This window comes from Vibrio sp. 10N.222.55.C7, from assembly GCF_041473335.1.
GTDB lineage: Bacteria > Pseudomonadota > Gammaproteobacteria > Enterobacterales > Vibrionaceae > Vibrio > Vibrio crassostreae_C.
The window spans coordinates 1-57671 of the sequence record NZ_JBFRSC010000055.1 but is presented as its reverse complement, the minus strand read 5'-3'; the positions used below and the strand labels follow the sequence as shown (position 1 = coordinate 57671).

Here is a 57671-nt window from a genome sequence, read left to right as displayed (position 1 = left end):
GGGCGAATGACTGGAACCGTATTGCGGCCACACTGTTCACACGCCGCGATAGCAATCTTTTGCCACTGTGCGAGTTTTTTCTCGAAGCGTTTTGTATCAAGCTTAACGCCACAGCGCTCTGAAATTAAAGGGGTAATGGTGTTCACACCAAGCTCAACCGATTTCTGAATCGTGAACTCCATTTTGTCGCCACGTGAAATCACTTGGCCTAAATGTAAGTCTAACGGAGATTCGCTGCTGCGTTCGATGCGTTCAGAAACATTAACGGTGACATTTTTCTTTGATACTTCGGCTATCGTCGCAGGGAATTCAGCGCCACTGCCATCAAATAGAAGGACTTCTTGGCCTTCTTTCATGCGAAGGACACGACCAACATGACCCGCGGCATCTTCGCCTAAAGCGAGTGAACCTAACTGATGAATGCGTTCTGGGTGATGAATACGAGGGATTCTCATGCTGGTAAACCTATAAATATGTTCATTTGGGTATTTTGTCTCTGCCTAACATGGATGCTTTTAGTTGAAAAAACAAGGGTAGAGCAAGAGTTTCAGGGGCAATTCTGAAACTCTTGTTTGAGATAGTTAGGAATGTTGATTGTACGAGCGACGTTATTTACAAGCAGGGTAAACAAATGGGTTGTGATTACCTTGGATGGCATAGATTCGCTCATCACGAGTACATTCCCACTTGTCGACAGGAAATTGCTTGTTCCACGCCATCATTAGGTTGGTCTGTTGCTTAGATAGTTTGAAACCATACTCTTGGCTCATGTAAAGGTAAGTACGCGCGATAGAGCCTTTTGCTCTGTCTGGCGGCATAACTTTACGCTGCTTGAAGTTGACCTGCATTTCACACTGACCATAGCTCACACCATCCATGCCATTCCACTGACTGAAGTTGTAGTTGGAGCGATCACCGTTAACCTCGCCAATGGCCGGAGTTAGGTTGTGAAGGTCGGCTTCCATGGATTTGAATATTTTGTCATTGCGAGTGCAGTTCTTGCGCCCACCATCTTGCCAACACTGACGCTGGTGGCCAAATTGCCAAGCTGGAACCACGTGTTCCCACTCAATTCGACTCGCCCGCTTTTGTTGTTTTCGGACTTGATAGCCACAGCCATCAAGGTCGGGAATGCCTTTCTTTTTGTCCTTCCAAGTAATGTCACAGCCGCAATAAAATGAAGTCGGATGGTCGAGGTAAATCTTCACCGCTTCTCTTTTTGCTTTGGAAAATGAGCTCGGTGGTGCGGCGAGAACGCTTTGGGTTACCAGTAGGCCAAATACTATTGTTAAGTAAAAAGACACAGGTAGGCCAAATGCTTTGATGGTGAGTTTTTGCATAGAAAAAGACTGATAAAAGTATGATAAACATCAGTCTAGCACTCAAAGGATGAGTTTCTCCATTACATTTCTATCATCAACTTAATCGAGTGTTGCTTTCTGAAATAAAAAGGATGGGGTTACCAAATCGAATAGGTGCGAGTCTAGGACTTTAGCTGAGCTGTGTGCCTGTGAAGGATAAGGTTTGATTGCACAGCTGGCAGCGATAGGTCGATTGATTTCGAAGCACTTTATTGTGTCGTCTGATTGATAATGGGTAAGTGGTGCACTCACATCGATATTCAAAGGTTTTCCCTTGAACTGAAGCTATTTCAAAGCTGTGAGTTGTTTTGGCTGGAACGTTGAATACCTTTTCCATCACGTATTTCCACTCGTTTCCGTGAGGCCTAACACGTCCGAAAACCTGATGCGTGATTAGGTGTGCGAGCTCATGCGGCACAACTTCGTTGATGAAGGCGTCTTCATTTTCAGAAAATAGTACGTGGTTGAGCTTAATTTCGTTGAGCTGAAGGTAGGCCTTTCCCGCTGCTTTACCTCTTAACTTGAAGGTGATAGTTGGGTGTGGAAATTCACGAGAGAAATGTTGATTTGCGATAGCTAGGCACTCGGCCAATTTCTTATTTGCTCGATGTTGTTGCGGGGTGTAAGACAAACGTTGTTAACTCCAAATAAAAGACCTCAGCGTTTAAGCCAAGGCCTCATCATAACATTGCTTTTTGATCTAGCGATGCTTTACACGTGATGTTTTTTCTTAATGATCTCGTGATAAGCGTGCCATGTACCATAACCAAGTAGCGGCATGGTGACGATCATTCCGATGCCGTAGGTGGCAAAACCCACCAGAATACCGGCACAAATAATACTTGCCCAAACCACCATTGCAGGAATGTTCGATTTCACGGCATTAAAGCTAGTGAAAATTGCACTCATCACATCAACGCGTCTCTCCATCATTAACGGAATTGAAAATGCTGAGATGCTAAATATGAGGCTTGCGATGACAAAACCAATCACAGAACCCGTAATTAAGAAGGGAGCGAACTCAGCCAATGGTGCGCCTTGCACTGAAGGGTAGAGCGCGTGCAATAACGCAGCGATACGCATCCAGAATATCATCGCAACCATCAACACAATCGCAAAGGCCCATTGGTGGGTCGAGTTGCGAGTGATGGCTTTCATTGAGTGCAGTAGGCTGGCGTTATGGCCTTTTTCTCTTTCCCAAGCTGCGTCATACAAGCCCAGAGCAAGAAACGGCCCTATTAGCATGTACACGATCAGGCTTGGCATTACGACCAAGTGTGTTCCTTGCCATTGGACAAGCTGAACAATGGCGATTGCCGCTCCCATAAAGCACAAACCGTAGAATGCGCTGATTAATGGCATTCTTACTAAGTCATGCAGAGCAAGCGACAACCAATGAAAGGGTGCGGAAATACTGATTTGGTTACAAGGAATGGTGCGAGCGTAATCCTTATCGCTGACCTTGTGTTTTTTATCGTTCAGTTCGGATGGGTGCGCGGTACGAGGCATAGATCCCCCTAGTTAAATAACGTCCTAGTTATAATTCCATAAGGCTCATCGATGTGGCTTGTGTGAGAGTTATGGTGTTGAGCTAAATTGCTCTTTGTCATCCCAGTTTTTGTTCTAGCGTGCATTTAACGAGCGTTATCAGGCTGAATTAATTTAAGTTAAATGTGAGCTTGATCTCTTAGGAGTTACCTTAACTATTGTCAGTAGTGTTAGAAAACACAAATTATCAGCGGTTTTTTATACTAAGTGGTTAACGGTAAAGAAGGGCATTAGAGAAGAGAATGGCGAGTGAAAGTAAGGTAAGTACATAAAAATAAAGCCCTTACTAAGAAGTAAGGGCTTTAAAGAAACAAATCGCAGTGGCTAAATTATTTTAGGCCAGCGAAGTCCGCAAGGATTACTGCTTTGTCAGTCGCTTCCCAAGGGAACTCTTCACGACCGAAGTGGCCGTATGCAGCAGTCTGCTTGTAGATAGGCTGAAGAAGGTTCAACATCTCTTGAAGACCGTATGGACGTAGGTCGAAGTTTTGACGAACTGCTTCAATGATAATTTCGTGAGCTACTTTTTCAGTACCAAACGTTTCAACCATGATAGATGTTGGATCAGCAACACCGATAGCGTAAGACAGTTGAATCTCACAACGGTCAGCCATGCCAGCAGCAACGATGTTTTTCGCAACGTAACGAGCCGCGTAAGCTGCAGAACGGTCAACTTTTGATGGATCTTTACCAGAGAATGCACCGCCACCGTGACGAGCTGCGCCGCCGTAGGTATCAACGATGATCTTACGACCTGTTAGACCACAGTCACCCATTGGGCCACCGATTACGAAACGGCCTGTTGGGTTGATGAAGAAGTTAGTGTCTTTGTTGATCCACTCAGCAGGAAGTACTGGTTTGATGATCTCTTCCATTACTGCTTCACGTAGATCCGGTGTTGTTACTGAATCGCAGTGTTGAGTCGAAAGAACAACAGCGTCGATACCAACGATTTTACCTTGGTCGTATTGGAACGTAACTTGAGATTTCGCATCAGGGCGAAGGAAGTCAAGTTTACCGCTCTTACGTACTTCAGCTTGCTTCTTAACAAGAAGGTGAGAGTAAGTAATTGGAGCCGGCATTAGGATTGGTGTTTCGTTAGTCGCGTAACCAAACATGATGCCTTGGTCGCCTGCGCCTTGCTCTTTAGGGTCTTCTTTATCAACACCTTGGTTGATGTCTGGAGACTGCTTACCAATTGTGTTTAGAACAGCACAAGAGTCAGCGTCAAAGCCCATATCAGAATGAACGTAACCAATTTCACGTACTGTTTCACGAGTGATTTCTTCGATATCAACCCATGCAGACGTTGTTACTTCACCGCCAACCATAACCATGCCGGTTTTAACGTAAGTCTCACAAGCAACACGTGCTTTTGGATCTTGTTCCAAGATGGCATCAAGAACAGCATCAGAGATTTGGTCTGCAATTTTATCTGGATGGCCTTCTGAAACAGATTCAGAAGTGAATAGGTGCTTAGCCATGAGAGCTCCACTTTTAGTTTTGGTGTAAATAGTTTATGGCGTCGCAAGCTAGGAAGCGCCGCCATTAAATACAGTATATTTTGTAGGTGTTTCTACATCTAGACGGCTATTCTAAATTCCAGCGGTCGAATTACAAGCTCTTTTTTATGATATGTCATAACTAATCGTTTGCGTATCGATCGAGATAAGCCACTGCCAAGTGATGTAAATGTTCGAAAATTGCGAAAAATGACTGTTAAAATGCCAGTAAAACGTTTGCAGTCGCAATAGTCGTTTGAGAGAATACCCGCGCTAATAAAAATGAAAACTTTAGCAATTATCTCTTTTTTAAATCGCTTATGTATCCAGGAGCAGACATGCCTTCTCGTAAAGATCTAGCCAATGCAATCCGCGCACTTAGCATGGACGGTGTTCAACAAGCAAATTCAGGCCACCCAGGCGCACCTATGGGCATGGCTGACATCGCTGAGGTTCTTTGGCGTGGCCACTTGAACCACAACCCAGCAAACCCAGAATGGGCTGACCGCGACCGTTTTATTCTGTCTAACGGCCATGGTTCAATGTTGATTTATTCTCTGCTTCACCTTGCAGGTTACGAGCTTTCAATTGAAGACCTGAAAAACTTCCGTCAACTGCACTCTAAGACTCCAGGTCACCCTGAGTACGGCTACGCTCCTGGTATCGAAACAACGACTGGTCCTCTAGGTCAAGGCATCACTAACGCTGTTGGTATGGCAATGGCTGAGAAAGCACTGGCGGCACAGTTCAACAAAGAAGGCCACGACATCGTAGACCACTACACTTATGCATTCATGGGTGATGGCTGTCTGATGGAAGGTATCTCTCACGAAGCATGTTCACTAGCTGGTACGCTAGGTCTTGGTAAGCTAGTTGCTTTCTGGGATGACAACGGTATCTCTATCGATGGTGAAGTGGAAGGTTGGTTCTCTGACGATACTCCTAAGCGTTTTGAAGCATACGGCTGGCACGTAATCCCAGCAGTAGACGGTCACGATCCGGAAGCAATCAATGCAGCTATCGAAGCAGCTAAAGCAGACCCTCGTCCAACGCTTATCTGTACTAAAACTATCATCGGTTTTGGTTCTCCAAACAAAGCTGGTACGCACGACTGCCATGGCGCTCCACTAGGTGCTGATGAAATTACAGCAACTAAAGCAGCACTTGGTTGGGAACACGGTCCTTTCGAAATCCCAGCAGATATCGCAGCTGAGTGGAATGCGAAAGAAGCGGGCGCAGCAAAAGAAGCGGCGTGGAATGCTAAGTTTGACGCATACGCAGCGGCTTACCCAGAGCTAGCAGCAGAATTCAAACGTCGTACTAACGGTGAACTTCCAGCACAATGGGAAGAGAAAGCAAACGCAATCATTGCTGATCTTCAAGCTAACCCTGCAAACATTGCTTCACGTAAAGCATCTCAAAATGCTCTAGAAGCGTTTGGTCAAATGCTTCCAGAATTCATGGGCGGCTCTGCTGACCTAGCGCCTTCCAACCTAACTATGTGGTCTGGCTCTAAGTCTCTTGAAGCAACTGACTTCTCTGGTAACTACATCCACTACGGTGTACGTGAATTCGGTATGACGGCTATCATGAACGGCATCGCTCTGCACGGTGGTTTCGTACCATACGGCGCAACGTTCCTAATGTTCATGGAATACGCGCGTAACGCAATGCGTATGGCTGCTCTGATGAAAGTTCAGAACATCCAAGTTTACACGCACGACTCTATCGGCTTAGGCGAAGATGGTCCTACTCACCAACCGGTTGAACAGATCGCTTCTCTACGTCTAACGCCAAACATGAGCACATGGCGCCCATGTGACCAAGTTGAGTCTGCTGTTGCTTGGAAACTGGCTATTGAGCGTAAAGATGGTCCTTCATCTTTAATCTTCTCTCGTCAAAACCTTGCACAACAAGATCGTAATGCTGAGCAAGTAGCTAACATCGCTAAGGGTGGTTACATCCTGAAAGATTGTGAAGGCAAGCCTGAGCTAATCATCATTGCAACAGGTTCTGAAGTTGAGCTTGCTGTTGAAGCTGCTGCACAGTTAACCGCTGAAGGTAAAGCAGTACGCGTAGTATCTATGCCTGCAACTGACGCGTTCGACAAGCAAGATGCTGAATACCGTGAGTCTGTACTTCCATCTGACGTTACTGCTCGTATCGCAGTAGAAGCTGGCATCGCTGACTTCTGGTACAAGTACGTTGGTTTCGGTGGCAAGATCATCGGTATGACAACGTTCGGCGAATCTGCACCAGCAGGTGAGCTATTCAAGATGTTCGGTTTCACTACTGAAAACGTAGTAAACACCGCGAAAGAGCTTCTTGCTTAATCATTGATTGCTAGCTTAGTGCTAACAATGAAATGAATAAAAAACCGAGCGCTGAGCTCGGTTTTTTGTCTCTGGGATTTGTTTCTCCTAGACTCATCTCTATAAGCAACAGATCAATCTGTCATGAACAAGCTGAGTTATTCAAGTAATGCCTTTTGGGTAGGATTCAGTTATCATCTGTTGCACGAAATTTTGGTTAGATGTACGGAACTATGCTAAAAGTCGCGATAAATGGATTTGGACGAATAGGGCGTAATGTATTGCGCGCTGTCTATGAAAGTGGCAAAAGCCAACAAATCAAAGTAGTAGCGGTCAATGAGCTTGCTCAGCCTGACGCTATGGCTCACCTATTGCAGTACGACACCAGTCACGGCCGCTTCGGTAAGAAAATCTCTAACGATCAAGAGCACATTTATGTCCATCATGGCATTGGTGCTGAAGACAAGGGTGAGTTTGATACCATTCGTATCTTACATCTTGCTGATATTGAGCTGTTGCCTTGGCGTGACCTTGAGGTGGATATCGTTCTCGATTGTACCGGTGTTTATGGTTGCCGAGATGACGGCCTCGCGCACATTGCTGCAGGGGCGAAAAAGGTACTGTTTTCTCACCCCGGTGCCAATGACCTCGATAACACCATTATCTATGGTGTGAACCACGATACCATCGAAGCGGACCACCAAATCGTTTCCAATGGTTCGTGCACCACCAACTGTATTGTCCCTATCATTAAGGTTCTTGATGACGCCTTTGGTATCGAGTCCGGTACGATTACGACTATTCACTCTTCAATGAATGATCAACAAGTTATCGATGCGTACCACAGCGATTTGCGTCGTACTCGAGCAGCAAGCCAATCGATCATTCCTGTCGATACCAAGTTGCATAAAGGTATTGAAAGAATCTTCCCGAAATTTTCCAACAAATTTGAAGCTATATCTGTGCGTGTGCCGACGGTAAACGTAACAGCGATGGATTTAAGTGTCACAATTAATGCAAATGTGAAAGTTAATGACGTAAATCAAACCATTGTTAATGCATCCCAGTGTACATTACACAATATAGTTGACTATACTGAAGCGCCGCTCGTTTCCATCGACTTTAATCACGATCCCCATAGCGCAATCGTTGATGGTTCACAAACGCGAGTGAGCAACGGCCACTTAGTTAAAATGCTAGTGTGGTGTGATAATGAATGGGGCTTTGCGAACCGAATGCTGGATACGGTTCTTGCAATGCAAGCTTCTGAAGGCAAGAAGTAAGACCTAGAAGCAAATGTGCGGATTATTTATTTTTTAGCTTGAAATAAATACTAAGAGTCCACATATTATTAGTAGTGAAAGAATTACCAGTTGAATAATTTATAGGCTTAGCAGGGTTGCTGAGTTTCCAAAACTTTATATTTATTTAAATTTGAGAGGACAAATCATGTCTGTGATCAAGATGACTGACCTGGAACTTGCAGGTAAACGCGTATTTATCCGTGCTGACCTAAACGTACCAGTAAAAGACGGTAAAGTAACTTCAGATGCACGTATCCTTGCATCTCTACCAACTATCAAACTTTGCCTAGAAGCTGGCGCAAAGGTAATGGTTACTTCTCACCTTGGTCGTCCTACTGAAGGCGAATACAACGAAGAGTTCTCTCTAGCTCCTGTAGTTAACTACCTAAACGACGCACTAGACTGCGAAGTTAAACTAGCTAAAGATTACGTAAACGGCCTAGAGCTAAACGCTGGTGAACTTGTTGTTCTTGAAAACGTTCGTTTCAACAAAGGCGAGAAGAAGAACGAAGAAGCACTTTCTAAGCAATACGCTGCACTATGTGACATCTTTGTAATGGATGCATTCGGTACAGCTCACCGTGCTCAAGCTTCTACACACGGCGTTGGTACTTACGCTCCTGTAGCATGTGCTGGCCCTCTTCTAGCTGCTGAGCTTGAAGCGCTTGGTAAAGCAATGGACAACCCAGCTCGCCCACTAGTGGCTATTGTTGGTGGTTCTAAAGTTTCTACTAAACTAACCGTTCTAGAATCTCTTTCTAAAATTGCTGACCAGCTTGTTGTTGGTGGTGGTATCGCGAACACATTCATCGCTGCTGAAGGCCACAACGTAGGTAAGTCTCTATACGAAGCTGACCTAGTTGAAACGGCTCAAAAGCTAATGAAAGAGTGTGCTATCCCAGTAGCAACTGACGTTGCATGTGCTAAAGCATTCGACGAAAACGCAGAAGCTGAAATCAAGCACGTTTCTGAAGTTCAAGACGACGACATGATCTTCGACCTTGGTCCAGATTCAACTGCGGCACTAGCTGAAATCATCGGCAACGCGAAAACAATCCTTTGGAACGGCCCTGTAGGCGTATTCGAATTCAAGAACTTCGAAGCGGGTACAGCTGGTATCTCTAAAGCAATCGCTGAGTCTGCAGGTTTCTCTGTAGCAGGTGGTGGTGACACGCTAGCAGCTATCGATAAGTTCGGTATCAAAGCTGACGTTTCTTACATCTCTACTGGCGGTGGCGCTTTCCTTGAATTCGTTGAAGGTAAAGTACTTCCTGCAGTAGCAATGCTTGAAGAGCGTGCTAAAGCATAATTGATTTAGAAAGGCGAGATGTGAATCTCGCCTTTTAACGTTTGCTGCATATCACACTTTTTTGCTAGAATGGCATAAGTTGTGAGCAAACGATTGCAATTTTTTAAACTTAAGTTTTTTAATCTTAAAACGATAGAATAAATAGGACTATTTCCATGTCTAAGATCTTCGATTTTGTAAAACCTGGTGTGATTTCTGGCGATGACGTACAGAAAGTATTTGAAGTAGCAAAAGAAAACAAATTTGCTCTTCCTGCTGTAAACGTTGTTGGTACTGACTCTGTAAACGCAGTACTAGAAGCAGCTGCTAAAGTTAAAGCTCCAGTAGTTGTTCAGTTCTCTAACGGCGGCGCTGCATTCTTCGCAGGTAAAGGCGTTAAACTTGAAGGTCAAGGCGCACAAGTTCTTGGCGCTGTAGCTGGTGCAAAATACGTACACGCTGTAGCTGAAGCTTACGGTGTTCCAGTTATCCTGCACACTGACCACGCTGCTAAGAAACTTCTTCCATGGATCGACGGTCTACTAGACGCTGGTGAAGAGTTCTTCGCACAAACTGGTAAGCCTCTATTCTCTTCTCACATGCTAGACCTTTCTGAAGAGTCTCTAGAAGAGAACATCGAAACATGTGCTAAGTACCTAGAGCGCATGGCTAAAATGAACATGACAATCGAGATCGAACTTGGTTGTACTGGTGGTGAAGAAGACGGCGTTGATAACTCTGATATGGACGCATCTGAGCTTTACACTTCTCCAGAAGACGTAGCATACGCTTACGAGAAACTAATGGCTGTTAGCCCACGTTTCACTATCGCTGCATCTTTCGGTAACGTACACGGTGTTTACCAAGCTGGTAACGTTGTACTTACTCCAACTATCCTACGTGACTCTCAAGCATACTGTGCAGAGAAGTTCGGTATCGCACCTAACGCTCTAAACTTCGTATTCCACGGTGGTTCTGGTTCTTCTGAAGCAGAAATCCAAGAGTCTATCGGCTACGGTGTTATCAAAATGAACATCGATACTGATACACAGTGGGCAACTTGGGACGGTATCCGTCAGTACTCTGCTGACAACTTCGATTTCCTACAAGGTCAAATCGGCAACCCAACTGGCGAAGCTGCTCCAAACAAGAAGTACTACGATCCACGCGTATGGCTACGTGCTGGTCAAGCTTCAATGGTTGCTCGTCTAGAGAAAGCATTTGCTGACCTTAACGCTGTAGACGTACTATAATTCTTTGAATTAAGTACTCTTTAAGTTTTAAAAACCCGCTCATTGAGCGGGTTTTTTTATATCTGATAAAAACTTGTACTAAATATGTGAAAAACCTAGCGTGCGGTGAATAAATTTCGTAGTCTTTTAGTTATCGGTATTTGTGTTTATCGGTAAGTTTTAATAATTCAAAAGCTTACATAAATATGACTTTGCAATCTGTCAAAGATAGGATATCGTGCCGAAAAACTGAACTTGGTTCAGTTTATAAAAAGGACTTGGCTTTAATTTACTTTTAACACAATGACTTAACGGTAATTACACTGTTTATTATATTGCAGAGTAAATGAGGCTTAAGGCAGTTTAGCCCATAGCATATTATATAGAGGATGCACATTATGGCTGATAGTTCGACAGCGATTGAGACTCCACTTGTGGATGGTTTGTCTCAAGCAGAGCAGTGGTTAACAAATAATTCAGATTTATTTATCCAATATGGCGTAAATATCATTTCAGCACTGATAATTCTATTTATTGGTAACCTTATTGTTAAAGCAGTAGCGAATAGCGTGTCTAAGGTTCTTCAGAAGAAGAAAATGGACCGAGCAGTTGTGGAGTTCGTCCATGGTTTAGTTCGTTACTTGTTGTTTGTGATTGTTTTAATTGCTGCACTTGGTCGTTTAGGAGTTCAAACGGCATCTGTAGTTGCTGTTATTGGTGCGGCTGGTTTAGCCGTTGGTCTTGCACTACAAGGCTCACTATCTAACTTTGCTGCTGGTGTACTTATCGTTGCATTCCGTCCATTTAAGTCTGGTGACTATGTGGAAATTGGTGGTGTGGCAGGTTCAGTTGATTCTATTCAAATCTTCCAAACGGTTCTAACAACGCCAGACAACAAAATGGTTGTAGTACCTAACGGTAGCGTTATCGGCAGCCCAATCACAAACTATTCTCGTCATGCGACGCGCCGTATTGATCTAATGATTGGTGTTTCTTACAACGCTGATCTTCAGAAGACAAAAGCGCTACTGACTAAGATCTGTGAATCTGATGAGCGTGTACTGAAAGAACCTGGCGTTCAAGTTGGTGTTCATACGCTTGCTGATTCTTCAGTTAACTTCGTTGTTCGTCCATGGGTTAGCACTGCTGACTACTGGAATGTTTATTTCGACCTGATGCAAGCAATCAAAGAAGGCTTGGATAACGAGGGTATCGAAATTCCATTCCCGCAAATGGATGTACACATGAATAAAGTAGAAGCTTAATTCCTAGTTAGTTTTTATAACTATAAGCTTTTATAAGGAAAGGTGGATAACTTAGGTTATCCGCCTTTTTTGTTGGTTTCATGAAGCTAAATAGATTTACCAGTATTGCTCAATAAGTCCATCGGTAAGCACCGTTGCTATGGCGAACATCATGGTTGCGACTGCGATATCAATGCCTTTCTTAACCTTAGGTTTAGATAGCGTCGGGCCTAGTTTTGCAGCGCCTAATGACAAAGAATAGAACCAGACGAACGAAGCCAATATAGTCCCCATAGCAAATGCAATTCTGTCGTTGCCTTCAAATTGCCCACCAATGGATCCAAGAATTACCACGGTATCCAAATAGAGATGTGGGTTTAATACTGTTACTGCCAATGCCCCTAAAATAACGGTGCGCTTGCCACGCGCTAATATCTCACCTTTCGACTCATCACTGGTGCGCACTTTGAATGCACTGCGTAGTGAGAGCAAACCATACACAGTCAGAAAAGCGATGCCACCTAGTGTCATTGAGGTAAGCAGTAATTCATTTTGCGACAAGATCGCTCCGCCGCCAAAAATGCCTAATGAGATAAACAGAGTATCGAGCAGGCTACAAATCGTTGCTGTCGTTAAATGATGATTGCGTTTTATCCCTTGATTTAGGACGTACGCATTCTGAGCGCCAATAGGGATAATCATACTTGCCCCTAGACCAAAACCTTGTAATAAAACCCAAAAACTCATTTTAACCTCCACTTATTTAACGATATTTACGTGCTATATGGCGAAGATACTCTGACCCTTTAAATAAGTATAATTAATGATTTTAATCCATTATTAGAGTTGCTAATGTGGTGATGAGTTAGCTTAAAAAGGAAGCAAATTGATGCGCGGATTGGATTATAAATGGATTGAAGCACTGGATGCTGTAGTAAAACAACGTAGCTTCGAAAGGGCTGCTGAGCAGTTATATATCTCCCAGTCGGCGGTATCTCAACGCATCAAACAGCTGGAAAAGTGGTTGGCTCAGCCAGCCTTGGTGAGAGAAAGCCCGCCTAGGCCAACGCCTGCGGGTAAAAAACTACTGGGCTTATATCGCCGTGTTCGTTTGTTAGAGCACGAGCTTGTGCCTGAGTTGATGAATGAAGAGGGTAATCAACCACTATCGATATCCATAGCCACCAACGCTGATAGTTTGGCGACATGGTTGCTACCAGCTTTGTCGGATGTGATTAAGTCTCGCCAAGTCGAGCTGAACCTCGCGATTCATGGTGAGTCGAGAACCATTGAAAAGATTAAAAGTGGCGAGGTGGCCGGTGCAATCAGTTTGGAGTCTCAAGCGATTCCTGGCTGCAGTGCTGACTATCTCGGTAGGATGGATTATGTGTGCGTGGCTAGCCCTGACTTTCATCAGCGTTACTTTGCAGAGGGCGTAAACTACGCCACCTTAAGCAAAGCACCTGCGGTTTCCTATGATCAATACGATGATCTGCATAAGAAGTTTCTGCATGATCATTTTAACGTCCCGAGAGACAGTGTGATCAATCATACAGTCGGCAGTTCAGAAGCATTTGTGCGCTTGGCATTATCGGGTGTAGCCTATTGCTTGATCCCCCGATTACAGATTATCGATGAGCTCGAGTCTGGTGCTCTGATTGATATTACCCCTGGCTTTCTGCTCTCTTATCGCATCTATTGGCACCATTGGCAGCTTGAGAGCGGAGTATTAAAAGAGGTATCCCAAGCAATATTGAGTTTTGCTCACAATCACTTACCTCAGTAAACTGTTGGTTTTTTCAGCGTCAAAGTTCTGTTAGAAGTGTGTGCTCTGGATTGGCTAAACGATAAATTGCTCTATGATGAAAGGACATTTGTTTAGCATAGGTCATACCTAATGAAGCTTGTACCAAAGATGTTAGCAACGTCTCTTACTCTTACTGCGGCGTTGAGTGCTGTGAGTTTTCCATCATTGGCTGACTCTCCATCCTTTCCTCATATTTCAACGACAGGCTATGGTGAAGTGATCGCTACACCTGATATGGCGACATTCTCTGTGAGAGTCGTGGAATCGACGATGACTGCTGAACAGGCTAAAAATACCGTTGATAAAGTCGTGACAGGCTTTCTAAACAAGCTGCATCAAGCTGGTGTTGATGAGGCGAGTGTACACAGTTCTAACCTGTATTTATCTCCTCAATATCATTACCCGAAAGATGGCAAACCGGAACTGGTTGGCTACCGCGCCTCACGTAATGTGACCGTTCAAGTGACTGAGCTAGCTAATCTTAATGAGTACATGGATATTGCGATTGGAGAAGGCATTAATCAGATCGACAACATCCAACTGCAAGTTCGCGACCAAGCTAAGTATCAAGAGCAAGCGCGCTTAGAAGCCATTAAAGATGCGACATCAAAAGCTAAATCATTGGCGAGTGGTTTTGAGCGCGAGTTAGGTGATGTATGGCGCGTGGATTACAACGCCCAATCTTCTCAGCCAGTACTCATGCGTTCAATGGCGATGGATGCAAGAACAGAATCGAACTCTTATGAAGACTCAACGATCACCATTCGTGATCGCGTGAATGTGATCTACCAGATCGAAGAGTAATGACAGTGCTATAGAAGGTTTTGGATCATGACGACCTAATTACCTACGATAGGCCAAATGCTAAAAAGGCTCTCATGATGAGAGCCTTTTTTATGCATTTTGAGTGCGATGATTAGTGAAGAAGACGAGCACGGATTGTGCCTTCGATCTCTTTCAGTTTAAGCAGTGCTTCTTCAGAGCGATCGGCTTCTACATCGATAACGACATAACCCATATCAGCCGCAGTCTGTAGGTATTGACCCGCGATGTTGATCCCTTCCTCAGCGAAGATGGTGTTGATCTGAGTTAGGATGCCTGGGCGGTTTTCGTGAATGTGTAATAAACGAGACGTTCCAGTATGCAGTGGTAGTGATACCTCAGGGAAGTTAACACTTGATAGCGTAGAGCCGTTATCAGAGTATTTCGCTAGCTTACCAGCAACTTCAACACCAATGTTCTCTTGTGCTTCTTGAGTTGAACCACCCACGTGAGGCGTTAGGATCACGTTATCGAACTGCATTAATGGAGACTCAAACGGGTCTGCATTGGTTTTTGGTTCTGTTGGGAAAACATCAATAGCCGCACCTGCAAGGTGTCCAGACTCCAGAGCGCCACACAGAGCAGGAATATCGACTACCGTGCCACGAGCTGCGTTGATAAAGATAGAACCAGGCTTCATGCGCTCGAACTCTTCTTTACCCATCATGTCTTTTGTTTCGTTGGTTTCAGGTACATGCAAAGAGATTACGTCACACTTGTTCAGTAATTCCGTCATGGTATGAACTTGCGTTGCGTTACCCAGAGAAAGTTTGTTTTCAATGTCGTAGAAGTAAACACGCATGCCAAGGTTTTCAGCAATAATACCCAGTTGAGTACCGATGTGACCGTAGCCAATAATACCTAAACGCTTACCACGGGCTTCGTAAGAGTTGTCGGCACTCTTTTTCCAGATGCCACGGTGTGCAAGCGCGTTCTTTTCTGGAATGCCACGTAGTAGCAATAGAACCTGACCAAGAACGAGCTCAGCAACGCTTCGAGTGTTTGAGAACGGTGCGTTGAACACAGGGATACCGCGTTTTGCTGCTGCTTGAAGGTTGACTTGGTTAGTACCAATACAGAAACAACCTACGGCAACCAGCTTTTCAGCTGCATCAATAACTTCTTGGGAGATATTAGTGCGAGAACGAATACCAATGAAATGAGCATCTTTTACTGCTTCAAGAAGTTCATCTTCCGGTAGCGAGCCTTTGTGGTACTCAATGTTTGTGTAACCAGCGGCTTGCAGTACTTCTACAGAAGAAGGGTGAAGACCTTCTAGAAGTAGAATTTTAATTTTTTCTTTTTCCAGTGAAACTTTGGCCATTGTTCTCGTCCTTAAAATTGAAAGGTTGGGCAAATGCGGCGCACGTGCTACAAAATGGCTGAAAGGGGAACAAATTCACCACTTTGTTAGGAGACAAACGTTTTCCCTGTGCGTCTTCTGAACAATAAAGTAACAAAAAAAAAATGTTTTGGGTAAGAAAATTACGGAATAAGACATAATTTTACAGCAATAAAGCAAAAAAAACGGCGCCCTAGGGCACCGTATGTAATGAAGTAACAGAAAAACTCAATCTTCTATTATTTATTCTTCGATTTTTGCACCTTCAGGCGTGCCGGTGATAACCACATCAGCACCACGGTGAGCGAACAGACCAACCGTCACCACACCAGCTATACCATTGATGATATCTTCTAGTTGTTTCGGGTTTTCGATCGCCATGCCGTACACATCTAGGATCACGTTGCCGTTATCGGTTGTGCAGCCTTCGCGGTAAACTGGGTCACCACCAAGCTTAACCAACTCACGTGCCACGTATGAACGTGCCATTGGGATTACTTCAACAGGCAGTGGGAATTTACCCAACACATCAACTGCTTTAGTACCGTCAACAATACACACAAACTTATCAGAGATAGCCGCTACGATTTTTTCACGAGTCAAAGCAGCGCCGCCGCCTTTGATCATATCGCGAGTTGGGTTGATTTCATCTGCGCCATCAACATAGATGTCTAGCTTAGCGACATCGTTACACTCATACACTTTGATCTCTAGCTCTTCTAGTCGCTGCGTTGAAGCAACAGAGCTTGAAACCGCACCTTTGATTTTGTCTTTCATTGTGCCTAGTGCGTCGATGAAGTGATTTACTGTAGAGCCAGTACCTACACCTACAATGCTGCCTTCTTCAACATATTGAAGTGCTGCCCAGCCAGCTGCTTTTTTCATTTCATCTTGAGTCATGCCATTCTCCTGAATAAGGTCTTGCGCTTTGAATTGATCGTTTGCGTAATGATGAAGTTAACGTTTAGATATTGAGTTAACGTTTCTATATCGAGGTTAACGTTTGCGGCGCGATTATAGCGCTTTAATGGTTGTTTTCCCATTGCCAAGTTTTACTCGGAGTCACGATTTTAGGTAACGGAATGTCCCATTCTTCAATCGGTAGCGTATCAACATGTTGGCAATCATGAGCCAAACCAATAGGAGCTGCACCTTCGCCCGTCTCGAACCACTTTGCCAAGGTGCGATCGTAATATCCGCCGCCCATACCTAAACGATGGCCATGGGAGTCAAAGCCGACAAGGGGCGTAAGAATAAGGTCGAGTTGCTGACAAGGTTTAACCAGCATTTGATTGAGCTGAGGTTCGACAATACCGTACTTATTCAAGACCGTCGGTGTGGTTGGCGAGTAGTGTAAAAACAGCAGGTGCCCGGCAGAGAAGGGGTGCAATACTGGTAAATAAGTTTGCTTACCTTGCGCCCATAACCATTCGATTAAAGGCTGAGTATCGAGTTCGCCATCGATAGAGATATAGAGGGCAATATGCTGAGCAGACTGAATTTCATCAAGCTGCATGCACTGCTTAACTAAGTCGATACCGGATTGAGTTTGTTGGTCGCCAGATAAGGCATTGCGTTTGATACGGATCTGTTTGCGAAATTCGCTGCGTGTGAGCGTCTTCATAAGAAGGGATACCCCAAAGTGCCGTTGAGAATAGATGGCCCTTGAACCAGCGAGTTCAAGGCGGATCAGCAATGATTACCGTAGGCTTCTCGGTCGGGCCGAGCATGCTCAATAGCACTCAAGTACTAACCCTTAGGGATTGCTTATCGGCTCGGGGACGTGAATCCTCTGACAAACACTCCAGGGTAAATTTTGTGTACGCTATTGCTGTCCGTGCTTAACTTTACTGAGGACATCTGAAAGTGATGTCGTGAGCTGTTCCATTCGCTCGGTCAGTGCGTTTTGTTCATCATTTGCTTCAAACTTCTTGGTTTGTAATTCGTAGCAAATATTCAGAGCTGCGATAGTCAGCAGCTTCACTTCATTGGTTACCTTAGTACGTTCAGCCATCTCTTTCAATCGATTATCAAGATCGGCCGCCGCTGCAATCAATGACTCTTCTTGCCCTGGTGGACAATTCACTCGAGTCAGTTTTCCTAATATTTCAACGTCTACCGCTTGATTACTCATGATGGATGAACTCTTTAACGCGCTATTTTAAGGCTGTTGCCCTTCGCCATTTTTTGAGAAAGAAAAAGTGCAAGTACCGATGAGGAAGCAATCTCCTCTGAGGGAGAAACTATAGGTAAACCGCTATTAAGATTCAAGCTTTTCAGAGTGACTGTTTGTAAATGAGAGCTTGAGCACACAGTAATTCAGCAAATTGAACAATTGGTAGTCAGTCATCCTTCAATTGCTGGGGATCGATGCTTACCAGAATTGGGGTGAAGTGGTACGATTATACTATCGATATAAAGAATAACTGAGCGAGCTATCTGATGAGCGAAACTACTTTACCTGACTACCTAACGGTTGCGACTGAACTTCAATCGGCAAGTCTAGCCGTAACCCCTGCTGAGATGCACGGTTTATTAACGGGTATGTTAAGCGGAGGCTTAAGCCTTGCAGATAAAAGCTGGCAACCACTGATCTTCGATTACACCAATGAAGGCATGGGTTGGCCAGATCGCGCATTAACGCTAGCGGAAGCGACACTGAAAGTAACGACCAGTGAAATCACAGGTTCGGGTATGGAATTGTCTATGTTGCTGCCTGACGAAGACGCAAGCGCAAGCCTATTTGACTTGGCTGATGGTGTGTCTGATTGGATTAACCATTTCATTACTGGTCTAGGCTTGGTTGGCGCTCAATTGAACAAAGCGTCTGACAGTACAAAAGAAGCATTAGCTGATCTAGAAGAGATGGCTAAGCTAGGCATTGACGAAGAAGATGATCTGGAAGAGCAAGCGCAGCTTCTAGAGCACGTTATTGAGCACGTAAAAGCGTGTGCACTAACGATTCATGCTGAATTTGGTGCTCGCCCATCTGAAGATGCGGCGCCTACCATTCATTAATTCGTTGGCCGGTTTGAGGTTATGATGGCTCAGTATGATGTTGTAATTGCTGGTGGCGCAATGGCAGGGGCAACCTTAGCCCTTGCTTTGAATCACCTAAGCCAAGGTTCACTGTCGATTGCGGTAGTGGAGCCTTATCAGGTTGATCATCAAGCTCACCCTGGGTTTGATTCTCGTTCGATTGCTTTGTCCTATGGCACGGTGCAGATCCTGGATTCTTTGCGCTTATGGCAATCTATCGCTCCGGTCGCGACCCCGATTAAAGATATCCATGTTTCGGATCGCGGGCATGCCGGAATGACAGACATCTACAGTGAAGAGCTTGCTGTAGATGCGCTTGGCTACGTGGTCGAGTTAGCAGATGTGGGTCGAATCTATCAGCAGAAACTTGAATCAGAAGCGGCAATTACCATGCTTTGTCCTGAGTCTGTTAGTAAAGTTGAACGTGAAGAAGCGTTGACGACGATTGAACTGACAAGTGGGCAAACAGTAACCACTAAGTTACTGGTTGCTGCTGACGGTGCAATCTCAACCTGTTGCCAACAGCTCAATATCTCATTGAGTGAGCACGACTTTGAGCAAGTCGCTGTGATTGCCAATATTGTGGCGAGTGAACCTCACCAAGGTCGCGCATTTGAGCGTTTTACCCATCATGGGCCAGTTGCTCTATTACCGATGAGTGACAACCGTTTATCGTTGGTTTGGTGTTTAACACCAGAGCAAGCACAAAAAGTGATGACGCTAAACGACAATGAATTTCTTGAGCAATTGCAGAATGACTTTGGCTGGCGACTTGGCCGATTAGAGAAGGTCGGCAAGCGCGCGAGTTACCCTCTGATTCTTCGTCACCGACAGCAAAATATCTCTCATCGATTTGCCATTGTTGGTAATGCTGCTCAAACGCTTCACCCAATTGCGGGGCAAGGCTTTAACCTAGGCATCCGAGATGTGGCTTCCTTGGCAGAAGAGTTGTGTACCCAGTTAGATGATGTAGGTCGTTACCGTGGTCTTGTTAACTTTAGAAAGCGTAGAGAACAAGACCGAGACGCAACGATCACGTTGACTTCAAGCCTAGTTCACCTGTTCTCAAACGATTATATGACCGCTCGCATTGGGCGTAATCTTGGGTTAGCCGTAATAGATAACCTTCCACCACTTAAAGGTCCACTTTTGCGTCATACGCTTGGCCTAGTAGAAAGATAAGGTAATAAATAATGATGCAAAGTGTTGATATCGCGATTGTTGGTGGTGGCATGGTTGGCCTAGCGCTTGCTGCTGCCCTAAAAGACAGTGACCTAAGAATCGCTGTCATTGAAGGCAGAGCGCCTAGTGAAGGGCTGAGTGAGCTGCCTGATGTGCGTGTATCCGCGTTGAGTCGTTCTAGTGAAGTGATTCTTCGTAACCTAGGTGCATGGCAAGGTATCGAACAAAGACGCGCTGCACCGTATCAAGCGATGGAAGTGTGGGAACAAGACAGTTTCGCTCGTATTGAGTTTGACTCGACACGCTTGGCTCAGCCTAATCTTGGTCATATCGTTGAAAACCGTGTGATTCAATTAGCGCTGCTTGATCAGGTTAAGAAACAAGACAACGTCAGCCTGTATATGCCCGCAACGTGTAAAACGATGGCGATTGGTGAAAGTGAAGCTTGGTTAACATTGGACAATGGTCAAGCACTGACAGCTAAGTTAGTTGTTGGAGCAGACGGCGCAAACTCTTGGGTTCGTAAGCAGCAAGATATCCCATTAACACATTGGGATTACGGACACAGTGCGATTGTCGCGAACATCAAAACCACAGAGCCGCACCACAGCGTTGCTCGTCAAATCTTCACGCCTCAAGGCCCATTGGCATTCCTACCAATGCAACCAAGCAACATGAGCTCGATTGTTTGGTCTACGGAACCAAATCGTGCCGAGAACCTCGTATCAATGTCGGATGCTGAATTCAACAAGCAGTTAACAGCTGAGTTCGATGCAAAGCTGGGCTTATGTGAAGTGGTTGGTGACCGTTTTGCCTTCCCACTGCGCATGCGTTATGCGCGTGACTTTGCGGTAGAGCGTGTGGCTTTGGTTGGTGATGCTGCTCATACCATTCACCCATTAGCAGGGCAGGGTGTGAACCTTGGCTTATTAGACGCAGCAAGCTTAGCGCAAGAGCTGTTAAAGCTATGGTCTGCGGGTGAGGATATTGGCACCAAGCGTAATCTTCGCGGCTACGAGCGCTGGAGAAAAGCTGAGGCGGCGAAAATGATTGCTTCAATGCAGGGCTTTAAAGATCTGTTTGAAGGCGATAATCCGGCTAAGAAGCTAATTCGTGGTATCGGTATGAAGCTTGCTGGTCAATTACCGGGTGCGAAAGATGAGATAATGAAGCGAGCGCTGGGTTTGTCGGGCAATCTTCCTGACTTAGCTAAGCGTCCAGTGACTCATCGATAATGACATAGTGTTCTGGTGGTATATCGAATCATCATTGATACGAAAATTGGTACGAAAAAAGGGTTGGCATAATGCCAACCCTTTTTGTTTTTAATTCTGTAGATAATCAGGTCATGCGTACGCGCAGCGCAGTTTCATGATTTCACTATTTATTTCTTTCACTGTTTGAAAGTGACGTTTTTCTGCTCGGTCTGGTAGCACTAGCTTACCGTTATCAAACTCAAATTTTCCTACGCCGTAAATGTAGATTCGTCCTTTGAAAAGTCGACTTACATGTTTAGCAATCATACTCGGTGTATAGCGCTTAAACAGTCTCATTCTTAATTATCCTTATATTTACCTAGCCTGCATATTATAGAAAAACTCCGAGATAATAATTGTGATAAGCATGGAGTTATATGCAGTAGCGTTGACGTTAATTAGATATTTGTGCTGTTCTAAGCACTTTCTTCAGTAAATATCTATTTTTACGTGAGCTCCTCCCCAAAATAATACTGAGTAGTGAACTGCCGTGAACTTTTCTGTTCAGTATTAAGCAGTGATAATGTTACAAGTATAAGAATAGGCGGGATTTTTTTGTTTGTGTAATCAAATTGTAAATTTCGGACAAAAAAAAGCCCGTCTAAAACGGGCGAATAGTCACAGATGCATTACACAAAAGTGGATACTGATGTTACTCAGTGGATTCACTTGCACTGATTTGCTTAATAGCTAGTCAGTAAATTTACAATAACGCAAATTTAACTTTGTGACTACTTATGCTTTTATTTTGAGTAACTATTTATTAATGGTGTGTTCTTCTTATGACGAGGTTCACACTAAAAATGTACTCAATGAAATATTAAAATGAAGTTTGCGAAGCATGATCTAAACGATCATCGACTGATGTCCGCGACGGTCGGTGCACATAGCGCCATAAGATCATTGAGATCCAGCGCAACGCCAGCCATTCGGTCGCCGGAGCTAATGGTTACGGTCGAGTTGTTTTGAATGGAAGGATCAAAAATGATCGGCATGTGTCTCTTGAGAGCGAGCGGACCAACACAACCCACTTTAAAACCGGTGATCGCTTCAACATCTGCGAGCGACACGCAGGTCATTCGACGGCAATTCAGTACCGAGCGTACTTTCTTGGGGTCGACAGAGCGATCGCCAGCAGTACAGGCTAACGCATACTGGTTGCCCATATCCTTGAGCAGGATGCACTTCACCATTTGAGAGGCGTCGATGCCTCGCTCTTGTGCAGTTTCTTCAATGCTGGTGGTTGGCTTGCTTTGCATCAGCAGGCGATAATTCACCTGCTGTTGATCCAGCCATTGTGTAATCTGCGTTTCCACGTGGTTACTCGTCGTCAAGGCTGTACGGCAGTGGCAGGATATTCCATGTTTGATCAGGCTGCGCGGTCAGTCGCAGCTGAACATCGTCATCAAGGTTGTTTGGCAGTACCATCAAACCAATCGCTCGGTTATCAGCAAATTGATAGACGTTTAATAGTCGGCCTGCGCCACGCCAGTTCTCACCCACACTACGCTCTAGTTCAATTGGGTTCTCTAGAGACAATACTTCTGCTGTCGTTCCTGAAACAATGCGCATCTCACGCTTGTTCATGCCACGGTACTTGGCACGAGCTACCGTTTCTTGACCTGTGTAGCAGCCTTTTGAAAAGCTGATTCCACCAATCGCTTGCAGGTTAAGCGCTTGAGGGATGTGCTCGTTTTGCTCTGCTTTCGATAGGTTAGGCTGAGCATCAAGAATTTCATAATACTGCCAAAGTGCTTCTGATACTTTTTCTGCTGAACTACTTGAGACTAAAGTTGCAGCAACTTCTTCCGTAATAAGCAACGCCCAGCGATTGTCTGAGACTTTAACCGCTGTGCCACCAGAGATAGCACGCACGTTACCTTGGCCTTCTGAAATTGAATCAATATATTGATCCGCAGACGCACCCATCACACCGATAACAACATCTGTCGTTTGCTCGATATCAACCTTAGAGAACACGGCGTATTTTTTGATTTCGACCAGCTCTACTTCAATCGCAGATTTAGGCTGCATGAGTGCGTAACCGCCATTGTGATGGAACAGGCGGAAGATGCTCCATACCTTTCCTTTTGCATCACAGTGCGCGCCTAACGTGGATTCATCATTAGGAAGAGTGACGACATCGCACGTTACTTGACCCTGTAGGTACGACTTTTTGTCATCGCCTATCATGGTAATTGCACTCCAGTCTGATACGTGTGTCATCATCAGTTCTGGAAGCGATTCATTTTGCGTATGAGCGAGTGGCTGAAATATGTTTTTCCAATCCATTTTATCTTTCCTAAGAATTTTATTTGGCTCTATGTTAATCCGGTTCTGTTTCTTTGTCAGCCTAGGTTTTTTTGTGAGCTTAGATAGGGACTGTGACTCACATAGTAGTTGCAGGGCGTATGACTTGTTACACTCCGAGAAAGAAAAATTATAGGTGAGGATAGCCAATGTACACTGCAGAGCAGAAAGCACGAATTAAATGGGGTTGCCGTCGCGGCATGTTAGAACTTGATGTAGTCATCATGCCATTTTTCGAAGAGTGTTTTGATTCATTGCAAGAGCAGGAACAGCGCGAGTTTGTTTCTCTATTAGAGTGTGATGATCCAGATTTGTTTACTTGGGTAATGGGCCACGGACGCAGTGAAAACCTAGGCCATGCATCAATGGTTGATAAAATTGTCGCACACAACCTCAGCAAGGTTCGTTAAGCTTCAGCTTAACCCTTCGTATTCCGCATTATTTGCAAAAGGCACTATTTTTGGGTGCCTTTTGTTTTTCATCGTCCTGTCTTCTATTCCACTTGCCGCCAGCCTTTATTGCTTAGCTTTAATGATCCGCTTGTTCAGAAACAATCATGTGATTCTAAATAGTGTCTATGGGCGTTTTGATTACAGAGAGGATGGTGATATTCGACTCAATGACCGAACTTACCGACTCAAGTCCGTTGATAAGATCTGGGCGCAGTTCTTCGTTAAATTGCAGTTTGAATGTGGGCACTCGGTACTGCTTTGGCGGGACAGCTGTTGCGAGCGAGAATATCGCCATTTTCTGGCGAACTTACAACGAGCGCGCTAGAGAAGCCAAACTATTCGATGAAAGAAAGTATTAGATAAAAGAAAGCGTTAGACAAAAGAAAAGGGAGCACTCGGCTCCCTTTCGTTTAATCATTTTCCGCTGACGGCTAATTCGCTAAGCACGTTTAACCAATTATTATGATTGGCGTTTCTCTGGCGTCAGAATCGTTGGGCCACTGTCTTCTGCAAGTTCAGGGTAATCCAACGTGTAGTGGAGGCCGCGGCTCTCTTTACGTTGCATTGCACAACGAACCATTAGCTCTGCCACTTGTAGCAAGTTACGCAGTTCTAATAGGTTATTCGAAACCTTGAAGTAGCTGTAGTACTCATGAGTTTCTTGTTGCAGCATCTGAATGCGACGCAATGCTCGCTCTAGTCGTTTATCCGTTCGAACAATGCCCATGTAATCCCACATGAATAGGCGCAGTTCGTGCCAGTTGTGTTGAATGATAACTTCTTCATCACTGTTGGTGACCTGGCTTTCATCCCATGCTGGCAGTTCAGCGCACAGTTGAGATTGGTCGATGTTCTCAACGATATCTTTTGCTGCTGCCCATGCGTAAACCACACACTCAAGCAGTGAGTTAGAAGCCATTCGGTTTGCACCGTGTAAGCCGGTGTAGCTCACTTCGCCAATCGCATACAAGTTCGTTAGGTCGGTTTGACCCTGCTTATTCACCATGACACCACCACACGTGTAGTGAGCGGCTGGTACGATAGGGATCGGCTCTTTGGTCATATCGATGCCCAAGTCCATCAAGCGAGTATGGATCATCGGGAAGTGCGCTGTGATGAATTCTTCAGGCTTGTGGCTGATATCAACATACATACAGTCGGCACCCAAGCGCTTCATTTCGAAGTCAATTGCACGAGCAACCACATCACGTGGCGCCAGTTCACCGCGCTCATCGAAGTCCTTCATAAAGCGAGAACCATCTGGACGACGCAAGTAAGCACCTTCACCACGCAGTGCTTCCGTTAGTAGGAAGTTACGCGCTTCTGGGTGGAATAAACAAGTTGGGTGGAACTGGTTGAACTCAAGGTTTGCCACACGACAACCCGCACGCCAAGCGATAGCAATACCATCACCTGAAGAAACATCTGGGTTAGAGGTGTATTGGTAAACCTTTGAAGCGCCGCCTGTTGCTAATACAACAAACTTAGCGCGCACGGTTTCAACATGTTCTTGGTTACGGTTCCAAATGTAGGCACCGATCACCTTGTCTTTTGAACCACCAATCTTATCTTCCGTGATCAAATCCAGCGCATTGTGGCGCTCGAAGATCTCGATATTTGGGTGGTTGTTGACGTTATCTTGTAGTGAGGTTTGCATCGCCATGCCAGTTGCATCGGCAGCGTGCAGAATTCTGCGGTGACTGTGGCCACCCTCACGAGTGAGGTGATATTTTGGTTGGCCTTCTGTGCTGTTCTCATCTTTATCAAATGGAACACCACCATCAATCAGCCATTGCACACACTCTTTCGCATTTTCAGCAATGAATTGAACTGTATCTTCTTCGCATAACCCAGCCCCAGCGATTTGAGTATCCTCTACATGAGACTCAATACTGTCCGACTCATCGAACACCGCGGCGATACCACCTTGTGCGTAATACGTCGATCCTTCGCTGCGTGGTCCTTTGCTTAATACAATTACTTTTGCATGTTCTGCTACGCGTAAGGCTAATGACAAGCCTGCCGCACCACTTCCTACCACTAATACATCACACTGATGTTCACGGTTTGCGTTCATAAAACTTATTAAATCCCGGGCTATAGTCGAGTTGTCCACTCTCAATTGACTTTGTCTTGTTTTAGGAGTTTGGCTAAGACTGTTATAATCTCTCCAGAGTCATCCTTAAACGCTATGCAAAATCAATATATAGACAGCTATCTAGAAATATTTAATTGCTCAATACCATTGCTTTTGCTCAAGTTTCCCCAAATTGATAGGGATAGCTATTTTTATTACATCACATTGTGAAACAATAATGGCAAATAATTTTAAGAAAGTTGGAACTTTCGGTATTTGGCTTAGTCACAATAGTGCTCTTGTAGACGGTGGTGTCAATACTACATTTCGCATAATTAGTACCCATATCTGTGAAGGTGAGGGTTATAACAATAGGAGTACCCGCTCGAATGAACGAGCAGCTAACCGATCAAGTGTTGATTGAGCGAGTTCAGAGTGGAGATAAGCAGGCATTTAACTTACTAGTGGTTAAGTATCAAAACAAAGTTTGTAATCTTATCTCTCGATACGTGAATAATTCCGGTGATGTACCTGATGTAGCACAAGAAGCTTTTATTAAAGCTTACCGCGCGATACCTAACTTTCGTGGCGAGAGTGCCTTCTATACATGGTTATACCGAATTGCCGTGAACACCGCTAAAAATCATATCGTTGCCCAAAGCCGTAGGCCGCCAGCAACCGATGTAGATGCAGAAGATGCAGAATATTACGAAACAGGCAGCGCGTTAAAAGAAATATCGAACCCTGAGAACTTAACGCTGTCTAAAGAATTGAAACAAGTTGTTTTTGGAGCGATTGAAGCGCTACCAGAAGACTTAAAAACTGCAATGACGTTGCGAGAGCTCGAAGGTTTGAGCTACGAAGAGATTGCAGAAGTAATGGATTGCCCTGTAGGAACCGTACGTTCGCGTATTTTCCGAGCTCGTGAAGCGGTGGAAAAGAAAATCAAACCTCTTTTGCAACGCTAGAACTTGTAATAATTATGGTGAAAATAATGGCTGATAAAGAAAAGCTTTCGGCACTCATGGATGGTGAAACGATCGATAAAGCTCTCATTGTAGATCTAGAATCTGATCAAGAAAGCATGGATACTTGGCAGAGTTACCATTTAATTGGTGATGTTATGCGTGGGGATTCGCCAGAAACTCCAGAGTGGAACATTGCTAATAGTGTAGCGGCAGCGCTTGAGAACGAGCCTGCACATGGTTCAATGTCGAACCTGCACCAAGTGAATGTTGAACCTACTGTTGCTCCAATTGAAGAGCAACCTAAACCTCAGCAAGCGAAGCGTCAGCTTCCGGCGTGGTTACAACAGTTTGGACAAGTTGCCGTGGCAGCGTGTGTTTCATTAGCCGTTGTATTAGGTGTTCAACAATATGGTGGTAGCGACCCTGCAGCACCAGAGCAGTTGCCTGTACTCCAGACGATTCCATTTGCCGGTTCTGCGGAACCAGTAAGTTTAACGCGTGACTCTGTTGAGAAACCAGCATCTGAAGCTAACTTGCAAGAGCAGCGCAAACGCGTTCATGCATTGTTAGAAGATTATGAGCTGCAGCTAAGATTAAACAGTGATGCATCGCCAATGCAAGATGCACATCTAGAATCGGACATTGAATGAAGAAAATCCTGGTCAGTGCACTGACACTGTTCAGCTTGATGTCTCCAACAGCCTTTGCAGAGGAAACCACTGCAAAGGCCTTGTTGCATCAAATGAACGAGGCCAGTCAGCATCTAAATTACGAACTCTCCTACATTTTGATAAAGAAGAGCAGTATTGAGCCTCTTGTTTATCGCCATGCGGTTAACGACGACCAACAACTTGCACACCTTGTTTATCTAAGCGGCCCTGTTCGTGAAGTCATTCGACGTGGCAACGAAGTTAGCTACATCGAGCCGGGTACAGAGCCATTTACGATTCAGTCAGGCAGCATGGTTGCGCCTGTTATTCCGATGATTAATCGAGATATCGAATCTCTGAATCAGTACTACGACTTTGTGAAAGTTGGTCGCTCTCGTGAAGCAGGTAGCACCACTCAAGTGCTGCGTGTCGTGCCGAAAGATGGCCTTCGCTACTCTTACGTGGTTTGGGTAGACGAAAAAACGAATCTTCCTTTGCGTGCCGACCTTTTGGATCGTGATGGCGAAGTGCTTGAACAGTACCGCACTATCTCTTACGTGGTGAACGATAAGATTGCTGAGGCTATGGGTGGCTTGAGCCAAGCTCAATTGCCGAAAGTTTTATCATTACCGGAAGGCTTAGTGAGTGAAACTAACTGGCAAGCGTCGTGGATTCCTGAAGGGTTTAAATCAAAAGAGCTTAGCCGCTATCAAATGGCTGCGACCGATAAAATGGTTGAAAGTCAGCTTTTCAGTGATGGACTGTTTAACTTTTCGGTTTATATCGCGGAAAAAGATGAGCATTCATTGAAAGGGCAGCTGGTGCGTCAAGGGCGTAGAACCTTGCACAGCTTAGTGATTGGCGATAAAGAGATCTCTGTGGTTGGTGACATTCCGCCGGCAACTGCAAAACGTATTGCTCAGTCAGTTACATTTAATAAATCGGTACAAGCGCAATGATGACCGCGCTGGCGACCGTTAGCTCGGTTGAACAAAAAGGTAAGCAATACTTTGTTCAATTGAGCTGCGAACAACAAACCAGTTGTAGCAGCTGTTCTTCTCAAAAAAACTGCGGTACGGGTATTGTGACCAAGGCTGTTGGCAATAAATCTTTGTTTTGGAAGCTTAAAACCAAAAGCTTAGTCAAAGCTGGACAAATCGTAGAAATTGGCTTTCCAGAAAAAAGCCTACTTCAGTCGGCGGCGATTGTTTATCTCATCCCACTTTTCATGTTGATGATTGGTGCTGGTTTTGGGCAACTCTTGTTACAACCCTTACTCCAGGGGGGCGAGGGCATTGTTATCTTAAGTGCAGCACTGTTTACTGCTGGTGGGATTGCCTTAGCGAAGCGGTTAGCCAAACCCATGGAAGACAAATCCAAGCAAGAAGTCGTCTTGATTCGAATCCTAGGTGAGTCTCTCGTCTAATTTATGATGCTTCTTGCCCTTAAATTGGGTAGAATCTGCCAACTTGATTGAAATGCCGCCACCAATGCTGACTGTAGATTGGACGCGTCGCGGCTTTCTTATTATCCCTATTCAAAGAGTTTAGTCACACCAAGCCTATGAAGCACATTCGTAATTTTTCGATTATCGCCCACATCGACCACGGTAAGTCGACCCTTTCTGACCGCTTAATCCAAGTTTGTGGAGGATTAAGTGAACGTGAGATGGCAGCTCAAGTCCTCGATTCTATGGATATAGAACGCGAGCGTGGTATTACAATTAAAGCGCAGAGTGTGACTTTAGATTACAAAGCTAAAGATGGTGAAACTTACCAACTTAACTTTATCGACACTCCTGGACACGTAGACTTCTCTTACGAAGTATCTCGTTCTCTAGCGGCTTGTGAAGGCGCACTACTTGTAGTGGATGCTGGCCAAGGTGTTGAAGCACAAACTCTAGCAAACTGTTACACAGCAATCGAAATGGAACTGGAAGTAGTGCCAATCTTGAACAAGATTGACCTACCAGCTGCTGAACCAGAACGTGTTGCTGAAGAAATCGAAGAGATCGTTGGCATCGATGCGATGGAAGCGACTCGCTGTTCTGCGAAAACAGGTTTGGGTGTTGATGATGTTCTAGAAAACATCGTGACGGCAATCCCACCACCGGAAGGTGATCCTGAAGCGCCTCTACAAGCGTTGATCATTGACTCTTGGTTCGATAACTACCTTGGCGTAGTTTCTTTGGTTCGTATCAAAAACGGTAAGCTGAAGAAGAACGATAAGATCAAAGTAATGTCGACAGACCAAGTATGGGGTGTTGACCGTCTAGGTATCTTCACGCCTAAGCAAATCGATACTACAGAGCTAAATACTGGCGAAGTAGGTTGGGTTGTTTGTGGTATTAAAGACATCCTAGGTGCACCGGTTGGTGATACGTTGACGCTTGCAAAAGGCGGCAGCACTGAACGTCTACCTGGTTTCCAAAAAGTGAAGCCTCAGGTATACGCTGGTCTATTCCCTGTATCATCTGATGACTACGAAAACTTCCGTGACGCGTTAGGCAAATTAAGCCTGAACGATGCATCACTGTTCTTTGAACCAGAAAGTTCAGCAGCACTTGGTTTTGGTTTCCGTTGTGGCTTCTTAGGAATGCTTCACATGGAGATCATCCAAGAGCGTCTAGAGCGTGAATACGACCTAGACCTAATCACAACTGCTCCAACAGTAGTGTATGAAGTTGTAAAAACAGATAAAACGGTTCTTTACGTTGATAGCCCGGCTAAACTGCCAGCGGTTAATGACCTAGAAGAAATTCGTGAGCCAATTGCACGCTGTAATATTCTGGTACCTTCGGATTACCTAGGTAACGTAATCACACTGTGTGTTGAGAAGCGTGGCGTACAAGTAGACATGGTCTACCACGGTAACCAAGTTGCTGTGACGTACGATCTTCCTATGGCAGAAGTAGTTCTAGACTTCTTCGACCGTCTGAAGTCAACGTCTCGCGGCTATGCATCATTGGATTACAACTTCCAACGTTACGAGCCATCAAACATGGTACGTGTAGACGTACTGCTGAATGGCGAAACAGTTGATGCACTAGCTATCATTACGCACAAAGATATTGCTCAGTCTCGTGGTCGTCTACTGGTAGAGAAGATGAAAGAATTCATCCCTCGTCAGATGTTCGATATCGCGATTCAAGCAGCGATTGGTAACCACATCATTGCTCGTTCTACAGTGAAACAACTGCGTAAGAACGTAATCGCAAAATGTTACGGTGGTGATATCAGTCGTAAGAAGAAACTTCTTAAGAAACAAAAAGAAGGTAAGAAGCGTATGAAGCAGATCGGTAACGTTGAACTGCCTCAAGAAGCTTTCCTTGCAATCCTTCATGTTGGCAAAGATTAACTTTATCCAGCATTAAACGAATAATTGAAAGTGAAAGAGTAGCTCGCTACTCTTTCACTTTCGTTATTTTTAAAGAAATGAAATTTAAGGGATATCAATGGCTAATACATTTTCGCTTATCTTAGTGATCGTAACTCTAGTGACCGGCATTGTATGGGCGTTGGAAAAGTTTGTGTGGGCGAAGAAGCGCCAGCAAAAGCTTGCTGACGTTGAAGCACAATCGAATGGCCTAGACGCTGAAACTAGCGCAAAAGTTACGGCTCAACCTTGGTGGGTTGAGAACAGTGTGTCCATTTTCCCGGTAATTGCATTTGTTTTGGTTCTGCGTTCATTTATTTATGAACCGTTTCAAATCCCTTCTGGCTCGATGATGCCAACGCTTTTGGTTGGTGACTTCATCTTGGTAGAGAAGTACGCGTACGGTCTAAAAGACCCAGTATGGCGCACTCAACTGGTAGAAACGGGCAAGCCAGAGCGTGGTGATTCAATCGTATTTAAGTACCCACCTCAGCCTAACATCGACTACATCAAGCGTGTTGTTGGTATGCCAGGTGACACCATTCGCTACAGCAGTCGTAAAGAGATCTGCATTCAGGCGAAGGGTACAAGTAGCTGTGAACCAGTGAAACTAAGTAATGTTGAAGAGAGCCAATTTATTCAAGATGGTGTGCCTCTGATTCAGCTGAACGAACAGCTTGGAGACGTAGAACACCAGATTTTAGTTAACCCATTGCGCCGCGATCGTGTGCAAGCATATCAGCCTCGCAATGGTGTTAACGAATGGGTCGTTCCAGAAGGCCAGTACTTTGTGATGGGTGATAACCGTGACAACAGTGCCGATAGCCGTTACTGGGGCTTTGTCCCTGAAGCAAACCTTGTTGGTAAGGCCGTTGCTATTTGGATCAGCTTCGAATTCGAACGCGGTTCAGACAGTGTACTTCCAACATGGATTCCTACTGGTGTGCGTTTTAATCGCATCGGTGGGATTCATTAATCGATCACATAACACATCGAGAGAGCATGAATTCTCCAATTGATAAACTAGAGAGAAAGATTGGCTATCAGTTTAATGATGCCGATCTTATCCACTTGGCGCTGACTCACCGCAGCGCCGCAGGTAAACATAACGAACGTCTTGAGTTTCTGGGCGATTCAATTTTAAGTTTTGTTATCGCTGATGATCTTTACCACCGTTTTCCTAAGGTAAACGAAGGTGATATGAGCCGCATGCGCGCAACATTAGTACGTGGTCATACATTGGCAGAACTAGGTCGTGAATTCGAACTAGGAGATTACTTAAAATTAGGTCCAGGTGAGTTGAAGAGTGGCGGTTTCCGTCGTGATTCTATTCTAGCGGATGCGGTTGAAGCGGTCATCGGCGCTGTCTATTTAGATAGTGATACCGAGACGGTTCGCGGCATTATTTTAAGCTGGTACCAATCTCGCCTAGATGCTATTCAGCCTGGAGTATCTCAAAAAGATCCGAAAACTCGCCTACAAGAGTTTTTGCAAGGTCGAAGAAATCCTCTACCTGTCTACACAGTGACTAATATTAAAGGTGAAGCACACAACCAAGAGTTTACGGTTGAGTGTGAAGTGGCAGGTGTGGATAAACCTGTTATCGGTAAAGGCACTAGCCGCCGCAAGGCAGAACAAGCGGCTGCTGAAACAGCATTAGAGCAACTAAGCAATGTCTGATAACAACCAAGATTTCGATATCGATGCATTCTTTTCATCTGATAGCAAAAAAACAGGCCTACCGGAAAACCAACACTGTGGCTTCATCGCTATTGTCGGTCGCCCAAATGTAGGTAAGTCGACGCTTCTGAACCATATTCTGGGTCAGAAGATTTCTATTACATCACGTAAACCACAGACGACACGTCACCGTATTATGGGCGTTGAAACTGAGGGTGATTACCAAGCGATCTTTGTTGATACTCCTGGACTTCATATTGAAGAAAAGCGTGCCATCAACCGCTTGATGAACCGTGCGGCGAACAGCTCATTGAGTGATGTAAACCTAGTATTCTTCCTTGTCGATGGTACTCACTGGACTGACGACGATGAGATGGTTCTGAACAAACTGAAGAAGACTGACTTCCCAGTTGTACTTTGCATCAACAAAGTAGATAACGTTCAAGACCGTACTAACGTGATGCAGCACATGATGGAAGTCTCTAAGAAGATGGACTTCATTGATGTAGTGCCAATCTCAGCGAAGCAAGGTAAAAATATTGATGTACTGCGTAAGCACGTACGTGAACATTTACCTAAAGCGACACACCACTTCCCTGAAGAGTACGTGACTGATCGCTCGCAACGTTTTATGGCCTCTGAAATTATCCGTGAAAAGCTGATGCGCTTTACGGGTGACGAGCTACCTTACTCGGTAACGGTTGAAATCGAACGTTTCGATTACAACCCAGATAACGATGGCTTCCACATCAATGCACTGATTCTTGTTGAGCGTACAGGCCAGAAGAAAATGGTGATTGGTAAAGCGGGCGAGAAGATCAAAACGATTGGTCGTGAAGCGCGTATCGATATGGAAGAGCTATTCGGCCGCAAGGTTTACCTAGAGACTTGGGTCAAGGTTAAATCTGGCTGGGCTGATGATGAGCGTGCACTTCGCTCGTTAGGCTACATCGACGATCTATAATATATTGAACGTCACTTTCTGAGATTAAGAAAGTTGAACTGAAGATAAATCCAAGAGAGAGTGCGAACTCTCTCTTTTTGTATCTGTAATAAGGGTAAGTGATTGAGCGAAGGGTTACAGCGATGCTTTGTGTTGCACCGTCGACCATACAGTGAGTCGAGCCTGATCTTGGACGTCTTCAGCGAAGAGTTCGGTCGGGTGACGTTGATGTCTAAAGGCGCTCGCAGCAAGCGTTCCAATTTGAAAGGTGCATTACAACCTTTTACGCCGCTATTGCTTAAGTGGTCTGGTAATGGTTCGATGAAAACCTTACGCCAAGCTGAACCCATCAGCTTGGGGCTCCCTCTCGCCGGTATTAATCTGTATTCAGGCATGTACGTGAACGAGCTTATCGGTCGGGTATTGATGGCGGAAGTACCGATGCCTGCACTTTTTCACGACTATCTTCATGCTTTAACAGAGCTGGCGCATAATGATAATCCTGAGCCAGCACTGCGTCGCTTTGAGCTGGCTCTATTATCTGCTATGGGTTACGGCGTCGACTTTTTACACTGCGCGGGCACTGGCGAAGCGATTGATCCGAGCATGACTTATCGCTATCGAGAGCAGAAAGGTTTCATCGCTTCAGTACGTCGAGATAACCTGACTTTTATGGGCGATGAACTTATTGCAATCAGCGAACGTAGGTTTATCACTAAAGAGCAGTTAAAAGCGGCAAAACGCTTTACACGCATAGCCTTAAAGCCGTATCTTGGCGGCAAACCATTAAAAAGTAGAGAGCTATTTATGCCAACAATAGCCCTCTCCAGAGCACGGAGTATTGGAAAATGAGCTCAATCCTTTTAGGCGTTAATATCGACCATATTGCAACACTACGTAATGCACGTGGTACTAAATACCCAGATCCAGTACACGCAGCTGAAATCGCTGAACGTGCTGGTGCAGATGGCATTACTATTCACCTGCGTGAAGACCGTCGTCACATCGTTGATCGCGATGTGCGTATTCTGGCTGAAACACTTCAAACTCGCATGAACTTGGAGATGGCCGTAACGGACGAGATGGTTCAAATTGCACTCGATACTAATCCTGAGTTTGTTTGTCTGGTTCCTGAAAAACGTGAAGAGCTAACCACTGAAGGTGGCTTGGACGTAGTTGGTCAACTAGAGAAGATCAAAGCGGCGACACAAAAACTGTCTGCAGCAGGTATCAAGGTATCTCTGTTTATCGATGCTGACCGTGAGCAAATCGATGCTGCAAAAGCGTGTGGCGCACCGTTCATTGAACTGCACACGGGTCACTATGCTGATGCTAAGACAGAAGAAGATCAACAAGACGAGCTTAAGAAGATCGCAGCAGGCGCAAGCTATGCAGATGACTTAGGTATCACAGTCAATGCGGGTCATGGTCTGACTTACCACAACGTAGCACCGATTGCGGCACTTCCAGAGATCTACGAGCTGAACATCGGTCACTCGATCATGGGACGTGCAGTGTTTGATGGCTTAAACAAAGCCGTTGCAGACATGAAAGCAATCATGGAAACAGCACGTAACAACGCTTAGTTCGGCAAGTCGTCGGCACTAAGCGATGTACAGTTAATCATTAGACAGAAGTTAAGTAGTAGAGGAAACATGGCAGTTGTTGGATTAGGTACAGATATCGCAGAAATCGAACGTGTCGAGAAGGCGCTGTCGCGAAGTGGCGACGCTTTTGCTCAGCGTATTTTGACGGATTCTGAGTTTGAAGTATTCCAACAGTTGAAGCAAAAAGGCCGTTACCTTGCAAAACGTTTTGCTGCTAAAGAAGCTGCATCTAAGGCGTTAGGTACGGGGATTGCGCTGGGTGTTACCTTCCACGACTTTGAGATTTCAAACGATGAGCATGGTAAGCCAGTATTGAGCTTACACAAGAAAGCGCGTGAAATCGCAGAGGCGAATGGCACAACATCGATTCATCTGACTATCTCGGATGAGCGTCACTACGCTGTGGCAACGGTGTTACTCGAATCGTAAACAGATTATCGCGACTTTATATCTAGTGCTCTTGGCTCTAGACAGAAAAAAGCAGAGCTCATGAGCTCTGCTTTTTTATTGGCGGGTAAACCCTCTAAAGAATACTAGTGAGTAACAAGTACCCGCTAGGCCTTCGCCTGTTTCAAGTAGTGAATCGCGGTTGCTTGAACCTTATCTAATTCATCCTGAAGCTCGAAAAGCTCAGGTTCAATGTCTTCAACAGAAGTACCTGAACGCAGCTCTTTCTCTATTGTCGCACATACCGATTTTAGCCTAGGTACGCCGCTGTACGAGCTGCTGCCATGCATCTTGTGAATGATGTGTATCAGCTCTTCAACTGGATAGTCACTGTCTTCTATCGCTTTGTCTGCTGCCTCATACACCTCTGGAATAAAGTCGACGAGCATTTGCAGCATATCGCGTGCGAGGTCTTCTTTATTGGCGGCTTGTTTCATCGCAGCTTGCCAATCAATGATGATGTTTGTGTGCACGCTGGCTTCAGTTTCTGATACCGGACCGTTGTCGACTTCAGCAGAGACCGCTGGGTGGTCTGGATCTATTTTTTCGATGAGCTCAACCTCAGAGGTCGAGCTCCAATGAATCAGAACCTGCTGTAAAACATGCTCTTCAATAGGTTTGGTTAGGTAGTCATCCATGCCCGCTTCAAGCAGTCGATCTCGTTCGCCAATCATTGCATGTGCGGTCACGGCAATTACAGGTGTATTCGCATTGTTCGCCAGTTTTTTGATGTTCTGACAAGCGGTTACACCGTCCATCTGTGGCATTTGAATATCCATGAAGATGATATCAAATGGCGTCTCTGTCGCTTTGTCTATCGCCTGCTGACCACTGGTACAACTGATGACGGTTTCTACACGCTCTTTAAGCAGCGCGGTAATCAACTTAAGGTTGGCTGGGTTGTCGTCTACTGCCATCACAGTAAGCGGTAACTTCTCTTCAGAATGCGTTTCAATCGCTGGTGCAATCAAGGTAGGTGCCTGATTCGATACCAGAGTTTGCAGCAACTTCTTACGAGAAAGAGGCTTGGTGATGCACTGAACATCGACCTCTTTCATTAGTTGCTCACCCAACGCTAGCTCGGTACTTGGTGTACCAATAATCACGTTTTGAGCAATCTTCTTCGCACCGATCGCCCAACCACTCACAGTATCAAATTGATACTCTTGGTTGGCGGCTAGGTTAAGCAGAACGTAGTCATACGAGGTCGTCTCATCTGGCATCACCGAACGATACGTTACCACTAAGCCTTCTTGGGTTAGGATTTGCTGAGTAATCGATGCCGCTTGCATGTTTGGCTCGATAAGCAGCAGTTGTTTGTCTTGCAGACACTGCGTCTCAATCAGCTCTGTCATCGGCATATCAGTCGTTGATAGTCTCAAGGTGAACCAGAAGGTAGAGCCTTGGTGAAGACGACTGGTTAGGCTGATCTCTCCGCCCATTTGGCTGACCAGTTTTTGGGTGATAACCAGACCTAAGCCTGTACCGCCGTAACGACGAGAGATACTTGCATCGGCTTGGCTGAAAGCTTGGAAAAGCTGAGCTTGTTGACGCTCAGAAATACCAATACCCGTATCGCGAACCATGAATTGCAGCTCGATGTTGTCTTCACTTTGTGAGCGAAGCTCAACGCTGATATCAATGTTGCCGCGTTCGGTAAACTTGATTGAGTTACCAACAAGGTTGGTTAGGATCTGCTGAATACGCAGTGGATCGCCCACCACACCTGGCGGTACTTTAGGGTCGATCTTCAGTGTCAGTTCTAGGCCTTTCTCATGAGCGTTGGTTGCTTGAAGGTTTACTACCTCTTCAAGGCTGGCTTGGAATTCAAATGGGATGTTCTCTAGGGCTAATTTACCGGCTTCAAGTTTCGAGAAGTCCAAGATATCGTTGATGATGCTAAGCAGGTTGTTTGCCGAGCGTTCAATGGTTTGTAGGTAATCGGTTTGACTGTTCGATAGGTGAGTCTTGAGCATTTGACGAGTAAAGCCAATCACACCGTTCAGCGGCGTTCTCAATTCGTGAGACATATTCGCTAAGAACTCAGACTTAACACGAGCCGCTTCTTGAGCGCGTTTCTTCGCGATGTCTAACTCAACGTTTTGAATCTCTAGCTGTTCAAGAGTTTCACGCAAATCTGATGTGGCCTGGTCGATACTGTGCTGCATCTCGACGTGATACTCTGATAGCGATACCGCCATCGCATTGATACCGTTTTTCAGCGAGTCTAGCTCACCATGCATCTTACCTTCGATACGCACATCTAGGTGACCTCGACGAATTCGGTCGACCATGTTTTTCATGTGTGTGATCGGTTGAGTGACATCGTGCATTAAGCGGAACGCAAACACGCCCGATAAACCAAGCCCGAGAATCAACACTAAGAATGCAGAGAACACTTCTTGATATTGCTGCAATCGAAGTGATGAAAGATCTAATTCAATCGCAATGTAGCCGATCGCTTGATTAGCTTGAGACTGACCGTTGGCTGAATTGATGTACTGGCCTTCGGCGATGATAGGTGTCCGCAGAATCAGCGTATTATCGAGAAGGTTCGATGAGCTTAAATGCGGGATCGGTTTATCTTTGGGGTAGGTCAGGCTTTCAAAATCGGGGTGGAAGTTTGAGGTTACAAACAACTCATGACGCTCATCAAACACCGCGATACTGCGCACTAGCTTAGAATTCTTTCGATGCGCATAGCTAATAAGCTGACGAACAGACTCTCGACTTTCGAGCTTCATGCCTGATTCACTCGTAATCGCAAGTGGCTCAATGATGCTAGTACCAGTGTTAACCACTTGACCTTCAAGGTCTTGATAGCGGTTAAATGAGAAAAATGCACTCAATAGCAACCCAATAATCAGGGTTGGAGCTAGAGTTAAGGTAATTACACGGGCTCTTAAGCCATATCTGGTCATGTTCTTTAATTACATCGAGGTCTGGATATGGGAAAATAACGCACACAATGGCGGTTAAGTGAACGGTAAGCTTAATCAAAGCCGTGACGTTCGACAATGATTCCAAGACATAATAGTGAGTCCTGGATACCAATTACTTATTAAAAGATACATTAGGCACAAGCAATGGCACGTTTTTTCCAACCAAAAAAGAAAACTCAACTCGAGACCAAGCATCAATCGGTTTTGGTTGAACGAATGGATCACAATGGCGCTGGCATCGCTTATCAAAAGAATAAACCGGTTTTCATTGATGGCGCATTGCCCGGTGAGCAGGTGGTTATTCAACTTACTGAGAGCAAAAGTAAGTTTTCGCGAGCTAAACTCATCAAGTTATTGAAGCCGAGCGAGCAGCGTTTAAAGCCGTTTTGTAAGCACTTTAATCAGTGTGGTGGCTGTCACCTTCAACACCTAGGTTACTCTTCTCAGGTTGAGCATAAATCGCAATCTCTGACGCACCTGATGAGCCAATACCAAACGGCGAACACTGAAGTTGCACAACCTATTGTCGGTGATGAAACCGGTTATCGACGTCGCGCACGTATCAGCCTATTTGTTGATAAGAAGACACAACAGCTTCAATTCGGTTTCCGTAAGAAGCAGAGTAAGCAGATTGAAAACATCACCGACTGTGCCGTGCTTGATCCTCGCCTTAATGTGTTGCTGCCAAAACTGAAAAATTTACTGAACACTTTCAACAGCCTTACGTCTTTAGGACACGTTGAATTGGTGTTGGGCGATACTGGCCCTGTTATGGTTCTACGTCACCTTAAGCCTTTAGTTGAAAAAGATGAGCAAGCGCTGATTGCGTTAGCAAAAGAAGAAGGCGCTACGCTGTACTCGATGCCTGAAACCGATAAGTTGGCCCGTCTGGTTGGTGATGCGCCTAGCTACAGCGAAACTGGCGTGACGTTACCGTTTGAGCCAAACCACTTTATCCAAGTAAACCAGAAAGTGAATCAGCAGATGGTGGCTCAAGCGATTGAGTGGCTAGAACCTCAAGCGGATGAGCGAGTGCTAGACCTGTTTTGCGGCTTAGGGAATTTCAGTTTGCCTATCGCGCAACAATCGGCGTTTGTGGTTGGCGTAGAAGGCGTTGATGAAATGGTTCAGCAAGCCACATCTAATGCAGCGTTAAACCAGTTAAGCAATACGGAATTTTACCAAGCTAACCTTGAAGAAGACTTATCTTCACAGCCTTGGGCAAAAGAGAAATTTGATAAAATCTTACTTGACCCAGCTCGTGCTGGAGCGAGTGGTGTTGTTGATCAAATTTCAGCGTTAGGAGCGAAGCGTGTGGTTTATGTTTCGTGTAATCCTGCTACTCTAGCTAGAGATTCAGAGAGCTTAGAAAAGCAAGGCTACCAATTAGCCAAACTGGGTATGTTGGACATGTTCCCACACACCAGTCATCTAGAATCGATGGCTCTCTTTATCAAGGCTTAGAGGCCCTTAAACAAGGCTTCAAATGAATCACAAAGGCGCAGGGAAGCCTGCGCTGATATCAATATGGTCGAACTAACTTGGAACCAGTTAGTCATATTGAATTGGGTATAAAACATAATAACTAGGAAGGCATGATGGTTGCGGTACGAAGCGCACATTTAAACCCAAGCGAACAGTTTGAGCTAGAAAGTTGGATTGCGTCATTGAATCAAGACGCAAAAACCTCGAATAAACTGATTAAAGTTTATCGTCACTGTGAAGAACTTTTAAAAGATCACGAGCAAGCATCGCTCTTGCTTTGGCGTGGCCGTGAGATGATCGAAATCTTGGTCACCTTGTCCATGGACCGTGCCACTTTAATTGCTGCACAACTTTTCCCCGTCGTCTCAAGCGGCGTTTTTGAGCGCGAAGCGTTTGAAGAAAGCTACGGTAAAGAAACCGTAAAGTTGATCGATGGCGTTGAAGAAATGGCGGCCTTAGGCCAGTTAAACGTGACCCTTGAAGGCAGTGCTGCCTCGGGTCAAGTTGATAACGTTCGACGCATGCTACTGGCTATGGTCGATGATTTCCGCTGCGTAGTCATCAAACTCGCTGAACGAATCTGTAACCTTATCGAGGTAAAAAAAGCGCCTGATGCTGTGCGTCGCGCGGCCGCAAAAGAGTGTTCTAACATCTATGCCCCACTGGCAAACCGTTTAGGTATCGGCCAACTTAAGTGGGAAATCGAAGATTACGCATTCCGCTACCAACAACCAGATACCTACAAGCAGATTGCAAAACAGCTGTCTGAGCGTCGTATCGTTCGTGAACAATACATCACAGATTTCGTTGATGATTTAACCGCAGAAATGCAGCGTTCAAACATCAATGCTGAAGTGAGTGGCCGACCAAAACACATCTACAGTATCTGGCGCAAAATGCAGAAGAAAGGCTTAGCCTTCGATGAGCTTTTTGACGTACGAGCAGTACGTATTATCGCTGACCAGCTGCAAGACTGTTACGCCGGCCTTGGGGTGGTACACACTAAATACAAGCACCTCCCGAGCGAATTTGATGACTATGTGGCGAACCCTAAGCCAAATGGTTACCAGTCGATTCATACCGTAGTACTTGGCCCTGAAGGCAAGACCATTGAGATTCAGATCCGTACTAAGCAAATGCACGAAGACTCTGAGCTTGGTGTGGCGGCGCACTGGAAGTACAAAGAAGGAGCTTCAAGCGGCCGTAGTGGCTACGATGAGAAAATCACTTGGTTGCGTAAACTTATCGACTGGCAAGAAGAGATGTCGGACTCTGGCGAGATGCTGGATGAGGTACGTAGCCAAGTCTTCGATGACCGTGTATACGCATTTACTCCACGTGGTGACGTGGTCGACTTACCAATGGGCGCAACCCCGTTGGATTTCGCCTACCACATCCACTCGATGGTCGGACACCGCTGTATCGGTGCCAAAGTAGCGGGGCGTATCGTACCGTTCACTCATAAACTATCGATGGGCGATCAAGTTGAGATCATCACGCAGAAAGAGCCGAACCCATCTCGTGACTGGTTAAATCCAACCACAGGTTTTGTTCATTCTGGTCGAGCTCGAGCGAAAATCAACGCTTGGTTCCGCGCACAAAGCCGTGAGAAAAACCTAGAAGCGGGTCGTGATATCCTGGAAGTTGAGCTAGCGAAAGTAGGCGCAACCCTAAAAGATGCTGATCAATACGCACTAAAACGCTTTAACGTGAATACGCCAGACGAACTCTATGCAGGTATTGGTAGTGGCGACTTGCGTATTAACCAAGTGGTTAATCACATCAATGCGCTAGTGAATAAGCCAACGGCGGAAGAAGAAGACAAGAAAGCGCTAGAGAAACTGCTTGAGTCGGAAAACAAGCCGGCACAACAGAGTCGTCCGAAGAAAGATGCGGTAGTGGTTGAGGGCGTTGATAACCTAATGACGCACCTAGCGCGTTGCTGTCAGCCAATCCCAGGTGATGTGATTAAAGGTTACATCACTCAAGGTCGTGGTATCTCAGTGCACCGCGCTGACTGTGAACAGCTAGGCGAGCTAAGCGTGCATGCGCCAGAACGTATCATTGATACCGTTTGGGGTAATGGCTTTGTCGGTTCATACATCCTAACGCTGCGTGTTGAAGCGCTAGAACGTAATGGCTTGTTGAAAGACATCACCTCACTGTTCTCGAACGAGAAGATCAGTGTGACCACAATGAAGAGCCGCATCGACTACAAGCGTCAGCTATCGGTAATGGATTTCGATTTGGAAGTGACCAATATTGAAATTCTGAGTCGCGTTACCAGCCGAGTAGAACAAATCAAAGATGTTATGTCAGTCAAAAGGTTGGGGTAGGCCAAAATACTATCCACGTCATTCCCTACAGTGAGGGACGAACGTGATAGGGAATCTCGTAAAGCGATTTGAGATCCCCAACTCGCTCATTCTTCGCTCTTGGGGATGACGGAAAGAATAGAAAGGTGAGTGGTTTTGGCTGCTCGCCTTTTTTAGTTTTAGAAGACGTTATAAATTTAAAAATCAAAGACAGTGAATAGGAAGAAAACGATGAATCACCCGATTGAACAACTTGAACAGATTATGACTAAGCTGCGCGATCCAGAAGGTGGCTGTCCTTGGGATTTGAAACAAAATTTTGAAACAATTGTGCCGCATACTATCGAAGAAACCTACGAGGTGGTGGACGCGATTCACAACAAAGATTGGCCGAACCTACAAGAAGAGTTGGGTGACTTGTTGTTTCAGGTGATCTTCTATAGCCAGTTAGCGAAAGAACAAGGGTTGTTTGAGTTCTCTGATGTGGTTGATGGCATTAACGAAAAGCTAACACGCCGTCACCCGCATGTGTTCTCTGATACTGAGTTTGCCAGTGATGAAGAAATCAATGCCAATTGGGAAGCGGAAAAAGCCAAAGAAAAAGCACAAGCAGGCAAAACTCAAGAAAGTATTCTAGACTCAATACCAAACTCTCTACCTGCACTTTCGCGTGCTACAAAAATTCAAAAGCAGGTCGCGAAATATGGCTTTGATTGGGACTCAATTGGCCCAGTCGCCAATAAGGTATTAGAGGAAGTGGACGAGGTGCTAGAAGAAGCACTTCAAGTGACGCCAAACGAAGAATTGGTTGAAGAAGAGCTGGGGGATTTACTGTTCGCGACCGTTAACTTGGTACGACATTTAGGTAAAAACCCAGAATCGGCACTCAATAAAGCCAATCTCAAGTTTTCGCGTCGCTTTAAAGGGGTGGAACAAAAAGTTCGTCAGCAAGGTAAAAATTTGACCGATTTTTCACTACAACAGCTTGATTCCATGTGGGGTGAAGTCAAAGTGGCGGAGAAAAGATAACCAAAGCTTTTATCATGAATTGATTTGAAGCAAAAAATAAAAAATAGCAGTGTGATAGATTTCACGTTGTGGCGATAAGGGGCTTCTGGTATATTTTCATCCCGTCCAGAAGTAGTCCATTTCCCTCATTCAACCAATTTCAGGTTAAACATGACGACAAATTACATTTTTGTTACTGGCGGGGTTGTATCCTCTCTAGGTAAAGGTATTGCTGCAGCATCTCTTGCGGCTATTTTAGAAGCTCGTGGTCTTAAAGTGACTATGATGAAGCTTGACCCTTACATCAACGTTGATCCAGGCACTATGAGCCCGACTCAGCACGGTGAAGTGTTCGTTACGGAAGATGGCGCTGAAACAGACCTTGACCTTGGTCACTATGAGCGATTCATTCGCACCAAGATGACTAAGCGTAACAACTTCACTGCAGGTCGTGTTTACTCAGACGTACTCGCTAAAGAGCGTCGCGGTGATTACCTAGGTGCAACTATTCAGGTTATCCCACACATCACTAACTCTATCAAAGAGCGTGTAATTTCTGGCGCAGCTGGCCACGATATTGCGATCGTTGAAGTTGGTGGTACGGTTGGTGATATCGAATCTCTACCATTCATGGAAGCGATTCGTCAGCTAGCAGTAGAACTAGGCCGTGAACGCGCAATGTTCATGCACCTTACTCTAGTGCCATACCTAGCAGCTGCGGGCGAAGTGAAAACTAAGCCAACGCAACACTCTGTAAAAGAGCTACTGTCTATTGGTATTCAGCCAGACATCCTAGTTTGTCGTTCAGACCGCAACATTCCTTCGAACGAGCGTAAGAAAATTGCTCTGTTCTGTAATGTGCAAGAAAATGCAGTTATTTCTATGCGCGATGTTGACTCTATCTACAAGATCCCTCAGCTTATTAAAGCTCAAGGTACTGATGAACTTGTATGTAAGCGTTTCGGCATCACAGCTCCAGAAGCAGACCTGTCTGAATGGGAACAAGTAATTTACGAAGAAGCTAACCCAACGGGTGAAGTGACGATTGGTATGGTTGGTAAGTACATTGAACTACCAGACGCATACAAATCAGTAAATGAAGCGCTAAAACACGCGGGCTTGAAAAATCGCCTAAGCGTTAATATTAAATATGTAGATTCACAAGACGTTGAGTCTCGTGGCGTAGAAGTTTTAGAAGGCCTAGATGCAATCCTAGTTCCTGGTGGCTTTGGTGACCGTGGTGTTGAAGGTAAGATTCTTGCTGCTCAATACGCTCGTGAAAACAAAGTACCGTACTTAGGTATCTGTCTAGGTATGCAAGTAGCACTTATCGAGTACGCTCGTAACGTTGCGAAAATGGAAGGGGCACACTCTTCTGAATTCTGTACTGAAACTAAGTACCCAGTTGTTGGTCTTATCACTGAGTGGACTGATGGCGAAGGTAAAGTTGAAGAGCGTACAGAAACATCTGACCTTGGCGGCACAATGCGTCTTGGTTCACAGCTTTGTCACCTAGCGAAAGGGACGAAAGCTTACGAATTATACGGTAGCGCGACGATCCATGAACGTCACCGTCACCGTTACGAAGTGAACAACAATCTTCGTCCACAAATCGAAAAAGCGGGCCTAAAAGTATCGGGTCTATCTGCGGACAAGAAACTGGTTGAAGTTATTGAGAACCCGAACCACCCATGGTTCGTTGCTGCTCAATTCCACCCAGAGTTCACTTCAACACCTCGCGATGGTCACCCATTGTTTGCAGGTTTCGTTAAAGCGGCTGGTGAGTTCCAGCGCGGCGAGTTAGAGAAGTAAAAAGGAATACAGGTAGCTGCGTAAGTTGTGCTGCTACCTTTAAATTTGACATTTATATATTCAACGAGAAGGAAACATTCAATGTCTAAGATCGTTAAAGTTCTAGGTCGTGAAATCATCGATTCACGTGGTAACCCAACTGTAGAAGCTGAAGTACACCTAGAAGGCGGTTTCGTAGGTATGGCTGCTGCTCCATCTGGCGCATCTACTGGTTCTCGCGAAGCTCTTGAGCTACGTGACGGCGACAAATCACGTTTCCTAGGTAAAGGTGTTCTTAAAGCTATTGAAGCTGTAAACGGCCCAATCGCTGAAGCTCTAGTTGGTACTGACGCTAAAGCACAAGCTGACGTTGACCAAATCATGCTTGACCTAGACGGTACTGATAACAAGTCTAAGTTCGGCGCGAACGCTATCCTAGCTGTATCTCTAGCTAACGCAAAAGCTGCTGCTGCTGCGAAAGGCATGCCTCTATACGAGCACATCGCTGAGCTAAACGGTACTGCTGGTCAGTTCTCTATGCCTCTACCAATGATGAACATCATCAACGGTGGTGAGCACGCAGATAACAACGTTGACATCCAAGAGTTCATGATCCAACCAGTTGGCGCTAAAACTCTTAAAGAAGGTCTACGTATCGGCGCTGAAGTATTCCACAACCTAGCTAAAGTTCTTAAGTCTAAAGGCTACAGTACTGCAGTTGGTGATGAGGGTGGTTTCGCTCCTAACCTTAAGTCTAACGCTGAAGCTCTAGAAGTTATCGCAGAAGCTGTTGCAGCTGCTGGTTACGAACTAGGTAAAGACGTTACTCTTGCTATGGACTGTGCAGCATCTGAGTTCTTCGACAAAGAAGCTGGCATCTACAACATGAAGGGCGAAGGTAAAACTTTCACTTCTGAAGAGTTCAACCACTACCTAGCTGAGCTAGCGAACAACTTCCCAATCGTTTCTATCGAAGACGGTCTTGACGAGTCAGATTGGGATGGCTTCAAGCACCAAACTGAACTTCTAGGCGACAAGCTTCAAATCGTTGGTGACGATCTGTTCGTTACAAACACTAAGATTCTTGCTGAAGGTATCGAGAAAGGCGTAGCTAACTCTATCCTTATCAAGTTTAACCAAATCGGTTCTCTAACAGAGACTCTAGCTGCTATCAAGATGGCTAAAGACGCTGGCTACACTGCAGTAATCTCTCACCGTTCTGGCGAAACTGAAGATGCAACTATCGCTGATCTAGCGGTAGGTACAGCTGCAGGTCAAATCAAAACTGGTTCTATGAGCCGTTCTGACCGTGTTGCTAAGTACAACCAACTTATCCGTATCGAAGAAGCTCTAGGTTCTAAAGCTCCTTACAACGGTCTTAAAGAAGTTAAAGGTCAATAATTCGTCCTATTTGGCACTGTAGCTGCGTTAACTGCAGAAGATTCACTAAGTCACATAGGAAACTATGCTCCATAGCTGAATCTTCTTTGTTGCCTTGCTACAGCACCAACTAGTTAGAATTATGCACTAATACTTTTGAATGCCTCGCTTATGCGGGGCATTTTTTTGTCTGTAGAAAACTGAATGAAAGAAGCTCTAGGCTCTAAAGCTCCTCCTTGTCACATATAAAGTTCGTCATTCCCTAGACTGACGAAGGAAGGAGTAGGGAATCTCATTGTTTTCCTGACAATGACTCCCCGACTTATTGATTCCCTGACACCACATATCTCGCACCAATAAGCTCATTATGGTATATATGTGCCTTATTCTAGTTCCTTCTTTTTCAACCGGCGAAAGGTGTTATGCGAATTTTTGCTTTAGTACTGCTCATAGTGTTTGGCTGGCTACAACACACACTGTGGCTCGGTAAAAATGGTATCTCTGATTACTACGGTGTGAACAACGAAATCCAAGTTCAACAGCAAGTAAATGAAAAGCTGCATATTCGAAATGCAGAAATGTTTGCTGAAATTGACGATCTACGCCAAGGCTTAGACGCGATAGAAGAACGCGCACGTCATGAACTTGGAATGGTCAAAGAAGGTGAAACGTTTTATCGCATCATTGGTGAGGAATCCCATTAATGTCGACTCAACTTCAAAGCGTGATTGCCGTTGTACCTGCGGCGGGCGTCGGTAGCCGAATGAAGGCAGACCGCCCTAAGCAATATCTCAAGATTCACGACAAAACAATTTTAGAGCACACCATTGAGAAATTACTGTCTCACCCACAAGTCGCTCAAATTGTCGTTGCGATCAGCGATGATGACCCATACTACCCTGATCTAGCACTCAACCTGAACCCGCAAGTGATCAGAGTGTCAGGCGGAAGCGAGCGAGCGGACTCTGTACTCTCTGCGCTAAACTATATCGCTGAGCAGCAGCTTAGTGATTGGGTAATGGTTCACGATGCGGCAAGGCCGTGTGTTCAGCTAAGTGATATCGACAAGCTAATTTCCGGCGCGATGAGCCATGATGTGGGCGCTATTTTAGCGGCTCCAGTTCGTGACACGATGAAGCGCGGTGCCCAAGGGCAGATCGAGCATACCGTTGAGCGTGCCGATTTATGGCATGCACTTACGCCGCAAATGTTCAGAGCAAAGCCTCTGTGGAAGGCATTAAGTGAGGCGTTGCAACAAGGCGCTTCAATTACTGATGAAGCCTCAGCCTTTGAATGGAAAGGTTTATCGCCCGCTTTAGTGGCAGGGCGTTCAGATAATTTTAAGATTACTCAGCCTGAAGATTTAGCGCTTGCTGAGTTCTATTTAAGTCAGAATAAGGAATAATGATGATTCGTATTGGCCATGGCTTTGATGTACATAAGTTTGGTGGTGAAGGCCCGGTAATTATTGGTGGTGTAAGCATCCCTTACGAGCAAGGTCTTATTGCACACTCAGACGGTGATGTTGCCCTTCATGCGTTGTGTGACGCTCTATTGGGTGCGATTGCTGCGGGTGATATTGGTCGTCATTTCCCTGATACCGATGACGAATGGAAAGGTGCGGATAGCCGTGAGCTACTGAAAGATGTTTACCGTCGAGTAAAAGAACAAGGTTACGTGATTGGTAATGCCGATATTACTATCATGGCGCAAGCTCCAAAGATGGCGCCTCATATAGACTCTATGTGCCAAGCTATTGCTCAAGACCTAGAAACCAGCATTAGCAATGTGAATGTAAAAGCGACGACCACTGAGCGTTTAGGTTTTACAGGTCGCAAAGAGGGCATCGCATGTGAAGCGGTGGTCCTAATTACTAAAAGTGCGTAAGCACCAACACGAAAAGAACAGCATGTCAGATATTTTATCTTCATTGGCTTATCTAAACGGTAAACCAACTGCGAAAGCAAAACTAAAAGCAAAAGCCGAACACTTTGTCGTTAATGAAGACTTGGGTTTTGAGTTTGCTGGTGAAGGCGAGCACCTAATGGTTCGTATTCGTAAAACTGGTGAAAACACGAGCTTCGTAGCAAACGAGCTGGCTAAAGCTTGCGGTGTTAAGTCGAAAGACGTGAGCTGGGCGGGTTTGAAAGACCGCCACGCTGTGACAGAGCAGTGGTTGAGCGTTCACCTACCGAAAGGTGAGCCTGACTTTTCAGGGTTCTTAGCACAATACCCAAGCATTGAAATCTTAGCGACAGCGCGACACAACAAAAAGTTACGTCCAGGCGATTTAGTTGGCAACCAATTTGAGTTGACCTTGTCTGAAGTAACGGATTGCGATGATGTGGTCAAGCGTTTGGAAAAAGTCGCTCAAGTGGGCGTGCCAAACTACTTTGGTGCTCAGCGTTTTGGCAATGAAGGTAACAACCTATCTGAAGCTCGTCGTTGGGGCCGCGATAACGTTCGTACTCGTAACCAGAATAAGCGCAGCTTGTACCTTTCTGCTGCTCGTTCGTGGATTTACAACCTGATCCTTTCAGACCGTATTGAGCAAGATGCGTTTGCATCAGCATTGGTTGGCGATATCGTGGTGAAAGACGGTGCTCAACTGGCAGTAACAGCAGACAACATTGAAGCTGTAAACCAAGACATTGCGAACGGTTCTGCTTTGATAACTGTTGCTTTGGCTGGCGATAATGCCTTACCAACGATTGATGAGTCTCAAGCGTTAGAGCAAAAACATCTTGATTCTGAACCTGACCTAATGGCGCTGATTCGCGGTAACCGCATGCGCCATGACCGTCGTGAAGCATCGTTAAAACCAACCGATTTAACTTGGGAAGTGAACGAAGATAATGTCACTCTTAAGTTCTCTCTAGACGCAGGTTGTTTCGCAACCGCTATCGTTCGAGAGTTGGTTGAAGAAGTACACGTAGAGAGAACCTACGAGCAATAACGATTCTGCTTGGAGCTGAGTCACTTGATATTGGAATTTAAGTGACTTGGCTTAGCATGGGAACAAAAGAAAGGATACAAGATGAAGATTTTACTCAGCAATGATGATGGTGTGCACGCTCAAGGTATTCATGAGCTAGCAAATGAATTACGTGATCTTGCTGAAGTTATCATTGTGGCACCTGACCGAAATCGCTCAGGTGCTTCAAATTCATTAACTTTAGAACAACCTTTGCGCGTTCAAGAAATTGCAGAAAATACCTACTCGGTACAAGGCACGCCGACCGACTGTGTGCATTTTGCGTTAAATGAACTGCTCAAGAACGATATGCCCGATCTGGTTTTAACGGGTATTAATCACGGTGCTAACCTTGGTGACGATGTGCTTTATTCAGGCACAGTCGCAGCCGCAATGGAAGGGCATTTCTTAGGCGTTCAATCGGTGGCATTTTCATTGGTGGGTAAAAAACATTTTAAGACAGCGGCAGCGATTGCTCGTCGTATCGTCGAACAACATTTAGTCAACCCAATCCCAACTAATCGCCTGTTAAACGTCAATGTGCCTGATTTGGCTTTAGAACAATTGTCTGGTACTCAGGTGACGCGCCTCGGTGCTCGTCACCATGCCGAAGATATGATTAAGCAAAAAGACCCTCGTGGTCATGATATCTATTGGCTTGGTCCTCCGGGTAAAGAGCAAGATGCTGGCGAAGGTACCGATTTTTACGCAATCGAACATGGCTTTGTATCGGTAACACCGTTACAAGTTGATCTGACGGCGCACGAGTCGTTAGGTGCGATGACAACATGGTTAGGGGAGAAGTAAGTGAGCAATCCACAAGCCGAGCGCTTAGTTACTTTTCTGATTGAAAATGGTATCCGAGACCAAAAGGTTCTTGATGCGATTTACCAACTGCCGAGAGAGAGCTTTTTATCACAGGCGATGTACCATCAAGCTTATGATAATAATGCGCTGCCGATCGGACAGGGGCAAACCATCTCGCAACCATATATTGTTGCTAAAATGACAGAGTTACTTGAGTTACAACAAGATAGCCGCGTTTTGGAGATTGGAACGGGTTCTGGTTACCAAACCGCAGTATTGGCTCAGCTTGTTGATCATGTCTATTCGGTTGAAAGAATAAAGTCGCTACAATGGGATGCTAAGCGTAGGTTGAAGCAACTCGATTTCTACAATATTTCAACTAAGCATGGTGATGGTTGGCAAGGGTGGTCTTCAAAGGCGCCTTTTGATGCGATTATTGTTACCGCTGCTGCAGAGTCGATTCCTCAAGCGCTTCTGCAACAGCTGAAAGATGGTGGTCGTTTACTGATTCCTGTTGGGGATGATGAACAACAACTGTTGAAGATCGTTCGTCACGGCGATGAATTTTTGTCGAGTGTTATCGAAATGGTGAGATTTGTACCTCTTGTTCCTGGTGAACTAGCTTAATAACAAGATTAATGGTGTAGGTGGATAGAGAGTCGATGCGTTCGAAGTTGTTTAAAGGAAGTACTTTACTGCTTAGCTGTGCCCTTGTTGGGTGTGCAGCGAATTCGCCTGCGCCGGTTTCAAGCCTTAACAAGAAATACTCATCGATTGATCGTGGTAGTTATCGCGGCAGTTACTATGAAGTGAAAAAAGGCGATACGCTTTATTTCATCGCTTATGTGACCAATAAAGACGTCAATGACCTCGTCAGCTACAACAAATTGTCTGCGCCTTATACTATCCACCCCGGGCAGAAGCTTAAGTTGTGGCGTCCTAGCTACAATGCGCCAGCGTATGGTAAATCAACGGTAGCGGCAGCAGCAGTTGCTGCGCCTGTCGCGGCATCGACAACGTCATCTGCGGCAAGTAAACCTAAAACCACATCGCAACCGAGCAAAAACTCTAAACCGGCTCCAGCTCAAACTACCACCAAAGTGGTGAAAAAAGATCCACCAAAGAAGGTTGAACAATCCAAATCAAAGGAGTATGTTGGTTCTAAAGGTAAACAGAATGTTACACCGCCCACCAAACCAACAAGTGATAAAGTATCCAAATGGTTATGGCCAACTAAAGGGAGAGTAATCAAGAGTTTCTCTGTAGGCGAACAAGGAAATAAAGGCATAGACATAGCAGGACAGCGAGGTCAGCCAATAGTATCTACTGCAGGGGGAACGGTTGTTTATTCGGGTAATGCACTACGAGGCTACGGCAATCTAGTGATTGTGAAGCACAATGATAATTACTTAAGTGCATACGCGCACAACGACCGACTATTAGTATCTGAAGGGCAAAGTGTGAAACCAGGGCAGAAGATTGCAACAATGGGAAGCTCTGGAGCCAGCAGTGTTAGGCTGCACTTTGAGATTCGTTACCAAGGTAAGTCCGTTAATCCAAAACGATATTTACCTTAAATACAATATGCAAAAATTACGTATTGTATGGAGTGACATAGTCATTTAGCGACATATGAAGTTGTAATGTCATGCTAATTTCGCCAGGGGGAGGCGTTATGAGTATAAGCAATGCAGTAACCAAAGAAGAGTTCGATCTTGACCAAGCAACCACGGAACCGGAAGCTCTTGGAAAAGCAAAACGAACAGTCACTAAGAAAACCGAAGCGAAAGAAGAAGTTGAAGTTACGTCTAAAAGTTTAGATGCCACTCAACTCTACTTAGGCGAAATTGGTTTCTCACCACTACTAACCGCTGAAGAAGAAGTGCTATATGCACGTCGAGCTCTACGCGGTGATGAAGCAGCACGTAAACGCATGATCGAAAGTAACCTGCGTTTAGTGGTAAAAATTTCACGTCGTTATAGCAACCGCGGCCTTGCACTTCTCGATCTAATCGAAGAAGGCAACCTAGGTTTGATTCGCGCCGTAGAGAAGTTTGATCCAGAGCGTGGCTTCCGCTTCTCAACTTACGCGACATGGTGGATTCGTCAAACCATTGAACGTGCGTTAATGAATCAGACTCGCACTATCCGTTTGCCAATCCATGTTGTGAAAGAGCTGAACATCTACCTACGTACTGCAAGAGAGCTATCACAAAAGCTTGACCATGAACCAACGGCAGAAGAAATTGCTTCTAAGCTAGATAAGCCGGTTGGTGATGTGAGCAAGATGCTTCGTCTAAACGAAAGAGTGAGCTCTGTTGATACGCCAATTGGTGGTGACGGTGAGAAAGCGCTGTTGGATATTATTCCAGACATCAATAATTCAGATCCTGAGGTTTCAACTCAAGATAGCGATATCAAGAACTCGTTGATTTTCTGGCTTGATGAGCTGAATCCTAAGCAGAAAGAGGTGCTTGCGCGTCGCTTTGGACTACTGGGTTATGAACCGTCAACATTAGAAGAAGTGGGCCGCGAAATCAGCCTGACTCGTGAACGTGTTCGTCAAATCCAAGTTGAAGGTCTTCGCCGTCTACGTGAGATTCTTATCAAGCAAGGTCTGAATATGGAAAACCTGTTCAACGTAGAAAACGACTAATTGAACGGATGATGCTTCTCTAAATAGAAGACAAATAAAAACGCTGACTTTAAGTCAGCGTTTTTTTGTTTGTGGCTTTGGTATTTCATGCCGTCTAATCAAAATAGCAGTACGGCCATAACAAGCTACTTGGTAAGAAACTAAAGCAGCTTCTTCAAGCGGTAAAGTTCTTCTAATGCTTGGCGAGGAGTTAGATCATCAGGATCAACATTCGCTAGCGCTTGCTCTACTTCACTCGGTTCTGGGATCAGGCTCAGTTGGTTTGCGATATCGACACCGCTTGGCTTCGATGTTGGCGACTCCATACTTAACGCTTCTAACTGAGTCAGCTTCGCACGAGCATTCTTGATCACTGCTTTCGGTACGCCAGCTAAACCTGCAACCGCTAGACCATAAGATTTACTTGCAGCACCTTCTTGAACTGCGTGCATAAAGGCAATGCTATCACCATGCTCAACCGCATCTAAGTGTACGTTTGCTAAAGTTGGAAGTTGGTTAGGTAGTTCAGTTAGCTCAAAGTAGTGCGTTGCAAACAGTGTCATCGCATTGATTTGATTGGCTAGCCACTCTGCACTTGCCCAAGCCAGAGACAGGCCATCGTAAGTACTGGTACCACGACCGATTTCATCCATTAGCACAAGGCTGTTTGGTGTTGCATTGTGCAGGATATTTGCGGTTTCTGTCATCTCAACCATGAAGGTTGAACGGCCAGAAGCCAAATCATCGGATGCGCCAATACGCGTAAAGATACGGTCGATAGAGCCGATGGTTGCGCTTTCTGCAGGAACATAACAACCGATATGAGCCATCAATGCGATGAGTGCCGTTTGGCGCATGTAGGTCGATTTACCACCCATGTTGGGACCCGTGATGATCAGCATCTTACGTTGATCATTCAGGTCGATAGGGTTAGCAATGAAAGGTTCGTCCATCACTTGTTCAACAACAGGGTGACGACCGGCCTGAATTTGTACGCCAGCAGACTCTGTCATGGTTGGACGACAGTAATCAAGGGTATCTGCACGCTCAGCCAAGTTCTGTAGAACATCAAGCTGAGATACTGAAGAGGCGATATTTTGTAGGCGCTCTAGATACGGCAGTAGTAAGTCAAACAACTCTTCCCACAGCTGTTTCTCGATAGCGAGTGCTTTCGACTTAGAGTTAAGTACTTTGTCTTCGTGCTCTTTCAGCTCAGGAATGATGTAACGCTCAGCATTTTTCAGCGTTTGACGACGAACATAGTGTGGCGGCACAAGATGGCTTTGCCCACGGCTTACTTGAATGAAGAAACCATGTACGTTGTTGTAGCCAACTTTTAGCGTGTCGATGCCATGACGTTCACGCTCTTCTTGCTCAAGCTTATCAAGAAATTCAGTTGCGCCTGCTGCAAGGTCGCGCCATTCGTCTAACTCGGCATTGTAGCCTTCTGCAATCACACCACCGTCACGGATAACCACCGGTGGGTTCTCTTTGATTGCACGTTCAAGCAGCTCAGAAACCTCATCCACAGGAGAAGCATATTGAGCAAGTTGAGTTAGGTATGGGTGCTTCAGTTGCGTCAGTGTTTCAGCAAGCTCTGGCAAATATTCCATTGCTTGGCGAAGACGCGCCATATCGCGAGGGCGAGCAGAGCGAAGTGCTAATCGAGCGAGAATACGTTCGATATCACCAATCTGTTTTAAGGTTGGCTGTAGTTCTGTGAATAGAGCCAAATCTTTCATTTCACCAATTGCATCTAAGCGCTGATCGAGTGCAGATATATTGCGCATTGGTTGATGTAACCAACGCTTAAGCATACGGCTACCCATTGCTGTCGCAGTGTGATCAAGTACTTCGGCAAGGGTGTTATCAGTACCACCCCCAAGATTTTGCGTGATCTCCAAATTACGACGAGTTGCAGCATCAAGGATCACCGAGTGATCTTGTTTATCCATCGTGAGTGAACGGATATGAGGGAGGGCAGTACGTTGGGTATCTTTCACGTATTGGATCAAACAACCAGCCGCACATAGACCCAGTTTCGCGCTTTCTACGCCAAAGCCAACCAGATCGCGAGTACCAAACTGCTTATTCAATTGCTGCTTAGCGGTGTCTAATTCAAATTCCCATACAGGGCGGCGGCGGTTGCCATTACGGCTTGCCATTAAATCGACGGGTTCGAAATCTTCAGGGAACAGCAGCTCACGCGGAGAGGTTCTTTGTAGCTCAGCGGCCATCGCTTCTTCTGTTTCTGGCTCGCAAAGTTGGAATCGGCCAGAGGTAATATCAAGTGTCGCATAACCGAATTTACCGTTGTGGTGATAAATGGCTGCAATTAGGTTATCAACGCGTTCAGAAAGCAAGGCTTCGTCGGTTACGGTACCCGGTGTCACGATACGCACTACTGCGCGCTCAACAGGGCCTTTTGAAAGTGCTGGATTACCAATCTGTTCACAAATTGCTACGGACTCACCAAGTTGCACTAACTTTGCAAGGTATCCTTCAACCGCATGGTATGGAACACCTGCCATCGGAATCGGTTCACCATTTGATGAGCCACGCTTAGTCAGTGAAATATCGAGGAGTTGAGAGGCTTTTTTAGCGTCATCGTAGAAAAGCTCGTAGAAATCGCCCATGCGGTAGAACAGCAGAATTTCTGGGTTTTCTGCTTTCAGTTTTAGATACTGCTGCATCATGGGAGTATGTTTTTGATCGGCTTTCACAGTTAACTTCTTTCGTTTATTTCTATTGCGGCTTAGGATACGTGAAAGCGTTTCGTGCGAAAAGCGGCTGATGCGAAAAGATGCGAATCCAAATGATATGACAGTAAATAAAGGGAAGCAGATGATGCAGATGACTCAAGACCTTAGTGAGCAGCTTGGACATTTACTCGCTAAACACAAACACGTGTTAGTGACGGCTGAATCTTGCACTGGCGGAGGTGTCGCGAGTGCAGTCACCGATATTGCGGGCAGCTCTGGATGGTTTGATCGCGCTTTTGTTACGTACAGCAATGAAGCCAAACAAGAGATGATCGGTGTACAGCTTAAAACCTTAATGGAGTTCGGCGCCGTGAGTGAGCCTGTCGTAATAGAAATGGCGAGCGGGGCATTGCAACATTCAAACGGGACGATCTCTGTATCAATCAGTGGCATCGCTGGCCCAGGTGGCGCGACCGAAGATAAGCCTGTTGGTACAGTATGCTTCGCGTGGAAAGCGCTAAATGGCTGGGATAAAGTAGAAACGCATGTATTTACAGGCGACAGATCACAAGTACGCCAACAAGCCACGCACCATGCCCTGCAAGTTATTTATGATTACCTATCAATGGAAGGTAAGTAACATTTGTACAAATTATTTTCATACAGGTATAGACACTGTATGAATCAACAGTATAATGAAAGCCAATTAGTCACCCCTATGTGGGTTAGAAATAGATTCTAGATCGCTTGTTGAGACAACCGATTATGTGGAGATAGAAATGGACGAGAATAAACAAAAAGCGTTAGCCGCAGCCCTTGGTCAGATTGAAAAGCAATTTGGTAAAGGTTCTATCATGCGTCTTGGTGATAACCGCACAATGGACGTAGAAACTATTTCTACAGGTTCTCTATCTCTAGATATCGCACTAGGTGCTGGTGGCCTACCGATGGGACGTATCGTAGAAGTTTACGGTCCAGAATCATCAGGTAAAACAACGCTAACGCTTGAGCTTATTGCTGCAGCACAGAAAGTGGGAAAGACGTGTGCATTCGTTGATGCGGAGCACGCACTAGACCCTATCTACGCTCAAAAGCTTGGTGTTGATATCGATGCACTTCTTGTTTCTCAACCAGATACTGGTGAGCAAGCGCTGGAAATCTGTGATGCACTGGCTCGTTCAGGTGCAATCGACGTTCTTGTTATTGACTCAGTAGCAGCCCTAACACCAAAAGCAGAAATCGAAGGCGAAATGGGCGACAGCCACATGGGTCTTCAGGCTCGTATGCTTTCTCAAGCAATGCGTAAGCTGACGGGTAACCTTAAGCAGTCTAACTGTATGGCTATCTTCATTAACCAAATTCGTATGAAAATTGGTGTGATGTTCGGTAACCCAGAAACAACAACAGGTGGTAACGCACTTAAGTTCTACGCATCTGTTCGTCTTGATATTCGCCGTACTGGTGCGATTAAAGATGGTGATGAAGTTGTTGGTAACGAAACTCGTATCAAGGTCGTTAAGAACAAGATTGCTGCACCATTCAAACAAGCTGAGACTCAAATCCTTTACGGTAAAGGCTTCAACCGCGAAGGTGAGCTTATCGACTTAGGTGTTAAGAATAAGCTAGTAGAAAAAGCAGGCGCTTGGTACAGCTACAAAGGCGATAAGATCGGCCAAGGTAAAGCTAACGCTGGTAAATACCTACGTGAAAACCCAGAAGTTGCTCTAGAGATCGATACTAAACTTCGTGAGTTACTACTGACTCCTGCTGTTCTTGAAGAGAAAGACGTAGAGAAAGAAGAAGAAAACGAAGAGTTATAAGCTCACGTTTTATAGAGTGGATGTTTGAAAGAAGCATCCGCTTTGTGTCTCGTCCTAAAATACG

The 57671-nt window shown here is 45.3% G+C and carries 54 protein-coding genes and 1 other RNA gene (1 of these 55 running past the window's edge); 38 read left to right on the top strand and 17 right to left on the bottom strand.

Translation table 11 applies throughout. The features are described from left to right. The 5 genes from rsmE to metK form a co-directional block, all read right to left on the bottom strand. On the bottom strand, positions 1–455 hold the 5' portion of the coding sequence (rsmE, locus tag AB4482_RS19045; RefSeq protein WP_136981607.1) for a 16S rRNA (uracil(1498)-N(3))-methyltransferase. Its footprint begins 277 nt before the window's first position; the window shows 455 of its 732 coding nt (coding positions 1–455); its start codon is at positions 453–455; its stop codon lies off the left edge, out of view. Positions 456–608: 153 nt separating this feature from the next. Then, positions 609–1340: an endonuclease gene (locus tag AB4482_RS19040; RefSeq protein ID WP_136981608.1), complete on the bottom strand. Its 732-nt coding sequence runs from the start codon at positions 1338–1340 to the stop codon at positions 609–611. A 151-nt stretch (positions 1341–1491) separates the two neighbouring features. Next, entirely contained in the window at positions 1492–1992 is a 501-nt protein-coding gene (locus AB4482_RS19035) for a SprT family zinc-dependent metalloprotease (protein WP_017067801.1), read from the bottom strand. An 80-nt stretch (positions 1993–2072) separates the two neighbouring features. Continuing rightward, positions 2073–2870: a DUF2189 domain-containing protein gene (locus AB4482_RS19030; RefSeq protein ID WP_017067802.1), complete on the bottom strand. Its 798-nt coding sequence runs from the start codon at positions 2868–2870 to the stop codon at positions 2073–2075. Between the two features lie 368 nt (positions 2871–3238). Further along, the gene (gene metK / locus AB4482_RS19025) at positions 3239–4393 is read right to left on the bottom strand and encodes a methionine adenosyltransferase (protein WP_136981609.1); all 1155 of its coding nucleotides are present in this window, start codon (positions 4391–4393) and stop codon (positions 3239–3241) included. Positions 4394–4749: 356 nt separating this feature from the next. On the opposite strand from metK, the gene tkt reads away from it, so the two are divergent. The 5 genes from tkt (at position 4750) to mscS (ending at position 11812) form a co-directional block, all read left to right on the top strand. After that, on the top strand, positions 4750–6744 hold the full coding sequence (tkt, locus tag AB4482_RS19020) for a transketolase (protein ID WP_102394120.1): 1995 nt from the start codon (positions 4750–4752) through the stop codon (positions 6742–6744). A gap of 212 nt (positions 6745–6956) precedes the next feature. Beyond that, positions 6957–8006: an erythrose-4-phosphate dehydrogenase gene (epd, locus tag AB4482_RS19015; protein ID WP_032545627.1), complete on the top strand. Its 1050-nt coding sequence runs from the start codon at positions 6957–6959 to the stop codon at positions 8004–8006. Positions 8007–8172: 166 nt separating this feature from the next. Continuing rightward, on the top strand, positions 8173–9336 hold the full coding sequence (locus tag AB4482_RS19010) for a phosphoglycerate kinase (protein WP_017059064.1): 1164 nt from the start codon (positions 8173–8175) through the stop codon (positions 9334–9336). Positions 9337–9491: 155 nt separating this feature from the next. Then, on the top strand, positions 9492–10568 hold the full coding sequence (gene fbaA, locus AB4482_RS19005; protein ID WP_010435694.1) for a class II fructose-bisphosphate aldolase: 1077 nt from the start codon (positions 9492–9494) through the stop codon (positions 10566–10568). Between the two features lie 377 nt (positions 10569–10945). Further along, positions 10946–11812, top strand: coding sequence for a small-conductance mechanosensitive channel MscS (mscS, locus tag AB4482_RS19000; protein ID WP_017063201.1), 867 nt, complete (start codon positions 10946–10948; stop codon positions 11810–11812). Between the two features lie 96 nt (positions 11813–11908). Here mscS and AB4482_RS18995 read toward each other — a convergent pair whose 3' ends face one another. Then, positions 11909–12538 carry a LysE/ArgO family amino acid transporter gene (locus tag AB4482_RS18995; RefSeq protein WP_372128435.1) on the bottom strand — a complete coding sequence of 210 codons (630 nt, stop codon included), beginning with the start codon at positions 12536–12538 and terminating at the stop codon, positions 11909–11911. A gap of 142 nt (positions 12539–12680) precedes the next feature. On the opposite strand from AB4482_RS18995, the gene AB4482_RS18990 reads away from it, so the two are divergent. Both AB4482_RS18990 and AB4482_RS18985 read left to right on the top strand, forming a co-directional pair. Further along, a complete protein-coding gene (locus AB4482_RS18990; protein WP_017068706.1) occupies positions 12681–13577 on the top strand; it encodes a LysR family transcriptional regulator ArgP in 897 nt (298 codons plus the stop codon). Between the two features lie 111 nt (positions 13578–13688). Then, positions 13689–14402: an oxidative stress defense protein gene (locus AB4482_RS18985; RefSeq protein ID WP_017059059.1), complete on the top strand. Its 714-nt coding sequence runs from the start codon at positions 13689–13691 to the stop codon at positions 14400–14402. Positions 14403–14514: 112 nt separating this feature from the next. On the opposite strand, the gene serA is transcribed toward AB4482_RS18985, so the two are convergent. The 5 genes from serA to zapA form a co-directional block, all read right to left on the bottom strand. After that, a complete protein-coding gene (gene serA / locus AB4482_RS18980; RefSeq protein WP_017059058.1) occupies positions 14515–15744 on the bottom strand; it encodes a phosphoglycerate dehydrogenase in 1230 nt (409 codons plus the stop codon). Between the two features lie 261 nt (positions 15745–16005). Further along, positions 16006–16662, bottom strand: a complete 657-nt coding sequence (gene rpiA, locus AB4482_RS18975; protein ID WP_017059057.1) for a ribose-5-phosphate isomerase RpiA — start codon at positions 16660–16662, stop codon at positions 16006–16008. Between the two features lie 124 nt (positions 16663–16786). Further along, a complete protein-coding gene (locus tag AB4482_RS18970) occupies positions 16787–17386 on the bottom strand; it encodes a 5-formyltetrahydrofolate cyclo-ligase (RefSeq protein WP_017059056.1) in 600 nt (199 codons plus the stop codon). 6 nt (positions 17387–17392) lie between these two features. Further along, a non-coding RNA gene (gene ssrS, locus AB4482_RS18965) (6S RNA) lies at positions 17393–17576 on the bottom strand. Between the two features lie 11 nt (positions 17577–17587). Beyond that, positions 17588–17896 (bottom strand): cell division protein ZapA, encoded by a 309-nt coding sequence (zapA, locus tag AB4482_RS18960; RefSeq protein WP_004735366.1) that lies wholly within the window; start codon positions 17894–17896, stop codon positions 17588–17590. Between the two features lie 308 nt (positions 17897–18204). Between zapA and AB4482_RS18955 the strand changes: the two genes are divergently transcribed. Genes AB4482_RS18955 through AB4482_RS18945 form a run of 3 tightly spaced genes read left to right on the top strand, consistent with a single transcriptional unit; the run spans position 18205 to position 21218 of the window. Next, complete coding sequence (locus AB4482_RS18955; RefSeq protein WP_017059055.1) at positions 18205–18780, top strand: YecA family protein; 576 nt, start codon at positions 18205–18207, stop codon at positions 18778–18780. A gap of 24 nt (positions 18781–18804) precedes the next feature. Then, positions 18805–19983 (top strand): 2-octaprenyl-6-methoxyphenyl hydroxylase, encoded by a 1179-nt coding sequence (gene ubiH / locus AB4482_RS18950; RefSeq protein ID WP_017059054.1) that lies wholly within the window; start codon positions 18805–18807, stop codon positions 19981–19983. Positions 19984–19994: 11 nt separating this feature from the next. Then, on the top strand, positions 19995–21218 hold the full coding sequence (locus AB4482_RS18945) for an FAD-dependent 2-octaprenylphenol hydroxylase (RefSeq protein WP_017063203.1): 1224 nt from the start codon (positions 19995–19997) through the stop codon (positions 21216–21218). A gap of 111 nt (positions 21219–21329) precedes the next feature. Here the strand turns inward: AB4482_RS18945 and AB4482_RS18940 are convergent, their stop codons facing one another. The 3 genes from AB4482_RS18940 to ygfZ all read right to left on the bottom strand — a co-directional run bounded on the left by AB4482_RS18940 (position 21330) and on the right by ygfZ (position 23531). After that, the gene (locus AB4482_RS18940) at positions 21330–21536 is read right to left on the bottom strand and encodes a DUF1107 domain-containing protein (RefSeq protein WP_009847660.1); all 207 of its coding nucleotides are present in this window, start codon (positions 21534–21536) and stop codon (positions 21330–21332) included. 557 nt (positions 21537–22093) lie between these two features. After that, positions 22094–22555: an aminoacyl-tRNA deacylase gene (locus AB4482_RS18935; RefSeq protein ID WP_029235114.1), complete on the bottom strand. Its 462-nt coding sequence runs from the start codon at positions 22553–22555 to the stop codon at positions 22094–22096. 4 nt (positions 22556–22559) lie between these two features. Continuing rightward, positions 22560–23531: a tRNA-modifying protein YgfZ gene (gene ygfZ / locus AB4482_RS18930; protein WP_372128437.1), complete on the bottom strand. Its 972-nt coding sequence runs from the start codon at positions 23529–23531 to the stop codon at positions 22560–22562. A gap of 167 nt (positions 23532–23698) precedes the next feature. On the opposite strand from ygfZ, the gene AB4482_RS18925 reads away from it, so the two are divergent. Together AB4482_RS18925 and AB4482_RS18920 are read left to right on the top strand one after the other, a co-directional pair. After that, on the top strand, positions 23699–23959 hold the full coding sequence (locus AB4482_RS18925) for a succinate dehydrogenase assembly factor 2 (protein ID WP_004735374.1): 261 nt from the start codon (positions 23699–23701) through the stop codon (positions 23957–23959). Then, entirely contained in the window at positions 23907–24326 is a 420-nt protein-coding gene (locus AB4482_RS18920; RefSeq protein WP_324295273.1) for a protein YgfX, read from the top strand. Before AB4482_RS18925 ends, AB4482_RS18920 begins: the two co-directional genes overlap by 53 nt. Before the next feature lie 135 nt (positions 24327–24461). Here AB4482_RS18920 and nadB read toward each other — a convergent pair whose 3' ends face one another. Then, complete coding sequence (gene nadB, locus AB4482_RS18915; RefSeq protein ID WP_017059049.1) at positions 24462–26078, bottom strand: L-aspartate oxidase; 1617 nt, start codon at positions 26076–26078, stop codon at positions 24462–24464. A gap of 389 nt (positions 26079–26467) precedes the next feature. Between nadB and rpoE the strand changes: the two genes are divergently transcribed. From rpoE to acpS, 11 genes are all read left to right on the top strand, one after another. Beyond that, positions 26468–27046: an RNA polymerase sigma factor RpoE gene (rpoE, locus tag AB4482_RS18910; RefSeq protein WP_008223963.1), complete on the top strand. Its 579-nt coding sequence runs from the start codon at positions 26468–26470 to the stop codon at positions 27044–27046. A gap of 26 nt (positions 27047–27072) precedes the next feature. Next, positions 27073–27696, top strand: coding sequence for a sigma-E factor negative regulatory protein (locus AB4482_RS18905; RefSeq protein ID WP_017063205.1), 624 nt, complete (start codon positions 27073–27075; stop codon positions 27694–27696). Then, complete coding sequence (gene rseB / locus AB4482_RS18900; RefSeq protein ID WP_017059047.1) at positions 27693–28655, top strand: sigma-E factor regulatory protein RseB; 963 nt, start codon at positions 27693–27695, stop codon at positions 28653–28655. Before AB4482_RS18905 ends, rseB begins: the two co-directional genes overlap by 4 nt. After that, a complete protein-coding gene (locus AB4482_RS18895) occupies positions 28652–29122 on the top strand; it encodes a SoxR reducing system RseC family protein (protein WP_372181422.1) in 471 nt (156 codons plus the stop codon). The genes rseB and AB4482_RS18895 overlap by 4 nt, the downstream gene beginning before the upstream one ends. A 137-nt stretch (positions 29123–29259) precedes the next feature. Continuing rightward, on the top strand, positions 29260–31053 hold the full coding sequence (gene lepA, locus AB4482_RS18890) for a translation elongation factor 4 (RefSeq protein ID WP_017059045.1): 1794 nt from the start codon (positions 29260–29262) through the stop codon (positions 31051–31053). Between the two features lie 97 nt (positions 31054–31150). Further along, entirely contained in the window at positions 31151–32047 is an 897-nt protein-coding gene (gene lepB / locus AB4482_RS18885) for a signal peptidase I (protein WP_017068697.1), read from the top strand. A 26-nt stretch (positions 32048–32073) separates the two neighbouring features. Next, positions 32074–32751: a ribonuclease III gene (gene rnc, locus AB4482_RS18880; RefSeq protein ID WP_017066012.1), complete on the top strand. Its 678-nt coding sequence runs from the start codon at positions 32074–32076 to the stop codon at positions 32749–32751. Continuing rightward, on the top strand, positions 32744–33715 hold the full coding sequence (gene era / locus AB4482_RS18875; RefSeq protein WP_017059042.1) for a GTPase Era: 972 nt from the start codon (positions 32744–32746) through the stop codon (positions 33713–33715). Before rnc ends, era begins: the two co-directional genes overlap by 8 nt. A gap of 102 nt (positions 33716–33817) precedes the next feature. Beyond that, on the top strand, positions 33818–34546 hold the full coding sequence (gene recO, locus AB4482_RS18870; protein ID WP_019826299.1) for a DNA repair protein RecO: 729 nt from the start codon (positions 33818–33820) through the stop codon (positions 34544–34546). Next, positions 34543–35280 carry a pyridoxine 5'-phosphate synthase gene (gene pdxJ / locus AB4482_RS18865; RefSeq protein WP_017059040.1) on the top strand — a complete coding sequence of 246 codons (738 nt, stop codon included), beginning with the start codon at positions 34543–34545 and terminating at the stop codon, positions 35278–35280. Before recO ends, pdxJ begins: the two co-directional genes overlap by 4 nt. Before the next feature lie 69 nt (positions 35281–35349). Beyond that, positions 35350–35730 (top strand): holo-ACP synthase, encoded by a 381-nt coding sequence (gene acpS / locus AB4482_RS18860; protein ID WP_017059039.1) that lies wholly within the window; start codon positions 35350–35352, stop codon positions 35728–35730. A gap of 125 nt (positions 35731–35855) precedes the next feature. Here acpS and barA read toward each other — a convergent pair whose 3' ends face one another. Beyond that, positions 35856–38669, bottom strand: a complete 2814-nt coding sequence (gene barA / locus AB4482_RS18855; protein ID WP_017059038.1) for a two-component sensor histidine kinase BarA — start codon at positions 38667–38669, stop codon at positions 35856–35858. Positions 38670–38834: 165 nt separating this feature from the next. On the opposite strand from barA, the gene rlmD reads away from it, so the two are divergent. The 13 genes from rlmD (at position 38835) to rpoS (ending at position 53106) form a co-directional block, all read left to right on the top strand. Then, the gene (gene rlmD / locus AB4482_RS18850; protein WP_372181420.1) at positions 38835–40154 is read left to right on the top strand and encodes a 23S rRNA (uracil(1939)-C(5))-methyltransferase RlmD; all 1320 of its coding nucleotides are present in this window, start codon (positions 38835–38837) and stop codon (positions 40152–40154) included. A gap of 134 nt (positions 40155–40288) precedes the next feature. Continuing rightward, positions 40289–42511: a GTP diphosphokinase gene (gene relA / locus AB4482_RS18845; protein WP_017059036.1), complete on the top strand. Its 2223-nt coding sequence runs from the start codon at positions 40289–40291 to the stop codon at positions 42509–42511. Positions 42512–42721: 210 nt separating this feature from the next. Further along, the gene (mazG, locus tag AB4482_RS18840) at positions 42722–43519 is read left to right on the top strand and encodes a nucleoside triphosphate pyrophosphohydrolase (RefSeq protein ID WP_017068693.1); all 798 of its coding nucleotides are present in this window, start codon (positions 42722–42724) and stop codon (positions 43517–43519) included. Between the two features lie 150 nt (positions 43520–43669). Then, positions 43670–45310: a CTP synthase gene (locus AB4482_RS18835; protein WP_017063214.1), complete on the top strand. Its 1641-nt coding sequence runs from the start codon at positions 43670–43672 to the stop codon at positions 45308–45310. 81 nt (positions 45311–45391) lie between these two features. Continuing rightward, positions 45392–46690: a phosphopyruvate hydratase gene (gene eno / locus AB4482_RS18830; protein WP_017059033.1), complete on the top strand. Its 1299-nt coding sequence runs from the start codon at positions 45392–45394 to the stop codon at positions 46688–46690. Between the two features lie 401 nt (positions 46691–47091). Continuing rightward, positions 47092–47373 carry a cell division protein FtsB gene (gene ftsB / locus AB4482_RS18825; RefSeq protein ID WP_010435786.1) on the top strand — a complete coding sequence of 94 codons (282 nt, stop codon included), beginning with the start codon at positions 47092–47094 and terminating at the stop codon, positions 47371–47373. Then, on the top strand, positions 47373–48074 hold the full coding sequence (gene ispD, locus AB4482_RS18820) for a 2-C-methyl-D-erythritol 4-phosphate cytidylyltransferase (protein WP_017059032.1): 702 nt from the start codon (positions 47373–47375) through the stop codon (positions 48072–48074). The genes ftsB and ispD overlap by 1 nt, the downstream gene beginning before the upstream one ends. A 2-nt stretch (positions 48075–48076) precedes the next feature. Continuing rightward, on the top strand, positions 48077–48556 hold the full coding sequence (gene ispF, locus AB4482_RS18815) for a 2-C-methyl-D-erythritol 2,4-cyclodiphosphate synthase (protein ID WP_004739053.1): 480 nt from the start codon (positions 48077–48079) through the stop codon (positions 48554–48556). Between the two features lie 22 nt (positions 48557–48578). Further along, a complete protein-coding gene (truD, locus tag AB4482_RS18810) occupies positions 48579–49625 on the top strand; it encodes a tRNA pseudouridine(13) synthase TruD (protein ID WP_065584106.1) in 1047 nt (348 codons plus the stop codon). A gap of 81 nt (positions 49626–49706) precedes the next feature. Next, on the top strand, positions 49707–50450 hold the full coding sequence (surE, locus tag AB4482_RS18805; protein ID WP_017633214.1) for a 5'/3'-nucleotidase SurE: 744 nt from the start codon (positions 49707–49709) through the stop codon (positions 50448–50450). Further along, positions 50451–51077: a protein-L-isoaspartate(D-aspartate) O-methyltransferase gene (locus AB4482_RS18800; protein ID WP_017633213.1), complete on the top strand. Its 627-nt coding sequence runs from the start codon at positions 50451–50453 to the stop codon at positions 51075–51077. It begins immediately after the preceding gene. 35 nt (positions 51078–51112) lie between these two features. Beyond that, positions 51113–52027 carry a murein hydrolase activator NlpD gene (gene nlpD / locus AB4482_RS18795; protein WP_229648155.1) on the top strand — a complete coding sequence of 305 codons (915 nt, stop codon included), beginning with the start codon at positions 51113–51115 and terminating at the stop codon, positions 52025–52027. A gap of 98 nt (positions 52028–52125) precedes the next feature. Next, entirely contained in the window at positions 52126–53106 is a 981-nt protein-coding gene (gene rpoS / locus AB4482_RS18790; protein WP_017059027.1) for an RNA polymerase sigma factor RpoS, read from the top strand. A 140-nt stretch (positions 53107–53246) separates the two neighbouring features. Here rpoS and mutS read toward each other — a convergent pair whose 3' ends face one another. Further along, the gene (gene mutS, locus AB4482_RS18785; protein ID WP_017059026.1) at positions 53247–55808 is read right to left on the bottom strand and encodes a DNA mismatch repair protein MutS; all 2562 of its coding nucleotides are present in this window, start codon (positions 55806–55808) and stop codon (positions 53247–53249) included. Between the two features lie 124 nt (positions 55809–55932). On the opposite strand from mutS, the gene pncC reads away from it, so the two are divergent. Together pncC and recA are read left to right on the top strand one after the other, a co-directional pair. Next, positions 55933–56427, top strand: coding sequence for a nicotinamide-nucleotide amidase (gene pncC / locus AB4482_RS18780; RefSeq protein ID WP_029235458.1), 495 nt, complete (start codon positions 55933–55935; stop codon positions 56425–56427). A 139-nt stretch (positions 56428–56566) separates the two neighbouring features. Further along, positions 56567–57607 (top strand): recombinase RecA, encoded by a 1041-nt coding sequence (gene recA / locus AB4482_RS18775; RefSeq protein WP_017056586.1) that lies wholly within the window; start codon positions 56567–56569, stop codon positions 57605–57607. Positions 57608–57671: the final 64 nt, after the last annotated feature.

Coding starts and splice junctions, on each gene's coding strand:
- AB4482_RS18970 (WP_017059056.1), bottom strand. CDS start 17,386: ATGAAGACGCTCACACGCAGCGAATTTCGCAAACAGATCCGTATCAAA.
- ispF (WP_004739053.1), top strand. CDS start 48,077: ATGATTCGTATTGGCCATGGCTTTGATGTACATAAGTTTGGTGGTGAA.
- lepA (WP_017059045.1), top strand. CDS start 29,260: ATGAAGCACATTCGTAATTTTTCGATTATCGCCCACATCGACCACGGT.
- surE (WP_017633214.1), top strand. CDS start 49,707: ATGAAGATTTTACTCAGCAATGATGATGGTGTGCACGCTCAAGGTATT.
- AB4482_RS19010 (WP_017059064.1), top strand. CDS start 8,173: ATGTCTGTGATCAAGATGACTGACCTGGAACTTGCAGGTAAACGCGTA.
- rpoS (WP_017059027.1), top strand. CDS start 52,126: ATGAGTATAAGCAATGCAGTAACCAAAGAAGAGTTCGATCTTGACCAA.
- AB4482_RS18925 (WP_004735374.1), top strand. CDS start 23,699: ATGTACACTGCAGAGCAGAAAGCACGAATTAAATGGGGTTGCCGTCGC.
- ubiH (WP_017059054.1), top strand. CDS start 18,805: ATGGCTCAGTATGATGTTGTAATTGCTGGTGGCGCAATGGCAGGGGCA.
- eno (WP_017059033.1), top strand. CDS start 45,392: ATGTCTAAGATCGTTAAAGTTCTAGGTCGTGAAATCATCGATTCACGT.
- ygfZ (WP_372128437.1), bottom strand. CDS start 23,531: ATGGATTGGAAAAACATATTTCAGCCACTCGCTCATACGCAAAATGAA.
- mazG (WP_017068693.1), top strand. CDS start 42,722: ATGAATCACCCGATTGAACAACTTGAACAGATTATGACTAAGCTGCGC.
- AB4482_RS18940 (WP_009847660.1), bottom strand. CDS start 21,536: ATGAGACTGTTTAAGCGCTATACACCGAGTATGATTGCTAAACATGTA.
- lepB (WP_017068697.1), top strand. CDS start 31,151: ATGGCTAATACATTTTCGCTTATCTTAGTGATCGTAACTCTAGTGACC.
- zapA (WP_004735366.1), bottom strand. CDS start 17,896: ATGAGTAATCAAGCGGTAGACGTTGAAATATTAGGAAAACTGACTCGA.
- barA (WP_017059038.1), bottom strand. CDS start 38,669: ATGACCAGATATGGCTTAAGAGCCCGTGTAATTACCTTAACTCTAGCT.
- epd (WP_032545627.1), top strand. CDS start 6,957: ATGCTAAAAGTCGCGATAAATGGATTTGGACGAATAGGGCGTAATGTA.
- AB4482_RS18990 (WP_017068706.1), top strand. CDS start 12,681: ATGCGCGGATTGGATTATAAATGGATTGAAGCACTGGATGCTGTAGTA.
- fbaA (WP_010435694.1), top strand. CDS start 9,492: ATGTCTAAGATCTTCGATTTTGTAAAACCTGGTGTGATTTCTGGCGAT.
- AB4482_RS18920 (WP_324295273.1), top strand. CDS start 23,907: ATGCATCAATGGTTGATAAAATTGTCGCACACAACCTCAGCAAGGTTC.
- AB4482_RS18835 (WP_017063214.1), top strand. CDS start 43,670: ATGACGACAAATTACATTTTTGTTACTGGCGGGGTTGTATCCTCTCTA.
- metK (WP_136981609.1), bottom strand. CDS start 4,393: ATGGCTAAGCACCTATTCACTTCTGAATCTGTTTCAGAAGGCCATCCA.
- AB4482_RS18905 (WP_017063205.1), top strand. CDS start 27,073: ATGGCTGATAAAGAAAAGCTTTCGGCACTCATGGATGGTGAAACGATC.
- pdxJ (WP_017059040.1), top strand. CDS start 34,543: ATGAGCTCAATCCTTTTAGGCGTTAATATCGACCATATTGCAACACTA.
- ispD (WP_017059032.1), top strand. CDS start 47,373: ATGTCGACTCAACTTCAAAGCGTGATTGCCGTTGTACCTGCGGCGGGC.
- serA (WP_017059058.1), bottom strand. CDS start 15,744: ATGGCCAAAGTTTCACTGGAAAAAGAAAAAATTAAAATTCTACTTCTA.
- era (WP_017059042.1), top strand. CDS start 32,744: ATGTCTGATAACAACCAAGATTTCGATATCGATGCATTCTTTTCATCT.
- AB4482_RS18945 (WP_017063203.1), top strand. CDS start 19,995: ATGATGCAAAGTGTTGATATCGCGATTGTTGGTGGTGGCATGGTTGGC.
- AB4482_RS19030 (WP_017067802.1), bottom strand. CDS start 2,870: ATGCCTCGTACCGCGCACCCATCCGAACTGAACGATAAAAAACACAAG.
- rnc (WP_017066012.1), top strand. CDS start 32,074: ATGAATTCTCCAATTGATAAACTAGAGAGAAAGATTGGCTATCAGTTT.
- AB4482_RS19040 (WP_136981608.1), bottom strand. CDS start 1,340: ATGCAAAAACTCACCATCAAAGCATTTGGCCTACCTGTGTCTTTTTAC.
- AB4482_RS18995 (WP_372128435.1), bottom strand. CDS start 12,538: ATGAGTTTTTGGGTTTTATTACAAGGTTTTGGTCTAGGGGCAAGTATG.
- rseB (WP_017059047.1), top strand. CDS start 27,693: ATGAAGAAAATCCTGGTCAGTGCACTGACACTGTTCAGCTTGATGTCT.
- rpoE (WP_008223963.1), top strand. CDS start 26,468: ATGAACGAGCAGCTAACCGATCAAGTGTTGATTGAGCGAGTTCAGAGT.
- acpS (WP_017059039.1), top strand. CDS start 35,350: ATGGCAGTTGTTGGATTAGGTACAGATATCGCAGAAATCGAACGTGTC.
- AB4482_RS18985 (WP_017059059.1), top strand. CDS start 13,689: ATGAAGCTTGTACCAAAGATGTTAGCAACGTCTCTTACTCTTACTGCG.
- recA (WP_017056586.1), top strand. CDS start 56,567: ATGGACGAGAATAAACAAAAAGCGTTAGCCGCAGCCCTTGGTCAGATT.
- rlmD (WP_372181420.1), top strand. CDS start 38,835: ATGGCACGTTTTTTCCAACCAAAAAAGAAAACTCAACTCGAGACCAAG.
- AB4482_RS18895 (WP_372181422.1), top strand. CDS start 28,652: ATGATGACCGCGCTGGCGACCGTTAGCTCGGTTGAACAAAAAGGTAAG.
- rpiA (WP_017059057.1), bottom strand. CDS start 16,662: ATGACTCAAGATGAAATGAAAAAAGCAGCTGGCTGGGCAGCACTTCAA.
- nadB (WP_017059049.1), bottom strand. CDS start 26,078: ATGAACGCAAACCGTGAACATCAGTGTGATGTATTAGTGGTAGGAAGT.
- AB4482_RS18955 (WP_017059055.1), top strand. CDS start 18,205: ATGAGCGAAACTACTTTACCTGACTACCTAACGGTTGCGACTGAACTT.
- truD (WP_065584106.1), top strand. CDS start 48,579: ATGTCAGATATTTTATCTTCATTGGCTTATCTAAACGGTAAACCAACT.
- mscS (WP_017063201.1), top strand. CDS start 10,946: ATGGCTGATAGTTCGACAGCGATTGAGACTCCACTTGTGGATGGTTTG.
- relA (WP_017059036.1), top strand. CDS start 40,289: ATGGTTGCGGTACGAAGCGCACATTTAAACCCAAGCGAACAGTTTGAG.
- pncC (WP_029235458.1), top strand. CDS start 55,933: ATGCAGATGACTCAAGACCTTAGTGAGCAGCTTGGACATTTACTCGCT.
- ftsB (WP_010435786.1), top strand. CDS start 47,092: ATGCGAATTTTTGCTTTAGTACTGCTCATAGTGTTTGGCTGGCTACAA.
- nlpD (WP_229648155.1), top strand. CDS start 51,113: ATGCGTTCGAAGTTGTTTAAAGGAAGTACTTTACTGCTTAGCTGTGCC.
- tkt (WP_102394120.1), top strand. CDS start 4,750: ATGCCTTCTCGTAAAGATCTAGCCAATGCAATCCGCGCACTTAGCATG.